52 protein-coding genes (1 of these 52 cut by a window edge) are annotated in these 57671 nt (G+C 39.1%); 28 read left to right on the top strand and 24 right to left on the bottom strand.

Features of this window, described 5'->3' with window-relative positions:
* Window positions 1-911 precede the first annotated feature (911 nt).
* The 6 genes from GYM62_RS05070 to GYM62_RS05045 form a co-directional block, all read right to left on the bottom strand.
* On the bottom strand, window positions 912-1568 hold the full coding sequence (locus tag GYM62_RS05070) for a DUF6266 family protein (protein WP_219958573.1): 657 nt from the start codon (window positions 1566-1568) through the stop codon (window positions 912-914).
* A gap of 364 nt (window positions 1569-1932) precedes the next feature.
* Window positions 1933-2193, bottom strand: coding sequence for a hypothetical protein (locus tag GYM62_RS05065; RefSeq protein WP_219958583.1), 261 nt, complete (start codon window positions 2191-2193; stop codon window positions 1933-1935).
* A gap of 114 nt (window positions 2194-2307) precedes the next feature.
* Window positions 2308-2652, bottom strand: a complete 345-nt coding sequence (locus tag GYM62_RS05060) for a hypothetical protein (RefSeq protein WP_219958582.1) — start codon at window positions 2650-2652, stop codon at window positions 2308-2310.
* Window positions 2653-2896: 244 nt separating this feature from the next.
* Window positions 2897-3175, bottom strand: a complete 279-nt coding sequence (locus GYM62_RS05055; RefSeq protein ID WP_219958581.1) for a hypothetical protein — start codon at window positions 3173-3175, stop codon at window positions 2897-2899.
* A 255-nt stretch (window positions 3176-3430) separates the two neighbouring features.
* The gene (locus GYM62_RS05050; RefSeq protein WP_219958580.1) at window positions 3431-4414 is read right to left on the bottom strand and encodes a HEPN domain-containing protein; all 984 of its coding nucleotides are present in this window, start codon (window positions 4412-4414) and stop codon (window positions 3431-3433) included.
* On the bottom strand, window positions 4401-5024 hold the full coding sequence (locus tag GYM62_RS05045) for a hypothetical protein (protein ID WP_219958579.1): 624 nt from the start codon (window positions 5022-5024) through the stop codon (window positions 4401-4403). Before GYM62_RS05045 ends, GYM62_RS05050 begins: the two co-directional genes overlap by 14 nt.
* Before the next feature lie 546 nt (window positions 5025-5570).
* Between GYM62_RS05045 and GYM62_RS05040 the strand changes: the two genes are divergently transcribed.
* Genes GYM62_RS05040 through GYM62_RS05030 form a run of 3 tightly spaced genes read left to right on the top strand, consistent with a single transcriptional unit; the run spans window position 5571 to window position 7383 of the window.
* Window positions 5571-5975: an XRE family transcriptional regulator gene (locus GYM62_RS05040; protein WP_219958578.1), complete on the top strand. Its 405-nt coding sequence runs from the start codon at window positions 5571-5573 to the stop codon at window positions 5973-5975.
* A gap of 35 nt (window positions 5976-6010) precedes the next feature.
* Entirely contained in the window at window positions 6011-6934 is a 924-nt protein-coding gene (locus tag GYM62_RS05035; protein WP_219958577.1) for a hypothetical protein, read from the top strand.
* The gene (locus tag GYM62_RS05030) at window positions 6934-7383 is read left to right on the top strand and encodes a type II toxin-antitoxin system VapC family toxin (protein WP_219958576.1); all 450 of its coding nucleotides are present in this window, start codon (window positions 6934-6936) and stop codon (window positions 7381-7383) included. The genes GYM62_RS05035 and GYM62_RS05030 overlap by 1 nt, the downstream gene beginning before the upstream one ends.
* Before the next feature lie 8 nt (window positions 7384-7391).
* Here the strand turns inward: GYM62_RS05030 and GYM62_RS05025 are convergent, their stop codons facing one another.
* From GYM62_RS05025 to GYM62_RS04990, 8 genes are all read right to left on the bottom strand, one after another.
* Entirely contained in the window at window positions 7392-7601 is a 210-nt protein-coding gene (locus GYM62_RS05025; protein WP_219958575.1) for a hypothetical protein, read from the bottom strand.
* A 236-nt stretch (window positions 7602-7837) separates the two neighbouring features.
* Window positions 7838-8284, bottom strand: coding sequence for an IS200/IS605 family transposase (gene tnpA / locus GYM62_RS05020; protein ID WP_219958574.1), 447 nt, complete (start codon window positions 8282-8284; stop codon window positions 7838-7840).
* A 737-nt stretch (window positions 8285-9021) separates the two neighbouring features.
* The gene (locus tag GYM62_RS05015; RefSeq protein ID WP_219958573.1) at window positions 9022-9678 is read right to left on the bottom strand and encodes a DUF6266 family protein; all 657 of its coding nucleotides are present in this window, start codon (window positions 9676-9678) and stop codon (window positions 9022-9024) included.
* A 364-nt stretch (window positions 9679-10042) separates the two neighbouring features.
* Window positions 10043-10303, bottom strand: a complete 261-nt coding sequence (locus GYM62_RS05010) for a hypothetical protein (RefSeq protein ID WP_219958572.1) — start codon at window positions 10301-10303, stop codon at window positions 10043-10045.
* 103 nt (window positions 10304-10406) lie between these two features.
* Window positions 10407-10943: a hypothetical protein gene (locus tag GYM62_RS05005; RefSeq protein WP_219958571.1), complete on the bottom strand. Its 537-nt coding sequence runs from the start codon at window positions 10941-10943 to the stop codon at window positions 10407-10409.
* 52 nt (window positions 10944-10995) lie between these two features.
* The gene (locus GYM62_RS05000; RefSeq protein ID WP_219958570.1) at window positions 10996-11274 is read right to left on the bottom strand and encodes a hypothetical protein; all 279 of its coding nucleotides are present in this window, start codon (window positions 11272-11274) and stop codon (window positions 10996-10998) included.
* 255 nt (window positions 11275-11529) lie between these two features.
* Entirely contained in the window at window positions 11530-12513 is a 984-nt protein-coding gene (locus GYM62_RS04995; protein WP_219958569.1) for a HEPN domain-containing protein, read from the bottom strand.
* Window positions 12500-13123 carry a hypothetical protein gene (locus GYM62_RS04990; protein WP_219958568.1) on the bottom strand — a complete coding sequence of 208 codons (624 nt, stop codon included), beginning with the start codon at window positions 13121-13123 and terminating at the stop codon, window positions 12500-12502. The genes GYM62_RS04995 and GYM62_RS04990 overlap by 14 nt, the downstream gene beginning before the upstream one ends.
* A 657-nt stretch (window positions 13124-13780) precedes the next feature.
* Here GYM62_RS04990 and GYM62_RS04985 point away from each other — a divergent pair.
* Entirely contained in the window at window positions 13781-14185 is a 405-nt protein-coding gene (locus tag GYM62_RS04985) for an XRE family transcriptional regulator (protein ID WP_219958567.1), read from the top strand.
* Between the two features lie 807 nt (window positions 14186-14992).
* Window positions 14993-15538, top strand: a complete 546-nt coding sequence (locus tag GYM62_RS04980; protein ID WP_219958566.1) for a hypothetical protein — start codon at window positions 14993-14995, stop codon at window positions 15536-15538.
* Window positions 15539-16074: 536 nt separating this feature from the next.
* Here GYM62_RS04980 and GYM62_RS04975 read toward each other — a convergent pair.
* Window positions 16075-17370: a hypothetical protein gene (locus GYM62_RS04975; RefSeq protein WP_219958565.1), complete on the bottom strand. Its 1296-nt coding sequence runs from the start codon at window positions 17368-17370 to the stop codon at window positions 16075-16077.
* Window positions 17371-17396: 26 nt separating this feature from the next.
* Window positions 17397-20453 (bottom strand): N-6 DNA methylase, encoded by a 3057-nt coding sequence (locus tag GYM62_RS04970; protein ID WP_219958564.1) that lies wholly within the window; start codon window positions 20451-20453, stop codon window positions 17397-17399.
* Window positions 20454-20911: 458 nt separating this feature from the next.
* Between GYM62_RS04970 and GYM62_RS04965 the strand changes: the two genes are divergently transcribed.
* The 5 genes from GYM62_RS04965 (at window position 20912) to GYM62_RS04945 (ending at window position 28136) form a co-directional block, all read left to right on the top strand.
* Entirely contained in the window at window positions 20912-24142 is a 3231-nt protein-coding gene (locus tag GYM62_RS04965) for a S41 family peptidase (RefSeq protein ID WP_219958563.1), read from the top strand.
* A 92-nt stretch (window positions 24143-24234) separates the two neighbouring features.
* The gene (locus GYM62_RS04960) at window positions 24235-24732 is read left to right on the top strand and encodes a DUF937 domain-containing protein (RefSeq protein ID WP_219958562.1); all 498 of its coding nucleotides are present in this window, start codon (window positions 24235-24237) and stop codon (window positions 24730-24732) included.
* A gap of 189 nt (window positions 24733-24921) precedes the next feature.
* Window positions 24922-25308, top strand: coding sequence for a hypothetical protein (locus GYM62_RS04955; RefSeq protein ID WP_219958561.1), 387 nt, complete (start codon window positions 24922-24924; stop codon window positions 25306-25308).
* 48 nt (window positions 25309-25356) lie between these two features.
* A complete protein-coding gene (locus GYM62_RS04950) occupies window positions 25357-26745 on the top strand; it encodes a glycoside hydrolase family 30 beta sandwich domain-containing protein (protein WP_219958560.1) in 1389 nt (462 codons plus the stop codon).
* A 779-nt stretch (window positions 26746-27524) separates the two neighbouring features.
* Complete coding sequence (locus tag GYM62_RS04945) at window positions 27525-28136, top strand: hypothetical protein (RefSeq protein WP_219958559.1); 612 nt, start codon at window positions 27525-27527, stop codon at window positions 28134-28136.
* Window positions 28137-28248: 112 nt separating this feature from the next.
* Here GYM62_RS04945 and GYM62_RS04940 read toward each other — a convergent pair whose 3' ends face one another.
* The gene (locus GYM62_RS04940; protein WP_219958558.1) at window positions 28249-29592 is read right to left on the bottom strand and encodes a Gfo/Idh/MocA family protein; all 1344 of its coding nucleotides are present in this window, start codon (window positions 29590-29592) and stop codon (window positions 28249-28251) included.
* A 192-nt stretch (window positions 29593-29784) separates the two neighbouring features.
* Window positions 29785-30519 carry a DUF1080 domain-containing protein gene (locus tag GYM62_RS04935; RefSeq protein WP_255590680.1) on the bottom strand — a complete coding sequence of 245 codons (735 nt, stop codon included), beginning with the start codon at window positions 30517-30519 and terminating at the stop codon, window positions 29785-29787.
* A gap of 164 nt (window positions 30520-30683) precedes the next feature.
* Here GYM62_RS04935 and GYM62_RS04930 point away from each other — a divergent pair, with 164 nt between their 5' ends.
* Entirely contained in the window at window positions 30684-33224 is a 2541-nt protein-coding gene (locus tag GYM62_RS04930) for a M14 metallopeptidase family protein (RefSeq protein WP_219958556.1), read from the top strand.
* A gap of 136 nt (window positions 33225-33360) precedes the next feature.
* Here GYM62_RS04930 and GYM62_RS04925 read toward each other — a convergent pair whose 3' ends face one another.
* Complete coding sequence (locus tag GYM62_RS04925) at window positions 33361-33828, bottom strand: histidine phosphatase family protein (protein ID WP_219958555.1); 468 nt, start codon at window positions 33826-33828, stop codon at window positions 33361-33363.
* A gap of 155 nt (window positions 33829-33983) precedes the next feature.
* Between GYM62_RS04925 and topA the strand changes: the two genes are divergently transcribed.
* From topA to GYM62_RS04885, 8 genes are all read left to right on the top strand, one after another.
* The gene (gene topA / locus GYM62_RS04920; RefSeq protein ID WP_219958554.1) at window positions 33984-36305 is read left to right on the top strand and encodes a type I DNA topoisomerase; all 2322 of its coding nucleotides are present in this window, start codon (window positions 33984-33986) and stop codon (window positions 36303-36305) included.
* A gap of 85 nt (window positions 36306-36390) precedes the next feature.
* Entirely contained in the window at window positions 36391-37071 is a 681-nt protein-coding gene (locus tag GYM62_RS04915) for an NAD-dependent deacylase (protein WP_144604327.1), read from the top strand.
* A gap of 324 nt (window positions 37072-37395) precedes the next feature.
* Window positions 37396-38349 carry a DUF5996 family protein gene (locus GYM62_RS04910; RefSeq protein ID WP_144604328.1) on the top strand — a complete coding sequence of 318 codons (954 nt, stop codon included), beginning with the start codon at window positions 37396-37398 and terminating at the stop codon, window positions 38347-38349.
* Window positions 38346-39692 carry an NAD(P)/FAD-dependent oxidoreductase gene (locus GYM62_RS04905; protein WP_219958553.1) on the top strand — a complete coding sequence of 449 codons (1347 nt, stop codon included), beginning with the start codon at window positions 38346-38348 and terminating at the stop codon, window positions 39690-39692. The genes GYM62_RS04910 and GYM62_RS04905 overlap by 4 nt, the downstream gene beginning before the upstream one ends.
* Before the next feature lie 9 nt (window positions 39693-39701).
* Entirely contained in the window at window positions 39702-40814 is a 1113-nt protein-coding gene (locus GYM62_RS04900; protein ID WP_219958552.1) for a serine hydrolase, read from the top strand.
* Window positions 40811-42145: a YfcC family protein gene (locus GYM62_RS04895; RefSeq protein WP_219958551.1), complete on the top strand. Its 1335-nt coding sequence runs from the start codon at window positions 40811-40813 to the stop codon at window positions 42143-42145. Before GYM62_RS04900 ends, GYM62_RS04895 begins: the two co-directional genes overlap by 4 nt.
* Before the next feature lie 17 nt (window positions 42146-42162).
* Window positions 42163-43185 carry an L-glyceraldehyde 3-phosphate reductase gene (mgrA, locus tag GYM62_RS04890; protein ID WP_144604332.1) on the top strand — a complete coding sequence of 341 codons (1023 nt, stop codon included), beginning with the start codon at window positions 42163-42165 and terminating at the stop codon, window positions 43183-43185.
* Complete coding sequence (locus tag GYM62_RS04885) at window positions 43182-44381, top strand: MFS transporter (RefSeq protein ID WP_219958550.1); 1200 nt, start codon at window positions 43182-43184, stop codon at window positions 44379-44381. Before mgrA ends, GYM62_RS04885 begins: the two co-directional genes overlap by 4 nt.
* Window positions 44382-44400: 19 nt before the next feature.
* On the opposite strand, the gene GYM62_RS04880 is transcribed toward GYM62_RS04885, so the two are convergent.
* Window positions 44401-45192 carry a hypothetical protein gene (locus tag GYM62_RS04880; RefSeq protein ID WP_144604334.1) on the bottom strand — a complete coding sequence of 264 codons (792 nt, stop codon included), beginning with the start codon at window positions 45190-45192 and terminating at the stop codon, window positions 44401-44403.
* Between the two features lie 200 nt (window positions 45193-45392).
* On the opposite strand from GYM62_RS04880, the gene GYM62_RS04875 reads away from it, so the two are divergent.
* Both GYM62_RS04875 and GYM62_RS04870 read left to right on the top strand, forming a co-directional pair.
* Window positions 45393-46514, top strand: coding sequence for a histidinol-phosphate transaminase (locus GYM62_RS04875; protein ID WP_219958549.1), 1122 nt, complete (start codon window positions 45393-45395; stop codon window positions 46512-46514).
* Window positions 46514-47080, top strand: a complete 567-nt coding sequence (locus GYM62_RS04870; RefSeq protein WP_219958548.1) for a GNAT family N-acetyltransferase — start codon at window positions 46514-46516, stop codon at window positions 47078-47080. Before GYM62_RS04875 ends, GYM62_RS04870 begins: the two co-directional genes overlap by 1 nt.
* 19 nt (window positions 47081-47099) lie before the next feature.
* Here the strand turns inward: GYM62_RS04870 and GYM62_RS04865 are convergent, their stop codons facing one another.
* From GYM62_RS04865 to GYM62_RS04850, 4 genes are all read right to left on the bottom strand, one after another.
* Window positions 47100-48419, bottom strand: a complete 1320-nt coding sequence (locus GYM62_RS04865; RefSeq protein ID WP_219958547.1) for an AarF/ABC1/UbiB kinase family protein — start codon at window positions 48417-48419, stop codon at window positions 47100-47102.
* A gap of 3 nt (window positions 48420-48422) precedes the next feature.
* On the bottom strand, window positions 48423-49088 hold the full coding sequence (locus tag GYM62_RS04860) for a TetR family transcriptional regulator C-terminal domain-containing protein (protein ID WP_144604338.1): 666 nt from the start codon (window positions 49086-49088) through the stop codon (window positions 48423-48425).
* A 110-nt stretch (window positions 49089-49198) separates the two neighbouring features.
* Entirely contained in the window at window positions 49199-49741 is a 543-nt protein-coding gene (hslV, locus tag GYM62_RS04855) for an ATP-dependent protease subunit HslV (RefSeq protein WP_091655287.1), read from the bottom strand.
* A gap of 144 nt (window positions 49742-49885) precedes the next feature.
* Window positions 49886-51544 (bottom strand): pyruvate dehydrogenase complex dihydrolipoamide acetyltransferase, encoded by a 1659-nt coding sequence (locus tag GYM62_RS04850; protein ID WP_219958546.1) that lies wholly within the window; start codon window positions 51542-51544, stop codon window positions 49886-49888.
* Between the two features lie 121 nt (window positions 51545-51665).
* Between GYM62_RS04850 and GYM62_RS04845 the strand changes: the two genes are divergently transcribed.
* The 7 genes from GYM62_RS04845 to GYM62_RS04815 all read left to right on the top strand — a co-directional run.
* Window positions 51666-52625, top strand: coding sequence for a YheT family hydrolase (locus GYM62_RS04845; protein WP_219958545.1), 960 nt, complete (start codon window positions 51666-51668; stop codon window positions 52623-52625).
* 23 nt (window positions 52626-52648) lie between these two features.
* Window positions 52649-53347: an SOS response-associated peptidase gene (locus tag GYM62_RS04840; RefSeq protein ID WP_219958544.1), complete on the top strand. Its 699-nt coding sequence runs from the start codon at window positions 52649-52651 to the stop codon at window positions 53345-53347.
* A 195-nt stretch (window positions 53348-53542) separates the two neighbouring features.
* Window positions 53543-54541 (top strand): 3-oxoacyl-ACP synthase III family protein, encoded by a 999-nt coding sequence (locus tag GYM62_RS04835; protein ID WP_219958543.1) that lies wholly within the window; start codon window positions 53543-53545, stop codon window positions 54539-54541.
* Window positions 54541-55092, top strand: a complete 552-nt coding sequence (locus tag GYM62_RS04830; protein WP_219958542.1) for a hypothetical protein — start codon at window positions 54541-54543, stop codon at window positions 55090-55092. Before GYM62_RS04835 ends, GYM62_RS04830 begins: the two co-directional genes overlap by 1 nt.
* A gap of 102 nt (window positions 55093-55194) precedes the next feature.
* Window positions 55195-56778 carry a toxin-antitoxin system YwqK family antitoxin gene (locus tag GYM62_RS04825; protein ID WP_219958541.1) on the top strand — a complete coding sequence of 528 codons (1584 nt, stop codon included), beginning with the start codon at window positions 55195-55197 and terminating at the stop codon, window positions 56776-56778.
* Between the two features lie 42 nt (window positions 56779-56820).
* Window positions 56821-56991: a Lacal_2735 family protein gene (locus tag GYM62_RS04820; RefSeq protein WP_219958540.1), complete on the top strand. Its 171-nt coding sequence runs from the start codon at window positions 56821-56823 to the stop codon at window positions 56989-56991.
* A gap of 376 nt (window positions 56992-57367) precedes the next feature.
* Window positions 57368-57671 carry the beginning of an ROK family transcriptional regulator gene (locus tag GYM62_RS04815; RefSeq protein WP_219958539.1) on the top strand. 944 nt of this gene lie beyond the right edge of the window, so 304 of the gene's 1248 nt are visible here — the first part of the coding sequence; the start codon lies at window positions 57368-57370; the stop codon falls past the right edge of the window.

Here is a 57671-nt window from a genome sequence, read left to right as displayed (position 1 = left end):
CAAGCCTGCCGGTGAACAGTTCGGTCTGTACGGCATTTGCGCTTGTTTTCGATGGTTCGTTCTTTTTACTCACTTTAAGTTCGCTTCCTTGTTTAGAAAATTCGGGCCTTCCTGTTTATATCAGTACTACGCCTTCTGCTGACTTCTGTCGGCTTGGATTCCTTCAGCACTCGCTCGTACCTCCGGCAATTGCCCCTGCCACAGATCTCCCGGGGTAAGACACTATACTTTCTTCCGATGCAGCCCGATTTACTCACAGACCTTCCGTCTGACTGTTGGGATTAGATGCTTCAAAGCGCACTTCCCCAAGTCTGCAAGCCTACTATCCGGTTTCTGTTCGTCCACATCTGGATTTTGCCGCTGCCTTCCTTCAGATTTCCGGTCGCCCGGAACACCCTTGGCTTTGGCTATGGGGTTCCCGTCAGATGGCCCCCTCGGGACTTGCTCTCTCCGTTGAGATAGCGCACCCTATAGTATAGTGCCATGCCCGGCACACTTCAGAGGTTGGACCCTTTCAGGGTCGGTAAATTTTCTTGATCATCAATTGTGGAATCATGACCACAAAGTGGTCAAACTTTTGAATAGCCCCCGGTGGAACCGGGGGTTTGATCGACCCAGATACCATGGTGGACAACAACCCCGAACGGGGTTGAACTTCTGTGAAGGAAAAAAAAGATCAAAATAAAGTTCGACCCACTTCGGGGTCGGGAAAACCATTGGCACTGGATCATTTTATCCACGGGTTGCACCTTTGGTTCACCCGCGGTTATTGAAAGGTTTGACCCCATTTGGGGTCGATAATAAATTGATTTGAATAAATAATCACGGTGCCAATCAGCAAAAAAACAGGTCGCCCCTTCAGGGCTCTGAATCACTCTATTATATTATCTAACAAGGCATTGAAAGCCTTGCTATAAAACCAATTTTCCCAAATAAATAGAATTTGAAAGGGTGTAAGATTTTTTCCAACTATTGAATTGACTGAAAGCAAAATAAATATGCCATGGAAAATTGCTATTTGCCTCGCTAAGATTGATTTCCGCTAAACCATCAGACCTTTTAAATTGATCCTTTATCCAAATATACTTTTCCGCCTCAGGCTGGTAAAGAACTATAAAAGCCTCATCACTCGATTTTGATTTTCCTTCATCTGAATTATTGCTCCAATGGATGCGGATTCCAGAATCCACTCTTTCAAAAAATGCATTTTGGGGCTCCAGTAAACTTCCTTTACTGATTTTCAAAAAAGCAGGATCAATTTTAGGATTCCGATCATGGTTATATCCCTTATGATTTAATTCTGAATAGGCTAAATGTATACCCTTTTTGCTCTGGGTGAGAAATTCCTGATAGCCGAAATCCAACACCTGTTTTAGAGGTTTAAGAAATTGATTAATAGTTTTTAGTTTTTCTCTCTGTAGGAGTTGAAGTTTAGAGGGATGAGTTTTGTTTTTATGAGTTCCTCCTGGACGGGTCCGAACTACCGTTTTCCCATTAAGAGTATAAAAAACTAAATTCCCGATTTTCCCTTGGGGGAAGAAGATGTTTTTTGGTGGTAGATTTCCCATTTTAGATCAATTTTAATTAAAACTAAAGGTAATTTAATTGGTTGTGATAAATAAATCAATTAAACCCTTAATATTTTAATATCAGATTAAATCAAAAATGAGGCTTTATACTCCCTTAAATAAGATTTAACCCTAAATCTAAGCTGTAAAAACCCTACAAATACCCTAAATAAACCTGATTATATCAAGTTTTGATAATTGGTGTAAATGTATGTATCTGGGTTGATTCTTGAATAAGAATATTCTACTCAACTAATCCCGGACATCATTTCAATAGAAGATTTGCTGAAGCCATAGTGAAATTTGAAAGCCCAAAAAGTCAAAAATAAGGGATAAAGCTGCTACACTTCCAGTAAACTGAAAACTATGTGGGAGGATTAGTTTTTAGGCCTTCAAGGGTGTTTTTCAGCCGGTTTCGATCGAATTCTTCTCTACCCTTTTGAAGGTGGTTATCTAATAATTCAAAGAAAAAAAGTCGATTACTGACTTCCACAGCATTTAAGTCTCTTTGAGAAAGAAAAATCATCCAGGCTTGCAATAGCTCCCAAAGATAGATCTCCGTAGACGATTCAGCTACTGAATCAAATAACTCTTCTTTGTGATAATTAATTTCAGATGGTATCATGATTGGATGGGTTTAAATTTTGGAAAACTTCCAGTTCTAAAGATTTTTCTTATTGGATATATTCTTGGAAATTCACCTACTCGATTTATCAGTTAAAAACTGTACTTCAGTTAATTATGAATTTGCCAAAGGGATATATTTTTGAGATAAATGAATGAGGTAGATGGCCTCAACTAGTTTTAAGAAATACTCAAAATCTTCGAGATATTCGCCCTCATCTCCTTCGCAAATTGAATATGTGAATGTCGCATACTCTCTAAATTGATTCCAGCGTTTCGCCCATTGAATTGCCGATCTTTTACGATAGAATTTGTTCAAAAAAGAACAGGGATCGAGGATCTCCTCACTAGTCAGGTGTTTGGGAGATTCAACCAACAACTTCACATAATCCGGATAATTTTTAAGTTTTATATCTTGAGGTTGGTTACTTATGATCTTATCCCATTGAGCAGTAACCAAAGGGCTCGGTTTACAGTTTATGAGATGCTCCCCGGCGTAGATAAATTTCAGAATCAGCTTTCCTTGATAAAATATACAATCAGGAAATAAATCCTCCCAGGCGGGTTCATGGTTAAAAACCTGTTGCTGAATAATCTTAATTTTGTTTACCCAATATGGAAAACCTGCGATGGACTCCAAAAGGTTATCTACCTCTTGAAGAGCTTGTTTTTCCGAGCTTATTCGAAATCTCCGTTTAAATGTTTTAAAGTTGCATTCCATCTGATTTTGATTTTAGTTTGTTGGCCACATCAAGTTCCAAAGTACGCTGCTGCTTGATGAGTTTTTGGACTTCTGTGTAGAGATCTTCTTCATTTTGCCATTCGGTACAAAAACCCGAAATCAACTTTCTATTGATCTCCAAAGAGCGTAAAAGCAAATCGAGGATATTGCTATCGAATTCGGAATGATGAATATGGATGTCTCCATTTATACTAAGTGCAGAATCGACAAGATTGGATAAGTGGATTACAATTGGTTTCATGGTAGATTTTATTTTGATTGAATACCAAATTCTTGATTTCAGAATTCCTGTACTATTCAAAAAGGCGATGATTTAGATTGATTGAGGGATATTTTATTCTTTAGATTTTGGCTAAAGCCCAGCCAATTGTCACCATTCACTTTTTTATGAATGGCCTAAAGGCTCACTCCTATTAATTAGCAAATGTCCTAAAATTGCTATCTGCCCCGATCCATCGGGGTGGAAATGAAAGATACCCTGGGAATAAGCCCAATATCAATTATAATTTCCCTTTGCAAGAGCCAAACCCTTTAATCTTTCCAATTCATCAGTTGAGTAGCTTAAGATTTGCTTTACCTTATGCTCCAATTTTAATCGGTATTTCTGTTCTACCTTGAAATCCTCCTTGTACCGGGTATTGGTGTAGCATTTGTCGATCAGGTTCAAGATTAATTCATCTTCTCCTGAAAAAACTTCTTGAAATTTTGAATTGTATTTACTGGCGAAGCGGAGCAAAACTCGAATTTCATGGGTTTTCTTGTCCAGCTTTTCCCATGCAAACAGGATGGATCTTAGGGCCATTTCGGTAGTTTGGTGCAAAAGAAAGGGTTTCATATTCCCTTCAGTTTGCTGTGCCAATACCCAAAATTCCTCTGCCTTTTTTAATCCTATCTCAAGTCGCTCTACTGCTTTTGAGAATACCTGCTGTTGCTCTTTGTCCTTAAGCAAAGGAAGTGGTTCAAAACCCGGCGCAAGGTAATATGCTTCACTTGGGAGAACTTCCGACCAAAGGTAGGGGTTGCCTATTTCCAAATTCTTTTTAAGGTAGGAAGCCGAAATGCAATGAATCTGATTCCCTGACTGACAAGAGCCCAAAAACCCAATCACAGTCTCCAATTCATCATGTTCGTCAGGACTTAAATGTGGGAGTAAAATATACCAGTGCTGGATTTGAGCTGATTCTTTCCGGTATATGGCCAAAGGATGTAGAAGTTCTATTAGTGCCGAACTGAGTACATCTATTTCTCCTGTAGATAGTGCTTCTTTGGGCAACTCTCGGTTCCGGTCAAGATGACGCAGCAAATGATTCAAAAGCTCATAAAAGTACATTCGGGTTGCAATATCCAGATCATCCTTTTCCCGCTGGGTTAAGAATATGATCCAACCTTGAAGCATTTCCCAGAGGTATTTATTGATTTCATTTTTTGGAAATAGGTTGAATAGATCGTCAGGCGCTTGATTAGTCTCAAATTGAAGCATAGCTGTTTGGGTTTTGGGTGGGAGAATGACGAACGTATATCAGGTAGGAAGCCTCTGTTAGCTTAAGGAAGTATTGAAAATCTTTAAAATACGCTCCTTCATTACCCTCTGTAATAGAAAATTTGTAAAAGGCTGTTTCCCGAAAATGATTCCATCGACGAATCCAGGATTCAAGGCATTTACGCTTAAAAAACTTTCGGATAAATCTACTTGGATTTAATATTTGACCTTGGCTAAGATGCCGTGGATAATAGGCCAAAAGATGATAAAAAGCATCTGGTTTTTCTTGATTTAAATATCTGCTTTCAATTAAATCATCGATCAGGTGTTTCCAATTCAGCTCCTCCTTCGATATCGGCGGAAAATCCATTAAAAACATGCTTGCATTGATGAGCTTTAAAAATACCTGACCGTTGTAGTGTACTGCATCCGGAAGTAATTTTTGGGGGATGAATCGAGAATCAAAAACTGAATTTTGAATGGTAGTAACCTTGGCTATCCAATAGGGAAGATCTGCGATTGTGCCAAAAATATCATCCAATACCTCAAAAGCCTGCTCCTTGGACTGACAGCGGTATTTTTTTCGAAATGTTCTGAAGGTGTTTTCCATGATTTAAGCATTCGATATCGGACAAAATTCAGGACAGTCTTTGAGATAGCCTATTCAGAAAATGGATGCTTTAGAAGGATCAGGGGATAAATTATTCTGTAGAAGTAGGCTAAAGCCCATCCAAGCTTGCTTTGTCCTCTTATGAATGGGCTAAAGCGCCACTCCTATTCAAGGTTTATGAATCAAAAAATCCTGAATTCTATTTACCCAATTTAAATTGAGACTTTGGTTTGCATCCAGCTTCTGCTCTCCTAATTGGGCTAAAGCCTCCATCCATCATAAGATCAATTATTGGAATGGGCTAAAGCACCATTCCTATTCATTGGCTCGGTGATTCGAATTGCCATCTGCTACTGAATTGCATCCAGCTTCAGCTGGAGGTAAAATGTGGAAATAAAATATACCCTGGGCTTTAGCCCAATCCATTTATTCAGTCAATGCTTGTCATAGAAATTTCAAATTTTCTTGGATCATGCTTGACAATGGAATAATTTAGTTTGATCCATTTCGAAGGAAATTCTTATTTTTAAGCAAGAGATATAGACTATGAGCGAAAAAATCCACCACGGCAGAAATATCAAACGATTTCGGGAGATGATGGGCATCAAGCAGGAGGCCTTGGCTTTCGAACTTGGACCTGAATGGTCCCAAAAGAAAATCAGTCTTCTAGAGCAGAGAGAAGAGATTGAGGAGGAGCTACTTCGTCAGGTCGGCGAAATCCTCCAAATCCCAGTGGAAGCGATTAAGAAGTTTGATGAGGAAAAAGCAGTGAATATCATTGCGAATACTTTTGATAATGGATCTATTTTAAATGGGATCAATAATAATCCAACATTTCATCCCATCGATAAAATCATCCAACTGCACGAAGAAAAAATTGCTCTATACGAGCGGATGCTAAAGGAAAAGGATGAGATGATGGCAAGGTTAGAGAAGTTGTTGGGGAAATAAGATCAAATCCTGGTTTTAGCGGTATACTATTGAAAATGAAGTACGAACTCAAAATAGAGCAATCAGAAGATTCTGACGGAAGCATTGATCTTTTCAGGCTAAGTAGTATTGCCGAAAGCCTCAAAAGGATTGCAGAGGGGGCGCTTTTATTACGAATAAAAGGACTAAGTAAAGCTAAAAAATCATTCAACTTGACTAACGCCCTGAAAGTTAACCTGACTGGGGTACAAAAAGGGAGTACTATTTTATGTCTGGAATCTGAAAAATTTGAAAAGACACTCCCATCATTCCAAACAGATTTATTCAGGCTAGACTACCAAAAAGATCTTCATGAAAAAACTCCGATCTCTCTTGTGGTAGAATCCTTTAAAGAAGCACTTGAAAACCCAGAAAAAAGTGACCTCTTGGATAAACCACTTTTAAAGGATCTTTTGACGTTCAAAAAATCATTTTTAAGCGATCGAGAGATTTTTTCAATTACCAATGAGGGTTCAATAGAGGGTTTCACTTTAGTCAAATCAGATTTCAAAAAAATACAGATTACCGAAACTGAAATTCCCTCTCCAGAAGCAGTAATTGTAAGTGGTAGAATTGAAGAGTTGAAATTCAGTAATCAGCGGGTAAAGATCTTGACCCAAGAAGGACTGGTTGATGCTTTTCTTTCTGAAAATTTTATTCCTCAGGATATCACTGCGTGGTGGGGAAAAGAAGCAACAGTGACAGGAACCATGCATCATAAACCCGGAAAGAGGTTCAGCATTGAAATCGAGCGGATCTTCGATAAAGAAGCAGGAGATGACTTTTTTTCCAAAAGACCCAAGCATGAAAATTTGGAAGAACAGATCCAAAGGCAACTTGCTGAGGGAAAAGACCTAAATCCCCTGAAATTGATTGTGGGTTCTTGGCCCGGAGAAGAAACGGATGAGGAGTTTGATGAGCTACTAAAAAGTTTGGATTGATGCGAAAGCTCCTTCTAGATACATCAGTAATTCTCCATTACATGAGGGGAGACAGTACTTTTCAAAAAATAGAAGAAGAGCATAACCTATTAAATGATCCAAGTTGTATAATCCTGATTTCGGCAATCAGTATTGGAGAAATAGAAGGCTTTTTTCTCCGGAGAGGTTATGGGCCAAAGCAAACAGAACGTTGGAGAAAACTACTGGAAAAATCAATTACGCTGAGCATTGATGGTAAGGATGATAAGCTTATGAAAGCCTTTGCTGAAATTCAGGCTTATAGCCAAAATAATCACCCTAGTTTAAATCCGGGAAAGTCAAAAACCATAGGTCAAAATGATTTGTGGATTGCCGCTACGGCCTACGCAGTAGGTGCAACCCTCCTGACAAAGGATTCTGATTTTGAACATTTCAGCGAAGTGTTTTTTAAAGTGATCAAAGTAGATTGAATTCCAATTCAATATCCGACCCCGAAATCAAAAAGTTCGACCCTTCTAGACGTAGTATCTTCTATGCATCTCTGAAGTTCAATTGGGTGCTGGGTGAAGTATGCCTGCCCTGCATGCTGGCCCAAGGCTAAAATCTTCCAAAGGGAAGATTTCTTAACACCTTGTCCTACCCTCATATCCTTATCATCCCGATAATTATCGGAATGAAATTGGTTCACTTTGATTTAATCTTGAATCACAAGCAAATTACAAATTTGTATATATAAAGGTGTAGATGCAATCTACACCTAGTCCCAACCATGATTCTACTCCTAAACGGGATTGTTAGGTGAAATGAATTTTAGGGAAACAAACGATCCTGAAAGGATCTAACTTTTCAATAGCCCCCGGTGAAACCGGGGGATTTAAATCCAACAACATATTATGGTGGTGGACAACCCTGAAAGGGTTGAACTTACAAAAGATATTTCTCATCAAATTCAATTTCGTGTTCTTTCAAAAGCGCCAAGTACTCATCCTTAAACGAGAAATTCCGATGATGCTCTTCTTGATTTTTGATGTATTTGATCAACCGGTCTTTTTCTTTAATCGACTCCGAAAAAGCACCATAACCATCCTGCCAACCTTTAAATTTTGGAAAAATTGTTTCCTTTTTTATAAAATCATTTGCTGCCAATTTAATGTCTTTAATCAAAGAAGAAACAGATATTGTAGGATGGACATGAGTCAAAATGTGTAGATGATCTTCCACCCCATTAATTCGGTATAGATGGCAGTTTTTATTGGTCAGAAGCTGGTGGATGTAGGCAAAAAGACGTTTTTTTTGATCGGGAACGATCGTGGGTTCACGGTGTTTGGTGGAGAAAACAAGGTGATATAAAAGTTGGGTATGTGTGGCCATGACGTATTGATTTTGATTAAAAAATGGTGATTTGAAAATCGTGAATTAATTCAATAACGGCAAGTATGAAATAGAGTTCGACCCTTTCAGGGTCGGGAAAACCATTATTTATCCATCATCAATTCCACGGGTTTCACCCGCGGCTATTCAAAAGTTTGACCCTCCCGATATCCTTTCAGTCATCGGGACGGGCTTTATCAGGGGTCATTATTTGGAACACATTATGGGAAAGTAAAAGATCCTGAAAGGATCGAACATCTCAATAGCCCTAGGTGCAACCTAGGGAAATGGTAACATAACAAACCATGGTGGGAAACAACCCCGAACGGGGTTGAACTTCTGTGAAGGAAAAAAAAGATCAAAATAAAGTTCGACCCACTTCGGGGTCGGGAAAACCATTGGCACTGGATCATTTTATCCACGGATTTCACCTTTGGTTCACCCGCGGCTATTGAAAGGTTTGACCCCATTTGGGGTCGATAATACATTGATTTGAATAAATGATCACGGTGCCAATCGGCAAAAAAACAGGTCGCCCCTTCAGGGCTCTGAATCACTCTATTATATTATCTAAGCCCCAAATCGAATTTGGGGCTAATACAAAACGCCCCTTCAGGGCTGGGCTATGCATCCATAACCTTCTTTATTAATAAATTATGAGGTATTCATAAATTCTGAAATAGTGTGCCAAAAGTGCCAAAGGCACGTCCTGTAGCAGCAAGGCATTTAAAGCCTTGCTATAAAACCAATTTTCCCAAATAAATAGAATTTGAAAGGGTGTAAGATTTTTTCCAACTATTGAATTGACTGAAAGCAAAATAAATATGCCATGGAAAATTGCTATTTGCCTCGCTAAGATTGATTTCCGCTAAACCATCAGACCTTTTAAATTGATCCTTTATCCAAATATACTTTTCCGCCTCAGGCTGGTAAAGAACTATAAAAGCCTCATCACTCGATTTTGATTTTCCTTCATCTGAATTATTGCTCCAATGGATGCGGATTCCAGAATCCACTCTTTCAAAAAATGCATTTTGGGGCTCCAGTAAACTTCCTTTACTGATTTTCAAAAAAGCAGGATCAATTTTAGGATTCCGATCATGGTTATATCCCTTATGATTTAATTCTGAATAGGCTAAATGTATACCCTTTTTGCTCTGGGTGAGAAATTCCTGATAGCCGAAATCCAACACCTGTTTTAGAGGTTTAAGAAATTGATTAATAGTTTTTAGTTTTTCTCTCTGTAGGAGTTGAAGTTTAGAGGGATGAGTTTTGTTTTTATGAGTTCCTCCTGGACGGGTCCGAACTACCGTTTTCCCATTAAGAGTATAAAAAACTAAATTCCCGATTTTCCCTTGGGGGAAGAAGATGTTTTTTGGTGGTAGATTTCCCATTTTAGATCAATTTTAATTAAAACTAAAGGTAATTTAATTGGTTGTGATAAATAAATCAATTAAACCCTTAATATTTTAATATCAGATTAAATCAAAAATGAGGCTTTATACTCCCTTAAATAAGATTTAACCCTAAATCTAAGCTGTAAAAACCCTACAAATACCCTAAATAAACCTGATCATATCAAGTTTTGATAATTGGTGTAAATGTATGTATCTGGGTTGATTCTTGAATAAGAATATTCTACTCAACTAATCCCGGACATCATTTCAATAGAAGATTTGCTGAAGCCATAGTGAAATTTGAAAGCCCAAAAAGTCAAAAATAAGGGATAAAGCTGCTACACTTCCAGTAAACTGAAAACTATGTGGGAGGATTAGTTTTTAGGAATTCAAGGGTGTTTTTCAGCCGGTTTCGATCGAATTCTTCTCTACCCTTTTGAAGGTGGTTATCTAATAATTCAAAGAAAAAAAGTCGATTACTGACTTCCACAGCATTTAAGTCTCTTTGAGAAAGAAAAATCATCCAGGCTTGCAATAGCTCCCAAAGATAGATCTCCGTAGACGATTCAGCTATTGAATCAAATAACTCTTCTTTGTGATAATTAATTTCAGTAGGTATCATGATTGGATGGGTTTAAATTTTGGGAAACTTCCAGTTCTAAAGATTTTTCTTATTGGATATATTCTTGGAAATTCACCTACTCTGTTTATCAGTTAATTTTGAATTATGAATTTGCCAAAGGGATATATTTTTGAGATAAATGAATGAGGTAGATGGCCTCAACTAGTTTTAAGAAATACTCAAAATCTTCGAGATATTCTCCCTCATCTCCTTCGCAAATTGAAAATGTGAATGTCGCATACTCTCTAAATTGATTCCAGCGTTTCGCCCATTGAATTGCCGATCTTTTACGATAGAATTTGTTCAAAAAAGAACAGGGATCGAGGATCTCCTCACTAGTCAGGTGTTTGGGAGATTCAACCAATAACTTCACATAATCCGGATAATTTTTAAGTTTTATATCTTGAGGTTGGTTACTTATGATCTTATCCCATTGAGCAGTAACCGAAGGACTCGGTCTACAGTTTATGAGATGCTCCCCTGCATAGATAAATTTCAAAATCAGCTTTCCTTGATAAAATATACAATCAGGAAATAAATCCTCCCAGACAGGTTCATGGTTAAAAACCTGTTGCTGAATAATCTTCATTTTATTTATCCAATATGGAAAACCTGCGATGGACTCCAAAAGGTTATCCACCTCTTGAAGAGCTTGGTTTTCCGAGCTTATTCGAAATCTCCGTTTAAATGTTTTAAAGTTGCATTCCATCTGATTTTGATTTTAGGTTGTTGGCCACATCAAGTTCCAAAGTACGCTGCTGCTTGATGAGTTTTTGGATTTCTGTGTAGAGATCTTCTTCATTTTGCCATTCGGTACAAAAACCCGAAATCAACTTTCTATTGATCTCCAAAGAGCGTAAAAGCAAATCGAGGATATTGCTATCGAATTCGGAATGATGAATATGGATGTCTCCATTTATACTAAGTGCAGAATCGACAAGATTGGATAAGTGGATTACAATTGGTTTCATGATAGATTTTATTTTGATTGAATACCAAATTCTTTATTTCAGGATTTCTGTCCTATTCAAAAAGGCGATGATTTAGATTGATTGAGGGATATTTTATTCTTTAGATTTTGGCTAAAGCCCAGCCAATTGTCACCATTCACTTTTTTATGAATGGCCTAAAGGCTCACTCCTATTAATAAGCAAATGCCCTAAAATTGCTATCTGCCCCGATCCATCGGGGTGGAAATGAAAGATACCCTGGGAATAAGCCCAATATCAATTATAATTTCCCTTTGCAAGAGCCAAACCCTTTAATCTTTCCAATTCATCAGTTGAGTAGCTTAAGATTTGCTTTACCTTATGCTCCAATTTTAATCGGTATTTCTGTTCTACCTTGAAATCCTCCTTATACCGGGTATTGGTGTAGCATTTGTCGATCAGGTTCAAGATTAATTCATCTTCTCCTGAAAAAACTTCTTGAAATTTTGAATTGTATTTACTGGCGAAGCGGAGCAAAACTCGAATTTCATGGGTTTTCTTGTCCAGCTTTTCCCATGCAAACAGGATGGATCTTAAGGCCATTTCGGTAGTTTGGTGCAAAAGAAAGGGTTTCATATTCCCTTCAGTTTGCTGTGCCAACACCCAAAATTCCTCTGCCTTTTTTAATCCTATCTCAAGTCGCTCTACTGCTTTTGAGAATACCTGCTGTTGCTCTTTGTCCTTAAGCAAGGGAAGTGGTTCAAAACCCGGTGCAAGGTAATATGCTTCACTTGGGAGAACTTCGGACCAAAGGTAGGGATTGCCTATTTCCAAATTCTTTTTAAGGTAGGAAGCCGAAATGCAATGAATCTGATTCCCTGCCTGACAAGAGCCCAAAAAACCAATCACAGTCTCCAATTCATCATGTTCGTCAGGACTTAAATGTGGGAGTAAAATATACCAGTGCTGGATTTGAGCTGATTCTTTCCGATATATGGCCAAAGGATGTAGAAGTTCTATTAGTGCCGAACTGAGGGCATCAATTTCTCTTGTAGATAGTGCTTCTTTGGGCAACTCTCGGTTCCGGTCAAGATGACTCAGCAAATGATTCAAAAGCTCATAAAAATACATTCGGGTTGCAATATCCAGATCATCCTTTTCCCGCTGGGTTAAAAATATTATCCAACCTTGAAGCATTTCCCAGAGGTATTTGTTGATTTCATTTTTTGGAAATAGGTTGAATAGATCGTCAGGCGCTTGATTAGTCTCAAATTGAAGCATGGCTGTTTGAGTTTTGGGTGGGAGAATGACGAACGTATATCAGGTAGGAAGCCTCTGTTAGTTTGAGGAAGTATTGAAAATCTTTAAAATACGATCCTTCATTGCCCTCTGTAATAGAAAATTTGTAAAAGGCTGTTTCCCGAAAATGATTCCATCGACGAATCCAGGATTCAAGGCTTTTACGCTTAAAAAACTTTCGGATAAATCTACTTGGATTTAATATTTGACCTTGGCTAAGATGCCATGGATAATAGGCCAAGAGATGATAAAAAGCTTCTGGTTTTTCTTGATTTAAATATCTGCTTTCAATTAAATCATCGATCAGGTGTTTCCAATTCAGCTCCTCCTTCGATATCGGCGGGAAATCCATTAAAAACATGCTTGCATTGATGAGCTTTAAAAATACCTGACCGTTGTAGTGTACTGCATCCGGAAGTAATTTGTGTGGGATGAATCGAGAATCAAAAACTGAATTTTGGATTGCAGAAACCTTAGCAATCCAATAGGGAAGATCTGCAATGGTGCCAAAAATATCATCCAATACCTCAAAAGCCTGCTCCTTGGACTGACAGCGGTATTTTTTTCGAAATGTTCTGAAGGTGTTTTCCATGATTTAAGCGTTTGATTTCGCACTAAATTCAGGACAGTCTTTGAGATAGCCTATTCAGAAAATGGATGCTTTAGAAGGATCACAGGATAAATTATTCTGTAGGAGTAGGCTAAAGCCCATCCAAGCTTGCTTTGTCCTCTTATGAATGGGCTAAAGCGCCACTCCTATTCAAGGTTTCTGAATCAAAAAATCCTGAATTCTATTTACCCGATTTAAATTTAAATAAGACTTTGGTTTGCATCCAGCTTCTGCTCTCCTAATTGGGCTAAGGCCTCCATCCATCATAAGATCAATTATTGGAATGGGCTAATTCACCATTCCTATTCAAATAGTTGCATCCAAAAATAAATTAACTCATGTATCCCTTGATTAGCCCCCTGCTTTAGCTGGGGGATAGAAATTATGCAGCAGCCTTTCCGGGCTTTAGCCCAATGAACTCCAAATTGGGCTAAAACGCCATTCCTATTCATTTCCGGAATTAATTGAATGGAGAAAAGATTAAAATGAAATATACCCCCGGGCTTTAATCCAATCCATCTATTCAGACAAACCTTCTCATAGAAATTTCAAATTTCCTTGGATCATGCTTGACAATGGAATAATTTAGTTTGATCCATTTCGAAGGAAATTCTTACTTTTAAGCAAGAGATACAGACTATGAGCGAAAAAATCCACCACGGCAGAAATATCAAGCGATTTCGGGAGATGATGGGCATCAAGCAGGAGGCCTTGGCTTTCGAACTTGGACCTGACTGGTCCCAAAAGAAGATCAGTCTACTGGAGCAGCGAGAAGAGATCGAAGAGGAGCTGCTTCGTCAGGTTGGTGAAATCCTCCAAATTCCCGTGGAAGCGATTAAGAAGTTTGATGAGGAAAAAGCAGTGAATATCATTGCGAATACTTTTGATAATGGTGCAATCGGCTACCAAAAGAATGATAATTGTACTTTTCATCCGATGGATAAAATCATCCAACTGCACGAAGAAAAAATTGCTCTTTACGAGCGGATGCTAAAGGAAAAGGATGAGATGATGGCAAGGTTGGAGAAGCTTTTGAATAAGTAAATGTTCGACCCGCTTTGGGGTCGGGATAATTATTGCCATTGATCCATGTTTACCACGGGTTTCACCCGCGGTTATTGAAAGGTTTGACCCCTGTCGGGGTCAAGAATTGGAAACACTATCTATGAACAATCAAGATCCTGAAATGCTTGTCCGCCGAGGCGGAGATCGAACTTCTAAATAACTTGTCCGCCACGGCGGAGCCCTAGGTGAAACCTAGGGAAAGGAAATCAAGATAGAATGTGTTACGCAACCCTGAAGGGGTTGAACTAATGGAATAAAGAAGTTTTAAATTTTGGAAAATATAAATGCGAAGATTAAAACTCCGCTTAGGTTTACATTCTACTCCTAGAAAGGAGGATCTTTTACCTAGGCCCAGGCTCTCTGCCACCTAGCATTGTATTATAAGAAGCTATCGATGTTTCTCCACTCTGAAATAAAGAAAGAAGCTTTTCAATTTGCACGCAATAATTTGCTTCTCTAGAGTGAGGGTCTGGTTGGCTCGCTTTTATTTCAAGGATTTTTTCTTCCATTATTCCCTGGAGCAGAATCATATCTGAATCCCCAAGGTAAAGAGTATAAGTATGTGTCATTCTTGTGTAATTTATTAGGATCGCCGGCTTATAAATTCTTAAAGTAATTAAATAGTAGATACAATCTACGCTTAGTCTCAATGATGATTCTACTCCAAGTCGGAAAAAGGGAATTGCAAATTCCAAATAGTAGATACAATCAACGCTTAGATCAAACGCTTATTTTACACTTAGACGGGTTTAATTGCTATATTGAACTGAATCAAATTTTTATAAAATGATCACCGAACACAAAAGAGGAGTAATTGATTTTATCAAAACCATCTATTTACAGGAAATGGATGATTTGGTATCATATCCCGAAGCGGCTTATTCGAAGTTTTTAATATTGATCCAAGGGGTTGAGTTTTTAGGTGCATGTCAGGATCCAAAGCCTTTTGATTCTGAAGAATCAGGGTTATCAAAGAAAAGATTCCGTAAAGGAATGGTTTTGCTTGGGGAAAAATACAAGCGATTCTTGGATGATATTGATGAAATAAGCTTTTACAGGGACTTTAGATGTCCAATGGTTCACCAATTCAAGCACAATCAAAAAAAGATAAGCCTTGCCACTAAAAGTGGTGTCAATAATGGGGATGTGCACTTGAAAATGAATGAAAATGGTCAATTATATATTGTACTTGAGGATTTTTACCAAGACATTAAGACAGCTGCAATGATTTTAATTAATCAAATTGAAGCTGGGGAATATACTATAACTAAGCTATCAGAGCCCTATTTGACAATTCATTCTATTGATGAATTGAGAATTCACACTACTTGATAGTGATAAAATTCAAAGGACATTTTGATTTGAATTGTCGGGCGTTTTGATTTGTCGATTATAGAATGCTTTAGCTATTTAAAAAAATAATTGACCCAGGCCGGGGAATTGTATCCAGACAGCTATGGGATCCAAAGAATAGAAATGCGTAGATGCTCCCTTATATATCGGGACTACGCTTAGTTCAAGGCTAACATTCTTCACCCAGTCTGAGCAACCCTGCAATGCCTGTCCCGATGAGTGAAGTGATTTCGGCAGGTTGAACTTTTGGGAATAGGAATTGCAAATTCCCAAAAATAAAAGGGCGGAATTACAAATCACGACAAGTCACAAGTACTTTGACACACAGAAGGGGCCTGCCCGAAGCAGGTGCGCTTGAACCAATCAGACTTGACTCACTGGTTCAAGTCTGCCGACTTGGACCAATAAAACTTGATCAAAGGAATTATAAATCCCTAAAAGATACGAAAGCGAAGTTACAAATTCCCCTTAGACCAACGCTTAAGCTACACTCAGACTGGAATTAATCAGGGTAGCTATGGTAATAAATCAATCTCATTAGTACCTCTCCACATATTTGTATGAACTCTAGATTTAATTTTCCCATCATATCCTAAAATTTTCAATATTATTTGCTCCAAGTTAAATATGGAAGTATTAAGTAAAGCCCATGAAAATTCTTCTGGCTTAGTAATAATTTTTGATTTTTTTGATTTTTTGAAATGAACGAAATGATTTCTCATCTCGGTAAATTGATAAGAAAAGTCTTTTAATGAGACATCTTTTTTAATTTCTTCTTTGTATTTTTCTAAATAGATTTCAGGCAAGTTAAAATCAATATTAAACTTATCTAGTAATAATCTTATTTTATCGCTGGCTCTTAATTTATCAAGGCTTTCATTTGAGATTATTATTTTTTTTTCGTTAAAAATCCAATTAAAAAGTAATTCAAATGAATTTTGAATAAGTATGATAGAGCCATTAATAAATCCTGAATTATTTAATGCTTCTAAATACCAATGAATAATTAAATCAATTTTTTCAAAATCCTCTGGATTTTCGAACCTTTCTAAAAATTTCGGCCATAAATCTTGAAACTTTGAATCAATAATATGCGGAATCCATGAACTTACTGATTTATCCACATCAACAAAATATGGAGTAAAATCCTTCTGTATGATAGTATTTTTTTCATTATAAATCCTAATAAAATTTGGGTAACATCTCCTTCCATTTATAAAAGAAAAGAATACACCAAGTCTATTTACGTAGTTATGATAATCTTCTTTATTTATTCCTCTGCTAAAAATCAAGCATCCCCCATGAGTAGACAAAAAGCCTCCATATTTAGACAATAAGTTTCTTTGAATATCATCTTTAAAATATTTATGAATTATTAATTCGGTATTTTTCGAAAAAAAATGTAATTCACCTCTTGTCCAATGCTTCCCTTTTGAATTTTCGAAATAAATATTACTGCCGAAATAATTTCTTAAATTAAAAAGCGAAAATTCAATTTTAAATATTTTCTCCTTTGGTTTAATCTCACCTTTTTTAAAAGACCCATTTACTATCCCAATTATGTCTGCATCAATAAGGCCAGTAATATTTGTAATAAAAAAGTTATTAATATTGAAGTTAGGCCCTTTAATTATTAATCTATCAGTGTTTGAATGAGCAAATTTAAATGGAACTTCTTTTATTGATGCTTTAATTACTATATTTGGTATCCACTCATAATAAATTTTTACTTTTCTATGTATACTTTCATTATTAGATATCAATTCACAAAAGCCATTAAAAATTACTTTCCTCTCGTTTGGTTTTTTCATTAAAAGAGTTGGAGAAATTAAATTATTCACCCCTCACCCCCTTCCACAATCCTAATCTCTTCCTCGGTCAATCCATACAACTCATAGACTAAAGCATCAATCTCTCGGTCAATGCGGTCAATGTCGGCTTGGAGGGCGATGGCTTTAGCTTTTTGTTCATTAAAGTAGGCCATCCATTCGGCTTCTTCGGACAAGCTTAAACTCACCTTAGCTTTCTTTAATTCTCCCAAGAAACCCTTAAAATCTAAATCAGGCCAGTTTTGGAGTTTGTTGGATGGTTTGTTAAGAGAGAATTTAGCTTTTATCAAATCAACATAACTTACAACCAAATCAAATAAAGTCTGATGCATTATCAGAATGGAATCAACTGAATCTGTCAAGAATTTCCTTTTTTCCTCATTTAATGCTGGAATTGGGAAATTCATCAAATTGGTAACATTCAGTTTAGGAAAGGCTGCTCGTGAGAGGTTAACATTTGATTTTCTAAAATAGGTTGAGCAAGTTTTACTCGCCAAGATTGCCAATATTGGTTTTAGATATTCTTCATTTCCTTGATTTGCCAAGAAATTAAAGACATCAGTATTATTTACAATGGGATTTTCCACATAAGTGACATCAATCTTTTCCTTTGACAATATTCGATTCACCAAGAGCCGAGGTTTTATAAATATGTCTTCTTTTCTAGCAGCCGCTAAATTTGGCCCATATTTGATAAATTCTTGAAAGGGCTTGATTAAATACCTCTGAACATTTCCCGCGCCGATCAAAGGCAAATAAGTATCATCAATTTTCAATAATGAATGGTAAACTTTTTCATTCATCATTTCTCTTGTTTGAGGTGGATTCCCTTTTCCTTTCTCATAAGGTTGCATTCCTTTTGAGCCTTGAAGGAAATCTCCAACATTAAATTGAGTTTTTAGAACAAGTTTTTCTTCAAATGAAATTTCAACTTCATCATTTAAAGAATTAAAATTAAATTGTTGATTTGTTGACCATATCTTATCTGAAATTGCACTGAGTCGATCTGAAATAAGTTTATAATCCTTCCTTATTGCGATTACAGATGTTGACTTTGGGAATTTTATATTTTGGGTTTTTCTCCCTGTAAGGATAACAGTATCCACAGTTGCATCTTCAAAAACACTAAAAACATTAAGAATTTCAATACAATCATTCTCAAGAAAAATTTCACTCCTGAGTTTTGAATCATATTGAGTAGAAAGCCAATAATTCGGAATAATTACACTGTAAAGAGAGGAGTCAGAAAGAATCTTTAAAATCCTTTCCATAAAGATTGCATAGGTATTGATTTGATATTCTGAGGTCTTGTAAATTTTGTAAATAAAGCTTTTGGATTTCTCATCTAAAGAATGAGATTGAACATAAGGCGGATTACCGACCACCACATCAAATCCTCCTTTGACAAAGACTTGTGGGAATTCCTGTTCCCAGTTGAAAGCCAAGTCCCCCGCCACGGCGGGGTCATCGATCAGAGAGTTGCCGACTTTGATATTGGAGTTCAGGCTGCTGAGTTTGCGGCCTTTCTTGGCTGTACGTAGCCATAAGGAGAGGCGGGCGATCTCGACAGACTCTTCGTTGATATCTACTCCGAAGATGTTGTTTTCGAGGATATGGTTTTCCACGTTGGGCAAGATAAGAGGAGAGTCGAAGAGTTGAGCTTCGAGTTCGTCCACGTAGCGATGCTCGGCGATGAGGAATTCAAGGACTTGGTTGAGAAAGGCACCTGAACCGCAAGCCGGGTCACAGATAGTGAGTTGGAGAAGCCAAGACCTGTAGGCATCGAGCTTTTCCTTCAGCTTTTGAATGGTTTTCTTCTGTCTCCCTCTTTTACCCTCGGCAAAGTCCTCGTCAATGATTTCAAGTTCGTTTTTTTTCTCCGTGCATAGTTTGCCAACTGTATTATCCACAATGTACTTGGTGATGTATTTGGGCGTATAGAAAACCCCGTCCCGCTTGCGCTTAGTCTTGGACTTTTCTACCTTTTCCCCCGCGAGTTGGGCACGGACATTTTCGATATCATTCAGGGAATGCTCGAAGATATGTCCGAGGATATTCGTATCCACTTCCGTATCAAAGTCGTACTCAGTGAGCTTGCGGACGTGTTTTTCCAGTACGCTATCTGAAATCTTCAACTCCTCTAGCACCGGATCGATCGCGAAGAGTCCCCCATTGTAGGCGTGGATTTCGGCTTTTCCGGGTTGCACTCTTCCGGTATTCAGGTAGCCGAAGTATTTTTTGAAGCGCTCGTAGATCGGTCGGTACTCGTCCAGTTCCTTGAGCTTTTGCCATTGATTGACGATCTCCATGATGGAGTTGGGTGGAAGCAGCCCTTTGTCCTCGGCAAAGAAGATAAAGAGAAATCGGTCGAGGAGCTTTTGGCTTTTCTTGTAGAGGAGAAGTTCGTCTTGCTCGGGGTTTTGAGCAACGAGATCCTGCCAGAGTTCCTGTTTAAATGCGGAATAGTCCTTATAGAGCTGCTTGGTGATTTGCTCCTCGGCAAGAAGGGATTCCTCCTTGATCTTTTTGGGGAGTCCCTGCAGGAGATTGTCTTTTTGCAGCAGCAGCCAGAGCAACTTAAACTGCTCATTGTCCATCGCAAGGATATTGAACTCCACATAGTCCACGGCATTGTCGATGTAGAAGCGCAGCTTCTCAAAGTTGCTTGTAATTACATAGACGCAATCAGGTTGGTTGTTTTTGTAATTGAAGGCCTGATCACGGATTTTATCCAAGTCCTTGGTGTCTGTGCCTTTGAGTTCGATCACGGCAAGGGCATTGCCATCTTTGAGAATGGCTCCGTCGGTCTTTTTGGAGTCTTTGATATTCTTGAGCTCGGTTGTCAGGTTGAAGTCCGGCTCAGGATTGATGGTATAGCCGAGGATTTTGACGAACAATTCCCGAAGGAAACCCTCCTGAAACTGCTCCTCTTTGGCAGCACGGATATTTTCACGAATTCTGGGATTGTTGAAATAGGTCAAGAAATCAGCCAATGCTTCTTGAATGGGTTGGGATGCCTGAGCGGCCAGGTATTTTTTGAGAACCGAACTTTGGAATAGCGCCATTGAAAAAAGAATATCAAAATCTCTCCCTAAAGATATGGGAATTGGAGAAAAGAAAAAGTGGATAGATGAGATTGCCAATAATTGTCGGAGATTTTTTGGTATTGGGTTTTGTGATCAGGCAGCTGGAAAACCGAGAACATAAGCTTTCCTAACCTAACCTATCTGTCTGATGCTAAATCATAATTTTTCCCTCCTTAAAAACATGCAGATGTACTTTTTTATTTTTTCTCCTTAATCCATTTTTCTCCTTTCCTTGAACGGTTAGCCAACCAACTGGATTTCCATTATTTTTAGGGAAAACCACAGATTAAACCCATGAAATCGAGCACTACGCAATCGAAAAACAATGGGATGTCCCTATGTATCGGGGAAAATGTGCGACCTGCCTGCCGCAGGCAGGGATTCCATCCCGATACTCGGGACAAGTTGTGACCTTTAAAAAAACAAATTATAAACACATGAAAAAATTCCTTTCTCTTTTTCTGATTTCATGCTCCAGTTTATGGGCTTGGGGTCAGGGAACTCAGCTTTTACGGGAACCAACACTTTCCCAATCCGAAATCGTTTTTGTATATGCCAATGATCTTTGGAAAGTAGGTCGGCAAGGCGGACAAGCTATCCGTCTCACCTCCAATGAAGGAGAAGAACGACTCCCCCACTTTTCCCCTGATGGTAAATACATTGCTTTCACCGGCGAATATGATGGGAACACAGATGTGTATTTGATTCCTTCATCTGGCGGTGAACCCCAAAGATTAACCTGGCACCCCGGGGATGATTTGGTAACAGGCTGGTCACCGGATGGCAGCAAGGTCATATTTACTTCTTCCCGAGAAGGCCACCCAACTCAAGAGTCTAGATTCTTTGAAATCTCTGTGAAAGGCGGAATGCCTCAATCTTTAGAAATCCCAAGAGCTGTGAATGGTGAAATTTCACCAGATGGAAAGCATTTCGCCTACCAGCAAATTGCCTTTTGGGATCCGGAATGGAGAAATCACAGAGGAGGTCAAGCCAAACCGATTTGGATTGTAGACAGAAAATCCATGGAATTGACTATGACTCCTCAGTTGGATGGAGAAAGACACACAGACCCGGTATGGTTTGGAAATAAGGTGTATTATATCTCGGAAAGGGATTACCTAGCCAATTTATGGTCTTTTGATCCAGCTACCGGAATGGAGCAACAGGAAACTTTTTTAAAAGACTTTGATATCAAAACCATAGATGCAGGGCCTGATGCCATTGTTATTGAACAGGGAGGATATATTCATCTCTTCAATCCTCAGGATAAAAGTTTAAAACAAATTCCAATAGAGGTGAATGGGGACTTCCATTGGGCTAGAGAACGGTGGGTAGATGTCTCCGCCAATAGCCTTCAAAACCCATATCTTTCTCCCACCGGACAGCGGGCAGCATTTGAATTTAGAGGGGAAATCATCACCATCCCCAAAGAAAATGGTTCAGGAAGAAATATTACCAACTCTTCCTCCTCTGCAGAACGATCCCCTGCTTGGTCCCCTAACGGACTTCAGATTGCCTATTTTTCGGATGCCTCCGGAGAGTACGAATTGGTGATTGCAGATCAAACAGGCAGTAAAATTTCCAAAAAAATCGTAATCCCGGATCCCAGTTTCTTCTTCAAACCCGAATGGGCTCCTGATGGACGGCATTTGGCTTTTACGGATACGGACTATCAAATTTGGATAGTAAACATAGATTCCGGTAGTGCAAGGGTCGTGGAAACTGATCGTTTTGCACATCCCAACCGATCCATGAATCCAGTTTGGTCTCCTGACGGAAAATGGATTGCATACTCCAAACTGATGGAAAATCAATTTAAATCCATCTTTGTTTTTAACGTAGACACGAATGAAAAAATCCAAATCAGCGATCAATTGGCTGATGCCATTACACCCGTATGGGATGAAAGCGGAAAATACCTTTATTTCCTAGCCTCCACAGATTATGGACTGAATTCTGGTTGGCTGGACATGAGTAGCTATGACAGACCTCTGACTAGAAGTCTTTACTTGGCCATTTTAGATGCAAGTGATAAATCCCCTCTCTTGCCTGAAAGCGATGAAGAGAAAGCCAAGGAGGAGGAAAAGAAAGAGGATAAAGCTGCTGTGACAGTCAAAATTGATCCGGCCAATCTGGATCGTAGGATTGTTGCCGTGGATATTGCTGCTAGAAATTATACAGGATTGGCTCCCGCACCCTCAGGATCGGTTTTTTACATGGAAAGTATCCCCAATGAAGGGACTGTCCTGAAAAAATATGATTTGAAAAAGAGAAAAGCTGAGGAGTTCTTAAGTCGGGTGAATGAAGTGGTCGTTTCAAAAGATCGAAAGTCTCTGCTCTACAGATCTGGCTCGACTTGGGCAATTCTAGAAACCAATGCTACTGGTAAAAAACCAGGAGACGGAGCTTTGAAGGCCATTTCCTCTATGAAAGTAAAAGTCGACCCTATGGCCGAATGGCAACAAATCTATCGGGAGGGCTGGAGATATCAGCGGGATTTCCTCTACGTGGACAATGTACATGGAGCACCTTGGGATGAAATTTATGACTGGTACAAGCCGTGGGTTAATCATGTTAGGCATCGAACAGACATGAATTATATCATTGATATCATCGGCGGTGAAGTAGCAGTAGGGCACTCCTACACCAGAGGTGGAGACTTTCCTGAAATAGACAGAGTTCCTATAGGCTTATTGGGAGCTGACTACGAGCTAATCAATGGACATTACAAAATATCAAAGATATACAATGGCGAGAGCTGGAACCCTAGTCTCACAGCACCCTTAGCACATCCTGGCAATGAAGCAAAAGTCGGAGATTACATAGTGGCTGTCAATGGAAAAGAGATTAAGCCAAATACAAATCTTTATTCCTATTTCGAAGGAACTGCCGGAAAATATACCACTCTACATCTCAATAACAAACCCGGAATGGATGGAGCAAGAATGATCGCAACAGAACCTGTTGGCAATGAAGGCTCTCTTCGAATGATGGACTGGGTAGAAAGCAACAAAAGAAAGGTGGATGAATTATCCGGAGGAAAGCTGGCTTACGTGTATTTACCTAACACCGGTCAGCCAGGCTATACCTATTTTAATCGCTATTATTTTGCGCAGCAGGATAAAAAGGGCGCTGTTATCGATGAGCGGAACAATGGAGGAGGATCTGCCGCAGACTATATGGTGGATATCATGAGTCGGGAGCTCATGGGCTACTTTAACTCCCGAGTAAAAGGGAATACCCCATTTACTCAACCTATCTCTGGAATCTGGGGACCTAAAGTAATGCTCATAAACGGTCGCGCAGGGTCAGGAGGAGATCTCTTGCCTTACCTGTTTAATAAAATGGAAATTGGGCCACTGATTGGAACCAAGACCTGGGGAGGCCTGGTAGGAACTTGGGATACTCCTCCGTTTATTGATGGAGGTAGAATGGTGGCTCCTCGAGGGGGATTTTATGACGTAGATGGAGAATGGGCAGTGGAAGGCGTTGGAATTTCACCTGATATTCCTGTGGAGCAAACACCGAAAGAAGTTGCATCCGGAAAGGACCCACAATTAGAAAGAGCGGTGCAGGAAGCATTAAGCAGATTAGCTACAGAGGGTATAGAACTGAAGCCTGAGCCAGCTCCTCCGATCCGTTATTTTAGACCTAAAAAAGACAATTAAGTCATCAAAGCTCTTGGGAAACCAAGAGCTTTTTCATTTCAATTAGGAAAAAAGGGCCAAAATCGCCATTTTAAAGAATAAAAAAAACGACTATGATTGACCAACTATTAAAAATGGCCGATGGCCCTTTACAAGAATTACTGTCCAACTCAGGAGTTAATGCCGGACCGGGTGCAGCAAGTGCAATTGAATCTACCCTTTCGAATATTCTTCAGAGTAAGGCTAAAGCTGGAGATTTGAATGCGGTTAAGGAAATGTTTTCAGGAAATGATACAGATCCAGACAGTCCGGTTGTACAAAACCTTGCCGGGGATTTATCCAGCGGTTTGATGAATAAATTAGGAATAGACAGCAAGCAAGCTATGAGCATTGCAATGACCGCTTTACCTTTTATCATGAACTTCTTTAATAAAAGAGTCAATGACGCTCCAATGGCGAATAATGACATCATGAATTCTGTAGCTAAGGCTCTTCAGGGAGGCCCTGGAGCCGGAGGTGCTGATATTCTAGGTACATTACTTGGCAGAGGAGATAAAGGCGGAATGGATCTAGGGGGCCTGATGGGAATGGGTAAAGGGTTGTTTAAGTAGTTTTTAACTCCCCAGAATTCCGCGAGCATCGAAAGTGAAGTTGGAGAACCGAAAACGGGAGATAAAAGTGTCCGATGACCGATGACCGATGTTTGGTAGAATTGGACTTTTAAGCTGCTTTTATAACGTATAAGTTGTTTTGTGGCATAATCTCATATCAGATAATATTAATCACCAAAAAGTTTAGAAATGAAAATCAAAATAGTATTTACAATTATTTGCCTTTCTTTATTTGCTTTCACAGCACAATCACAAACTCTGAAAGCTCCTAAAATGGATATGGCTGCGCAGGTTTTAAAGGTGCTGAATAATACCAAAGGATTAAGCTTAAATCAGGATCAGGAAAGTAAACTGATGGATAATAACAAGAGCTTTGTAGATCAGCTGATGAATATCAATAAGAGTGATGCTTCAGATGAGGATAAAAAAGCTGGCTTTTTGAATCTGAAGGAAAAAAGAAACAGTTTCCTGACTCAATTGCTGACTCAGGCTTTATTTCAAAAATACACAAGCCAAGTAACCAAGGGCATTAATCCCTTAAAATCAAAATTGGGACTAGCAGCTCTTGCTTTCTGATATGATTTAACACAAATTCAAGCTCCAATTTATTTTGGAGCTTTTTTTATGCCTATGAAAAGACTACCCTATCTATTGCTCCTAATTGCAAGCTTCGCTTGCACTAAACCTAAGCAGGAAATTGAGTTTTGGTTGACTGATCCCAATCAACCCATCTTGTTCGAAAAGCAAGATGTATATTTCATTTCAGAGTCAGAGCAGAGTTTAGAAGTAGATCCTGAGATCATTTATCAGGAGATAGATGGGTTTGGATTTACTTTATCTCAAGGAAGCGCTCAACACCTTTTAGGGATGAGTGACTCTGCTAGACTTGATTTGCTAAAAGAGCTTTTTGGAGACGATGAAAAATCTATCAGAATTTCCTATTTAAGATTATCAGTTGCAGCTTCAGATTTGAATGAATATCCTTTTTCCTATAATGATTTATCAGATTCTTTAGGCGTAGATCCTGAATTAGAGTTTTTCACACTAGGTCCAGACACTTTGGATGTAATTCCAATCTTAAAAGAAATTTTAGCCATCAATCCAAAAATTCAATTGATGGCTTCACCTTGGTCCCCTCCTTCATGGATGAAAGACAACCGAGATACAAGAGGTGGATCATTACTGGAAGAATACGAACCCACCTATGCCCAATACTTAGTGAAGTATATAAAGGCAATGAAAGAGCAAGGCATCACTATTCATGCCTTAACCATTCAAAATGAACCGCTGCATCCTGGAAATAATCCATCCTTATTAATGCTGCCTGAACAGCAGGCTAGGTTTATTGGCCAACATTTGGGGCCTGCCTTTGAAGAGGCTGGAATTCAAACCAAAATTGTCATTTACGATCATAATGCCGATAGGCCTGACTATCCAATTACAGTATTAGAGGATTCACTTGCCTATCCATATATAGACGGCTCTGCTTTTCATTTATATGGAGGCAAAATCGAAGCTTTATCGGAGGTTCATCAGGCTTTCCCCGACAAAAACATCTACTTCACAGAGCAATGGATTGGTGCACCGGGAAATCTTCCAGGTGATCTGGCTTGGTACACAAAAAACCTGATTATAGGGGCTACCAGAAATTGGGCTAAAACAGTGTTGGAATGGAACCTTACCTCCAACCCCACTTTAACTCCACACACCGACAGAGGAGGTTGCGACAGGTGCTTGGGCGCAGTGACAATTGATGGTGAGGAAGTGACTAGAAATCCTGCATATTATATTATAGCGCATGCAAGCAAATTTGTTGATCCAGGTTCCTTTAGAATTGACAGCCCAGAGATCTCAGACCTACCTAACGTGGCCTTTTTGAGGCCGGATAGAAAACGCGTATTAATTGCCATCAATGAAAGTTCCGAGCTTAAGGCCTTTCAAATCAAAGAAGGAAGCAAAGTATTTGATGTTTCCTTACCTGCAGGTTCGGTGGGCACTTGGATTTGGGAATAAAGTAACCTAGTTTTCAGAGTTCATGTCAGTGGAAGTTTTTTAAATAGTTGACAATGTCTGAATCGAGTTTCTGCTGATCTATCAAATAAATGGATCTTCAAATAAAACAATAGCTACATTCACAAATCATAAGTGTAGCTATTTTTTTCAGATAAAGAATTCTGGTTCTCCGCAATGTGGCATTGTTAAGAAACTCACCAACTGGTTAGAAAGACAAAAAACTTCTTAAACCACTCATTAAAACAGAATTCTGGCTCTTCACACTTTATTCTAATGTAAAAGCTGATATAAATTTTTTCAATTATTAAAATCTCCAATTTAATCCCTCAGCAATCTAACAAAGGAACAAATCCTATCTAGTTAGATTTTTTTTAAAAACATATATAAGAGTCGTCTTTACATGACAAAAACTATGTTTGGATCAAATCAGTGCATGAAACCCTCTCCCATTTGTAAGTTCTGAGAAAAATATTATTCAATATTTTAAAAATATTTGAAGAACATTATTTGGAGTTAATGATTTTACAGTATATAATAATATAAATAATGTAAATATGTAGAATATCGTTTTGTTGTATTTAAAATACATAAAATATTATTCTAAAACATATAACTCAATAAAGGTTATATGAAAAACAAATTAATGAACTTCAAAAGACAATATAAATAGGATCATGAAAGCAAAAATGACACTTAGTATCCTGTTCTTTTTTCTAGGCCTTTCAACTTTCAGCTACGCAGCTGTAAAAGATGATGAGGGAAATGAGAAAAATGCTGTATTGAGAGTAAATATTACTGGTAAGCTTAAACTTTGCAGTTTTGACGACAAGGGTTATGCTTTCGTAGACGTTAAAGGTGGAAATCCTCCTTATAAGATATCCTCAAGAAATAAAGTTTCTGATCAAATCCTAAGTGACTTGAATCCTGGAACATACACAGTTTTTATTGAAGACAAGGATGGAAACAAACTGGAAGAAAGATTTGTGGTGCAACCTCCTATGCCGATTTTGGCAGAGATTGTAGAAATTAAAAATGCTAATATTGAATCCAACGAATTGGGTGTTGCCAAGTTAGGAGTTAAAAATTTCGATAATTCAACATTGAAAATTGAGTGGAGTCATGGCCTAAAGAATAAAGAGGTTGCAGAAAATCTAAAACCGGGCTCTTATTTCGTAAAAGTTTCTGATGAATCAAGTTGCGAAACAACTATTTATTTTGAAGTAAAAGAATCATCAAATTCTGATTATTCTTTCACTATCCCTGCTAAAAAGTCATATACAAGTCAATTAATAGCTGAAGACAATCCTTCAAAATGGATGGGTAAAAAATTTACCAAAGAAGAATTAAAAGCCATTGCAGATGAGATTGCCTCCAAAATGGATAACAAGTAAAGTTTAGCTGAATGACTTTTATTCTAAGGTTTTAATGGGTTGATTATTTTTTAAAATACTTTAAGGCATGGATTAGGGGTCCATGCCTTTTCTTTTTTTAATCATCCAATCTTTAAACAAGCGGCAACTTCCAGCCATTATGATAATTGGCTTTGATCAATTGATTTGCCTCCGCATCGGTGAATAGATTTTTGGTAGCATCCCAATATACTTTTTTACCTGTTTTGTATGCGATATTCCCCATCTGGGCATTGATTGCTGCTACCGAACCTGTTTGAATAGCGCACCTCAATTTGCTAGGGTCATTTGCCATAACAGATTCCACAAAATTGACAGCATGTAGATCCAATGCACTTGGGCCTGAGGGTCTGGTATGAGGAACTTCCTCCACTTTAGGTACTCTTTGCCCGTCAATATTCTCTGTTTCAGGAATCACTTTCCAACCTCCTCGATTTACCACCAAGGTCGCATTATTTCCTATAAAGGCGATTCCTTCTGTAGTTCCATAATTTCCTCCATCAATTCCTGTAGCATGCTCCCAAAGCATATTAAATCCATCATACTCATACACCGTCTGCAAAGTATCGGGAGTTTCCGAAGCATCATCAGGATAGGCAAATTTTCCACCTGAAGCCATCACGGATTTTGGAGCGCTAACTCCCATGGCATAAAGGGCAATATCTATTTCATGTACACCCCAATCTGTCATCAATCCTCCCGCGTAATCCCAGAACCAACGGAAATTAAAATGAAATCGATTCGGGTTAAAAGGCCGCTTGGGAGCAGGACCTAACCACATATCATAATCAACACCGGTAGGCGCAGGACCGTCGGGAAGCACGGGTACAGGTTTCATCCATCCTTGATAAGCCCAGCATTTAACCAATCGGATTTGACCCAATTTACCTGATTTAACATACTGAATAGCCTGATCGTATTGGGAGCCGGAACGCTGCCATTGCCCAACTTGCACCACCTTGCCATATCTTTCTTGAGCTTTCACCATCAACTGACACTCCTCAATGGTATTCGCAATGGGCTTTTCTACATAGACATGCATACCTGCAGAAACTGCATCAACCATATTCAAACAATGCCAATGGTCTGGAGTACCAATAATGACCACATCTATATCCGGATCTTCCAGCATTTTCCTGTAATCCTTGTATTGTTTGGGTCTTGTGCCACGTAATTTGAAAACATCTTCTGTTCTCTGATCCAATACTGCTTGGTCTACATCTGCCAAAGCCACACAGTTGACATTTAGGATTTTTAGATGGGCATTCATATTGGACCAGCCCATCCCTTTGCATCCAATCACTCCATAATTGAGCTGATCTGAGGGTTTGATTTTTCGGGTAAAAGTCCCAAAATCCGCCGCTGTTAAAATACTGGGCATACTTAAACCAGCTCCTAGGAGCATAGTGTTTTGCAAAAATTTTCTTCTTGATGACATGATGTTTTAGGTTATTTAGGCTTAGAGTAAATTGAATTTTAGATTTACGATTTGTGAATTACGAAGCGGTGATTAGCATCAAACCTTTCCTTAATTTTTAGACTATTCTTCTTTCGAAAAAAAAGAATCAAGCCTAGAAAGACGCTGATTTCAATTTTTGAGGTTCGTAAATCGTCACTTGTAATTCGTAAATCACAAAGGTCTCACCCAGATATTTCTAAATCTTACTGGATTTCCATGGTCTTGCAACTTGATAGGCAATGTCTCTGGATGTGCCTTATAATTTGGTATACCAATGTATTCTGTTGGTCCTCTTAAAATCACATTATTTTGTACGACTACACCATTGATCAAAACCGTCACGGTCGCTGGTGAAGTCAACATTCCATTCTGATCAAATCTTGGTGCTTTGAATATGATATCATAGTAATTCCATTCCCCGGGAGCTCTTAATGGGTTCACCAAGGGAGGATATTGCTTGTAAATACTTCCAGCTTGTCCATTAGTATAAGTTTTGCTCTCATAGCTATCCAAAATCTGTACTTCATACATTCCCATCAGGAAAAAACCAGAGTTACCTCTACCCTGTCCCTCTCCTACAATCTCTGTAGGTGCTGACCATTCTACATGGTATTGAGCGTCTCCGAATGGAAGCTTGGACTGGATATCACCTTTTCCTTTCACCACAACCAATTCGCCATTCTCTATTTTCCATTCAGCTGGACTTGAACCGTCTTTCGCTGAGACAAAATTATTGAGGCTTGTTCCGTCAAATAAGACTATGGCATCAGAGGGAGGAAGATTATTCTGGCTTCCCGGACTGATTTTAGGTGGAACAGGGGTATAAAACTCAGTAGCCTGTGGCGGTAATTGGGGAGGAGTTGGATTTTGAGCAAAAGTGGTGACACTAAATCCACACAAAAACATGCAGACAAAAAGAAGTTTCAAAGAAGTCTTCATACAATAGATTATTTAGGGTAAAATTTTTAAGTCCATTAAATTAAGCCCAAATGAACGCAATCAAAAAACCATTGATGGATTTTTCATTGTCAGGCCAAATTCCTTTCCTAATTTTCAGAAAATTACCAAATATGAAAAAACTACTAACCGCACTAATTTTCAGTTTATTTACCTTTATACAAGCCTATGCGCAGGTAGATTACTTCTTTCCAGGCGAAAGTTTTGATCCTGCTATCCCTTCCCCGGAAGAATTTCTCGGCTACCCTATCGGTGATTGGCACACCCGATACGATTTGATTGTCAAATACTATGAAAAGTTGGATGCTGTAAGTGATTTGGCTCAACTCCAAACCATAGGCTATACCCATGAACATAGACCGAAAATCATTTTGACTATCGCTTCAGCTAGCAATATGGCCAATTTGGAGGCAATTCGTCAAAAGCAACTGCAATTGGCAGATCCATCCAAACCGAAACCCGATGTGAGTTCGATGCCATCCATCATTCACCAAGGATATGGCGTACACGGTAATGAGCCTTCGTCTGCAGAGGCCGCGATGCTTACTGCTTATTGGCTTTTAGCTTCCCAATCAGACTTGGCAAAGAATCTGAGAGAAAATGCTGTGGTTCATTTTGATCCAACTGTGAACCCAGATGGTAGAGACAGACATAGCTTATGGGCTAATTCCAATAAAGGCTTCCCTCCTGTTGCAGATCCTTTAGATAGAGAGCATAATGAAGCTTGGCCTGGAGGAAGAACCAATCATTACTGGTTTGACCTAAATAGAGACTGGTTGCCTTTAGCTCATCCTGAATCTCAGGTAAAAATTGCATGGTATCATCAATGGTATCCCAATGTCACCACAGATTTTCATGAGATGGGCACCAATAGCACCTACTTTTTTGAGCCTACCAAACCTTATGGATCAGAAAATCCGGTAGTTCCAAGAAAAAACTACGATGATATCAATCCGAGATTTGCTAAATACTTTGCCAAGTACATGGATGAAATCGGAAGTCTCTATTGGACCAAAGAGGTTTTTGACAATAGTTACCCAGGTTATGGATCCACCTACCCAGATATTCACGGAGGATTAGGTCTGGTCTTTGAAACAGCCAGTAGCAGAGGACATTTGCAAGCCAGCCAGCGGGGTGATATCAGCTTTGCTTTTACGATTAGGAATCATGTGGTGAACTCGCTAGCTACCATGGAAGCAGCTTTGGACAACAGGGAATACATGCATAATTACCTGCGTGAATTTTTCGAGTCAGCAGTTTCTGAAGGGTCCAAAGATCCGGCAAAAAACTATGTATTCGGAGATCCTTATGATGCCAGCAGAAATCAGTTGTTCATTCAATTCCTCAGAGATCACCGAATCAAGGTTTATGAAAACAGCAATGATTTAACAGTTGGAGGACAAAGCTTCAAAAAAGGCAAATCTTGGGTGGTTCCCACCGACCAACCTCAATACAGAATGGTGAGAACCATGTTTGAATATGTAAAGGAATTTGCGGATTCAGTCTTTTATGATGCTTCTGCATGGACTATGGCAGCTTCCTATGGTATTCCTTTTGCCTCCGCCCCTGGTGCAAAGGCTGGAACAGAAGTACTGAACTCTTCAATGCCTTCTTATGAGTTTCCTGAAGGAAATGCTTATGCTTACCTCATTGACTGGTCTGATTACTTTGCTCCTAAAATGTTGCATGATTTGCAGCAGGCTGGAGTTCATGTTGAGCTAATCAACCGAGACTTTAGCTCTCAAACTCAGGATGGAAAAATAGATTTCGCCAGAGGTACTTTGATGATCCCTATGGGCTTTCAGAAACTGAAAAAGGAGGATGTTCAAAAGCACCTGAAAGAACTCGCCGCAGAGAACTCCCAGAAAGTCTACAAAGTAACTACCGGGCTGAATGTGTCAGGTATTGATTTAGGCTCCAATCTGGTAGGTGCAGTTCAAGAACCCAAAGTGATCATGATTGTTGGCCCTGGTATTTCATCTTACGAGGCAGGAGAGATTTGGCATTTGATGGATACCAAAGTAGGGATGCCTATTACCAAGGTAAATTCAGACATGTTTAATCGAGTTAACCTTTTCGACTACAATACGCTGATTATGCCATCTGGATCCTACAGTTCCTTATCTGAATCCTCAGTAAGTCATATAAAGGACTGGGTAAATAGAGGTGGAACTATTATTTCCATGAAAAGCGCGAGTCTTTGGTTAAACCAGAAAGAAATTACCAAAGAGTCTCTGGTAGAATTAGAGAAAAAAGCCGAACCTAAAGAGCTTCCTTTTGAAACAAGGAGAGATTTTGAAGGCGCTAAGGCAGTGGGAGGAAGTATTTATATGGCAAGACTAGATCTTACGCATCCAATTGCCTACGGATATAGAAATGAAACCATTCCGGTTTATAGAAACACCAATCTCTTTATCCAACCTAGTAAGGATAAATATCTGACTCCAATCAGGTATACTGCAAACCCTTATTTGGGGGGATATATTTCCAAGGATAATTTAGAAAAGCTTAAGCAAAGCGCGAGTGTGCTGATCTCGCCTACTGGCGGAGGTAGAGTTATTCATTTCTTCGATAGCCCAAATTTCAGAGGAGCTTGGTTTGGCACCAATAAATTATTTCTGAACGCCATTTTCTTCGGAAACCAAATGGATTAAACGAAAGCTGGAAGACCGATTACCGAAGTTTGCATTTTCGCAAACTTTGAACTTCCTATAAGCCGTTAAATATCCTTATTGGTGGAAAATAATCCCTTTTTTAAAAGTCGCAGAATATATCATCTGCGACTTTTTTTTAATTTATTATTTCCTTCAAGTCGCCACTTCCTGAAATGATTAATTTCCAAGACTCAACATCAAACTCCAAAATAGCCAAGTTGCCGGGTGATAGATTAATATATTCTGAGTCTGACAAGGAGGATAGCAAAAGGCTTATCACTGGATTATGGCCTACAATCAAACAGCTTGATACCTCATCGGGAGTAGAATCTATCATTTGCATCATGGTAGAGAGATCACCACTATAAATATTGAGTTGAAGCTCAGAATTTTTGATTAATACGTATTTCCCTAACCATTCGGCGGTCTCTCTTGTACGTTGTGCCGGACTACAATACATCAAATCGATCTCATCGATACTTTCTTGGAGTATGGCTCCAACTTTTTTTATGGTAGTTATTCCTCTGGGTGTAAGTGGCCTTTGGAAATCACTTCCTTCTACAAAACCTGCCTCTCCATGTCGGAGAAGAAATAACTTCTTCATAGTTGATTTTTGCTTACTCTATAATTTAGCGAATAATTGGCAACCTATTCATACAAAGTAACGCTTTATAAAGGAGTAATATTTGCACGTGAAAACAATGCCGTCTATTTTTAGCTTTTCAAAACAAGCCTTCGGGTAAATGAAAACTGCTTTTTATGTCTAAAAACCTTGTAATCGTCGAATCACCTGCCAAAGCAAAAACCATTGAAGGTTACCTGGGCAAGGATTTCAAAGTGGCCTCTAGCTATGGCCACGTTAGAGATTTACCGAAAGGTGATAAAGCGATTGATATCAAAAACCGATTTAAACCGACCTATGAGGTCACCCCTGATAAAAAAGAGGTAATCAAAAACCTCAAAAACCTAGTAAAGGATTCTGAGACTGTTTACCTAGCAAGTGATGATGACCGGGAAGGAGAAGCTATTTCTTGGCATTTGAAGGAAGTTCTGAATCTTAAGGATGAAAATACTAAGAGGATTGTATTTCGTGAAATCACCAAAAATGCAATCACCAAAGCCATTCAAAATCCAAGAGGTATTGACTATGATTTAGTCAATGCGCAACAGGCAAGAAGGATTTTGGATAGATTAGTCGGATTTGAACTTTCCCCTATTCTTTGGAAAAAAATCAAAACCGGACTTTCAGCAGGAAGAGTTCAATCAGTAGCTGTAAGACTGATTGTTGAGAGAGAGCGAGAAATCGAAGCTCACAAAGCAAAGTCTTCATTTCGTATTACTGCTCAATTTGAAGTAGAAGGAAAATCTTTTCAAGCTGAGCTTCCAAGGAAGTTCCCGACTAAAGAAGAGGCAGAAGAGTTTTTGAAAGCTTGTCTTGATGCCGAGTTCAGCATTGTAAATCTTGAGAAAAAGCCAGCAAAAAAATCACCAGCTCCGCCATTTACTACTTCTACCCTTCAGCAGGAAGCCAGTAGAAAGCTGTACTTTTCTGTAGCCCAAACCATGTCTGTGGCTCAAAAGCTATATGAAGCAGGTAAAATAACCTACATGCGTACTGACAGCGTCAACCTTTCTGAAGATGCTATGCAGTCAGCAAAAAGTGCCATTGAAGATTCTTACGGAAAGCCTTATCATCATTCCAGAAAGTATACTTCAAAATCTGAAGGCGCACAAGAAGCTCACGAAGCTATCCGACCAACGGATTTCTCCAAATCAAGCGTTTCCGGCGATAGAAACGAGCAGAGGTTGTACGAACTGATCTGGAAAAGAGCAATTGCATCTCAGATGTCTGATGCTGAATTGGAAAAAACCACAGTCAATATTGGTATTTCCAACTCTGAATTGACTTTGACAGCCAATGGAGAGATCATCAAATTTGACGGGTTCCTTAAAGTTTATCTGGAAAGTACCGATGAGGAGCCAGAAGAAGAGGAAAGCACCAACAAATCACTTTTGCCTCCACTGAAAGTAGGACAGAAACTGGATCTTCTGGAAATGAAAGGAAGAGAAAGCTTTACTCGCTCTGCCCCTAGATATACTGAAGCATCCTTAGTGAAAAAACTGGAGGAGTTGGGAATAGGACGACCATCCACCTATGCTCCTACAATTTCAACTATCCAAAAAAGGGATTATGTCCTCAAAGAATCTAGAGATGGAACCCCAAGGGAATATCAGGAAATGAAAATTTCCAAAGGGAAATTCAAGGAGGAAACTAAGACCGAAATCACAGGAGCTGAAAAGCAAAAGCTTTTCCCTACCAATATTGCAATGGTAGTAAACGACTTTTTGGTGGAGCATTTCCCTAATGTGATTGACTTCAATTTCACCGCCAAGGTGGAAAAAGAATTTGACGACATTGCTGCCGGAGGCCAAGATTGGCAGGATATGATTGATTCCTTCTATGGCAAATTCCATCATCGAGTTGAGGAGACAGAACAAGTTTCAAGACAGGATGTCAATACCAGTAGGTTCATAGGAAATCATCCCCAATCAGGAAAACCCATGACTGCTCGTTTGGGAAGATTTGGACCTTTGGTTCAGATTGGAGACAATGAAGATGAGGAGAAGCAATATGCCAGTTTGAAAAAAGGGCAATTCATTGAAAACATCAGTTTGGACGATGCTTTGGAACTCTTCAAGTTACCAAGAGATGTGGGCATGTTTGAAGATAAAAAAATTGTGGCTGCCATCGGGAGATTTGGTCCCTATGTAAGACATGATGGCTCTTTTGTTTCTTTGCAAAAGGAGCAGGACCCACTTAGTATCACAGAGGAGGAAGCAATTCAATTAATCAAGGATAAGCGTGAGGCAGATGCCAAAAAGCACATCAAGTCCTTCGATGAAAATCCTGAAATTCAGATCCTAAACGGAAGATGGGGTCCTTACATCAAGTTTGGCAAAAACAACTTCAAAATCCCTAAAGACAAAGAGGCGGAAGAGCTCACTTATGCTGAAACCATAGAAATCATAGAAAATCAGCCTGATACAAAGAAAAAAGGGCGTTTTTCGAAAAAGAAGTAAATTAAAAGCCGGCTTAAACCGGCTTTAATTTTTTAACTTAAATGATACATTACAAATCATTGAGTAATCAAAATCTTAATCCTTTATGGAAAAATTGGTAGTTCTTTCAGGTGCCGGAGTTTCCGCAGAAAGCGGAATTAAAACTTTTCGGGACAGTGGAGGGCTTTGGGAAGGACATGATGTAATGGAAGTGGCAAGTCCGGAGGGCTGGAGAAAAAACCAGGACTTGGTTCAAGACTTCTATAATCAGAGAAGAAAACAGATGCTTGAATGCCAACCAAATCTAGCCCATCAAATATTGGTTGAGTTGGAGGATAATTTTGATGTGCAGATTATCACTCAGAATGTAGATGATCTACATGAAAGGGCCGGTTCCAAAAATGTACTCCATCTACATGGTGAGTTGAGATTGGCACAAAGCTCCTTAGACCCCAACTTGGTCTATGACCTGGATCACTGGGAAATCAAAAAAGGAGATAAATGCGAACGGGGAAGTCAACTGCGACCAAATGTAGTATGGTTTGGTGAACCTGTACCTAAAATGCTGGAGGCGATTGATATAGCCCAAAAGGCCGATATTTTTCTAATTATTGGTACATCTTTGCAGGTTTACCCTGCGGCGAGTATTGTGGATTATGCGCCTTCAAATATCCCGATTTACCTAATTGACCCTAATTCTAGCTTTTATAGCTTACCGAAAAATCTTACCCATTTTCAAAAATCAGCTACAGAAGGAATGAAGATCCTCAAAGAGGTTTTGCTTTGATCCTAATATTCACCTATACTCTTTGGGAAACTTAAGCTGTTAATTTTATTCGATTTTCGTTAGAGAAAATAAAATTTCAACAATTGATCTAAAAACCATAAATTGAAATTTAAATTACTGATTATCCGCAATCATGCCAGTTGCCATATTTTCTTTGTTTGACCGATTGGATACTTCGACTTCGCTCAGTACAGGCGACCGATGACCGAAGACCCAGCCACGGCAGGCAGGCGAAGCTTCCGGATTCTGATCCATTTACTTGACAAAAAGCCGTATCTGGTTGTTACTGGTAAGAAAGCGGATATATATATTTAAATTTTTCCTATGTCAACTCGCAAAAACTCCTGGCCACAGCTCGATTTTGAGTTATACAAAGACACATTATACCTACTTCACCATTGGACACAGATGGTGGGAAAAGTAAGGTTGAAAAAATCACCATGGCAAAATCATTCTTGGCATGTAGCCTTATATATCGATGCTCAGGGGTTCACTACTGGTCCAATCCCCTACGAAAATGGAATTTTTGAAATACGATTGGACTTCACCAGGCATGAGTTAAAAATAAAAACAAGCAATGGCAATCGAGATAGGTTTTCGCTAGGTGGTCAAACCGTCGCCAGCTTTTATGAGCAACTCCAAGAAAAATTGAAGTTCCTGGGCATTTCGGTTAAAATCCATTCAAAGCCCAATGAAATCCCTGAAGCCATTCCATTTGCAAAAAACAACAAGCGGCTGTCCTATCTCCCGAATGAAGCACAAAAGCTTTGGAAAAGTTTAATTCAGGTTCAAAATGTTTTTAGCGTTTTCAGAGCCAAATTCAGAGGAAAAAGTAGTCCGATTCATTTTTTCTGGGGATCCTTTGATTTAGCCTATACTAGATTTTCAGGATCTGCAGCTCCTGAATTTCAAGGAGAAATGCCCAATATGCCATTAGATGTAATGCAGGAAGCCTATTCCCACGAAGTTTTCAGTGTTGGATTCTGGCCAGGAAACGCTGACTTTCCTGAAGCTTGTTTTTACGCTTATTGCTATCCTAATCATGAGCATTTTAGGGCAATCTCAGTCCAGCCAGACACTGCATTTTGGCACGCTGACATGGGTGAGTTTATGCTACCCTATAAGGCAGTGCAAAGCTCTTCCAATCCCAGAGAAACCTTAATGAGTTTTCTACAAAGCACTTATCAAGGGGCAACTGAAGTTGGAAACTGGAACAGAAATGAGTTAGATTGTGATTTCAGTCATCTGGAAAAGAAAAATTCAGCAATCAACCTATGAACCAAAAAGTAGCTGTAATCGGTGTAGGTCCTTCTGGAATAACCGCTTTAAAAAACTTACTGGACCAAGGAATTGATGCGGTTGCTTTTGATAGAAACCAAGATGTGGGCGGAAACTGGATCTACTCAGAGGACGAATCTCATTCCAGTGTTTTTGAAACAACTCATATCATTTCCTCCAAAACTCTTTCCCAATACGAGGACTTTACTTTCGATGAATTTGATCCTGAAACTGCCGATTACCCTTCTCATGATGAATTGAGAAGATATTTTCAGGCTTATGCCACCAAATTCAATTTATATCCATTCATCCGCTTTGGTACTTTAGTCAAAAAATGTCAATGGATAGACCAAAAAACATGGGAAATAACTACTGAAAAAGATGGCAAGGAGACTGTGGAGATTTTCACCCATCTAGTTGTGGCCAATGGACACCATTGGAAGCCCAGATATCCTCAATATCCCGGAGAATTTTCGGGAGACTTCCTCCATTCCCATCAATTCAAAAAGGCAACTCCATTTAAAGACCAAAGGGTTTTGGTCATTGGGGGAGGCAATTCAGCATGCGATGTAGCGGTAGAAACCAGCAGAGTTTCCTCGAAAACAGCTATTAGCTGGAGAAGAGGATACAGAATTGTACCCAAATTCATTTTCGGGAAGCCATCCGATAAAGTAGCTGAGCAAAGTAAATGGATCCCTCCTAAGATCAGGATGTTCCTCAATTCTATTTTACTGAGAATCATTATCGGGAAAAATGAAGCTTATGGACTCAGACCTCCCACTGAAGCCTTCGGCGCTACTCATCCTACCATCAATGATGAGCTTCTGCATAAAATACGACATGGCAAGGTCAAACCTAGACTGGATATCAAGCGATTCGAAGGAAAAAAAGTCATTTTTGAAGATGGCAGAGAAGAAGAATTTGATACGATCATTGCTTGCACTGGGTATTGGTTGAGTCATCCGTTTTTTGATAAAGATTTTATAGACTACAGCAAAGGTCCTGTTCCGCTATATCTAAAAATGTTTCACCCTGAAATCCATAATCTCTATTTCGTAGGCATGTTCCAGCCACTAGGTTGTATTTGGCCGGGAGCAGAATTACAAAGTAAGCTGATGGCCCAAGAATTAATTGGCAAGTGGAAAAGGCCTTCCAACTTAGGGGAGCTTTGTCAAAAAGAGGTAAAGAACCCACATTACAATCAAATAGAAACCCCAAGGCATACCATTACGGTGGACTACCACCAATTTGTGAATGATCTGAAAAAGCAGTTGCCAAAAGAATACCTATCGAAAAAGCCTATTTTGAATAAAAAGGAAACTGTGAATAATGAAGTTGAATAATTCAATAGAATGAAAAAAACTATCCAGTTAATTCTTTGGGTTTTAATCGTAGGAGCAGTCCTTTTCTACGGATATGAATGGTGGAATAGTTTTCCAAAAGTTAGCTTCGCCCCGCCTTTAGTCAGTCATTCAAAAAAGGAAAAGCTGGACTCTATCTTAATAGCCACACTCAATCAAAATCAACTCTCAGGTCTCGCAGTTTCGGTTGTTCGAAATTCGAAGGTGACTTACCAAAAAGCCATTGGCTTTAATGAACTGGAATCCAAAGATTCATTTAAAACAAACACCATCCTTCCAGTTGCATCTATCTCAAAGATCTTTACCAGTTTGGCTGTTGCCAAGCACTTCCAAAGCGTGGGCCTGAATGTAGCTGACCCTATTTCAATCCTGCAACACCCTTTAATTAGTCCTGAATCAGATTTGGGAAAAATATCCTTTGAAGAATTACTCCGGCATGAATCAGGATTAAAAGACAAAACAGTTTTTAACGAGTTTTTCAAGCAAAAGAAAGATCAAAGTCTTGATAACTATGTCTTGGATTTTTTAGAAGGTTCACCAAAACTTGGTCGAAAAAGAGAATATCATTATGCAGATATCAATTTTGATTTATTGGGATTCCTGCTTTCCTTCTCTTCAGGAGCGAGTTTCGATCAATTGGTTCAAGAATCTGTTTTCCGGCAATTGGGAATGAAATCCAGTTATTTTAATGAAAGTTTGATAATTGATGGGGGCTACAGAAAAACATCTGTTTGGAAAAGGCTAAAAGAATCTCCTATTGAATATCAATCACACCCCTCCCCTTCTTCCGGCCTCCAGAGCTCTGTAGAAGATCTTAACAATGCCTTACTGCAGCTAATACGTCTCCATTTAGGAAATATGCAGGAAGAGCTTCTTTGGCTCCAAACAGACCCTGAAAAAGCTCCTGCGGGATTTCAAAAGATTGAAATTAATAAGCAGCAGTTTATTGGTCATTTTGGAGGCCAAGCTGGATTTAGTGCTCTTTTACTTTTTGATCCCGAAGAAAAATTTGGATTAATAATTCTTTCGAATACTCGGGACCGAGACAATTTTAGAGTTAACCTGGCAAGTGAAATCCACTCCCTCATCCAACAAAACCCATGAAAATCTCTTTTCCACATCCATTAATCATTCTTTTGGCTTTCGTCCTATTGTCTTGGCTAGCGACCTTTTTGGTTTCGTCAGGAACTTATGATAGGCAAATCGATGAATATACTGGACGGGAAGTGGTGATTCAGGGAAGTTACGAAGCTATAGAAAAGCAAAATGTCTCCTACGATGAAATGGTCAAAGCTATCCCGGAGGGGATTATTTTGGGCGCCGATATTCTAGTCCTTATCCTGCTTATAGGCGGGGCCTTTTATGTTGTTGAAAAGACTGGAGCATTGCAAGTAGGAGTTGAAGCATTGATCTACAGTTTCCGCGGAAACACTTACTTATTATTGGTCATACTTTCCATCTGTTTTTCAATAGCCGGGGCAACCATTGCCATGCAGGAGGAAATAATTGCTATGGTTCCTCTCCTGATAGTATTGTCCAAAAAGCTCAATTATGATGTAAAATCCATAGTAGGTTTGACTTTGGGTTCTTCATTGGTTGGAGCGGCCTTGTCCCCTATTAATCCATTCAATTCTTTGTTAGCTCAAAAATTAGCAGAAGTCGAAGTTTCTGAGGGCTTGGTTTATCGATTGGTGTTTTTCGCGATTGGGATAGGAGTTTGGACTTTTTTAATGATCAGAAATGGAAAAAATAAAAATTCAATTACTGAAAAAATAGAATTAAAGCCCTCTTCCATAGGATGGAGAAATGGATTGATTCTTTTTCTTTCATTAGGAGGAATCATATTTATGGGCTGGGGAATTACCCAAAAGGACTGGGGATACAATGAAATGTCTGCATTCTTTTTTGTGATTGGATTTGCCTGTGGACTGATCGGAAAATTAGGCATAAACGGAACGGCAAGAGTATATACAGCTGGTTTCGGAGAAATGATATTTGCAGGTGTGATTGTGGGCTTGGCAAGAAGTGTCTATTTGATTCTAGAGAAAGGAATGATCATCGATACGGTAATACACTCCATGTTTACTCCTTTGGAAGGGCTTCCAGATCAATTGGCAGTGATGGGTTTATTTATCAGTCAGCTTCTTATCCATATCCCAGTTCCAAGTACTTCTGGCCAAACTGTCCTTACCATTCCCTTGGCAAGCCCCCTAATGGATTTATTGGGAATTTCCAGGCAGCTTGCAGTATTTACCAGCCAATACGCAGTTAGCATGATGGATTTGCTTACCCCTACAAATGGTGGAATGATGGCGGTAATTGCAGCAGCAGGCATCAAATTCAATGACTGGATCAAGTTTATCATTAAGTCTTGGCTAGCAGTTATAGGAATTTGTTTGATATCTATTTTTATCGCCTTAATTTGGTTCGCATAACCTAAAAAAACCTATTTATGAACATCAACGACCACAATCCTTTACCTCCCTATCTTCCTTCAACTGACCGTTATGCTCAGATGAAATACCGAAGAACAGGAAAAAGCGGATTGCTTCTCCCAGAAATAAGCCTTGGTCTCTGGCATAATTTCGGCCATAATGCTGATTTTACTTTGGGAAGAAAAATATTGAGAAGAGCATTTGACTTGGGTATCTCACACTTCGACTTAGCGAACAACTACGGTCCTCCTTATGGATCCGCTGAGGAAAATTTTGGTAGAATCCTAAAAAAAGATTTTTTACCCTATCGGGACGAACTCATCATTTCTTCCAAAGCAGGATGGGATATGTGGCCCGGACCTTATGGAAATATGGGCTCCAAAAAGTATTTGGTAGCTAGCTGTGATCAAAGTCTCAAACGTATGGGACTAGATTATGTAGATATTTTTTATCACCATAGACCAGATCCGGAAACACCTTTGGAAGAAACTATGGGTGCCTTGGATCTATTGGTTAGACAAGGTAAAGCACTCTATGTAGGAATTTCCCAATATAGTGCTGAGGACACAGCCAGAGCTTATAAAATTCTGAAAGAACTCGGTACTCCTTTACTTATCCATCAGCCTAGGTATAGCATGATGGATAGATGGGTTGAAGATGGTTTATTAGACGTTTTGGGAGAAAATGGTATAGGAAGTATCGCGTTTTCACCTTTGGAACAAGGAATGTTGACGGATAAATATTTGAAAGGAATCCCTGAAGATTCAAGGGCAGCAAAAGACGGAAGATATCTTAAGCCAGAGCAAATTGGAGGAGAAAAGTTGGAGCAAATCCGTCAACTTAATGAAGTTGCGATCTCTAGAGGACAAACCTTGGCTCAAATGGCGATTGCTTGGCTTTTGAAGGACAGCCGAATTACCTCTGTTTTGGTGGGCGTTTCAAAACCTGAGCAATTAGATGACAATGTAAATGCAGTGAAAAACACTCAATTTTCGGAAGCAGAAGTTTCTAAAATCAAAGGAATCTTAGGTTCAAAATGAGTTCTGATAAAGCAAGAAGTGCCCTGATATTGATCGTTATTGCTCAATTTCTGGGCACTTCTCTTTGGTTTGCAGCCAATGCTGCGATACCGGAAATCAGTCAAATTCTCGGTCAACCAGAATTGACTGCACCCATTACTATTGCGGTTCAATTCGGATTCATATCAGGCACCCTGCTATTTGCTGTGTTTTCTATCCCAGACAGATTTTCTCCTCGATGGGTTTTCATGGTGAGTGCTATTTTAGCCTCCTTTTTCAATCTTTTCATCGTTTTGATTCCTCTACAGTTGGGAGTCCTTCTCATTTGTAGATTTTTCGTAGGCTTTTTTCTGGCAGGCATTTACCCGGTTGGGATGAAGATAGCGGCAGATTACTTTGAAAAAGGGTTGGGTACTGCCTTGGGATTTTTGGTAGGAGCATTGGTATTGGGTACAGCTTTCCCGCATTTGATTCGAGGGTTAGAACTTCAGCTTTCTTGGGAAATCCTCTTCTGGACTACCTCTGCTTTGGCCATAATAGGAGGATTGATAGTTGGGATTTTTGTTCCGGATGGTCCATTCAGAAAACAAAATCTAAAATTTGAATGGAGCCTAATCCCTAACCTCTCTAAGATCCCTGCTTTAAAAAGTGCTGCATCAGGATATTTCGGCCACATGTGGGAGCTATACACTTTCTGGGCATTTATCCCAGGATTGATTGCTTGGTTCAGTATTCAGGATATTCAATCTTCTCAAAACGCTTATCTTTCATTTGCAGTCATCGCGGTAGGGGCCATTTCTTGTGCTGTGGGAGGACTGATTTCACCCAGAATAGGAAGCGAAAAAGTAGCATTAACCGCATTACTAGGTTCTGGCATTTGCTGTATATTGGTTTTGATTATCCCGACTGAACCCCATTATTTTTGGATCATTTTCCTGTTGATTTGGGGGATGCTAGTTACAGCTGATTCCCCTCAATTTTCCACATTGGTGGCTCAGGCTACTCCCGCTCAGTACAAAGGAACTGCCCTTACTTTGGTGAATTGTCTGGGCTTTGCATTGACAATTGTTTCTATTCAAGTGGGGCAACTACTGCTGAAATGGCTTTCGATTGAACAAATGATCAGTTTACTGAGCATAGGGCCACTTTTCGGTCTTCTATTGTTCAAATTGTTTAAAAAGAAAAAGGAGGCTTTGTCTCGAAGCCTCCCTGCATAGTTACAAACCGGACTATTGATTAGCGAACTACATTTTCTAATGTTGCTAGGTAAACCCACTTTTGATCTCTTGAGTTCAAACCTTCATTGACAGCTTTTCTTTGTTCAGCAGTTTGCTCTAAGTCCTCATAAGCTTGCGCATTGAAAAACTGCATATAATCCTTATACATATTCATGGTCAAATGCGTTGACTTTGCTTGAGACCCTTGTGGCAATGCTGTTCGGAGGAAGCTCCAGTGTCCCATCAAACCCTTTTCAATTTTATTCTGGTGTATGGGTTTAAACACTTCCATTTCAGCTTGCTCGTACTGATTGAACTTACCCTCCACAGCCTTCATCAAGTCAAAAGAGGCAAGTACACCAGGTTTCATTTGGAAGTTGTCTTCCGTACTAACAATTTCTCTCATATAAAGCCTCATGGGCATATCTCTCATCGAAAGTGCATTTTCAAATAACTTTAGCACTTGAGGTTCACTGAGATGAGGATAGGCGATTTTTGTATACTCTATCATTTTTTTATCCTCCAGACCATTCATCATTTTCACCGGATCATCAAAGTACGTAATCATGATGTATTGGAAATCACTATGGTCCGCTCCTGACTGCAATGCCCAGAAGTCCCATCCATTTATTTGATCATCATTGAGAGCCTGCCGGTAAACTTTTTCCATAAAATCTTTAAACTCGATGTAATCAAAGATTTGATCATTTTCTACCTTGATAAATTCGAATACCATATACTGAGTTTGCTGGGCCCTAAGACTTGAGAACCAAAGCAACCCACAAACCAAGAAAAATAACAGCTTTTTCATATTATACATAGTTTAGGGATTGATGTGCTTGTCTTATAATTTAAAAAATAATTCTGTTTATATGCAACTTATTAAAATGAAATTTTATTTATTGAATATTTTCAGGATAAAACTTATTTTTAACAAAGAGACACCGAAAATGTAATTTTCATAAAAGAGATCAACAAAAGTTGGTATTTTACTAAAAAAATGATGAGAAGATGACAGGAATTTCAAGAAGATCTTGGTTAAAAAAAGCCGGAATGAGCGGAAGCTTGGCCTTATTTGGAACGGGTATAAGCACACAGCTTAGTGCTGAGGAAGTAAAAAAGTTTAATCCCAGACCATTAGAAGGTCCGATTCGATTGGGTTCAAACGAAAATCCATACGGCCCCTCTGAGAAAATGAGAAAGGCCATGATGGATAATTTTGACCTTGGCTGTAGGTATCCTTGGGCCTATAATGGGGATTTGGTGAAGATGATCGCTGATAAAGAAGGCGTTACTGAGGATCATATTGTCATGGTAGCAGGATCCACAGAAGGCCTCAAAGTGGCAGGAATCACATTCGGGCAAGGTGGTGAGATCATTTCATGCGCCCCTACATTTTTATCCATGATGAGCTATGCCGAATTGTGGGGAACGGATATCAACTGGGTTCCTTTGACCAAGGATTTGGACTTTGATCTGGATGAAATTGAGAAGCGGGTTTCTTATCAAACCAGACTGGTTTTCCTTTGTAACCCTAATAACCCAACTGGAAAACTATTACCTGCAGATCGTGTAAAGGATTTTTGTAATACAGTCAGCAAGAAAACAGTGGTCTTTAGTGATGAGGCCTATTATGATTACATCACAGAACCTAATTATCCATCTATGGTGGAATTAGTCAAAGAAGGAAAAGATGTCATTGTATCCAGAACTTTCTCCAAAGCCTATGGACTGGCAGGTATCCGTCTAGGATACATGGTAGCAAGGCCTGCAATTGCCGAAAAATTGAGAGATCGGGTGGTGGCCAATACCAATATTATGGCTATTGAGGCTGGAAAAGCGGCACTTTTGGATAAAGAATTTTATGACTTTTCAATTCGTAGTAATAAAGAAGTAAAAGCCTCCATTACCAAGACTTTGGATGAGTTGAAACTACCTTACCTGGATTCACATGCCAATTTTGTATTCTTCCAATCTGGAAGAGATATTGGGGAATTAAATAAAACCTTTGCGGACAGAGGAATCATCATTGGAAGACCCTTCCCGCCTTTGAACGATTGGTGCAGAATTTCCACGGGAACTCCGGAGGAAGTAGCCATCTTTAATCAAACCCTGAAAGAAGTATTAGGCTAATGCTTGAAAATGTAATTCTAGAAAATGAACAAATCCTGCTGAGACCCATGACTCGGCAGGATTTTCCTTTACTATTGGATTTAAGCAGAGAAAAATCACTTTGGGATTATTTTACTCATGATTTAAGTAGCCAGGAAGATTTTGAGGATTGGGCTGCTCCCACATTTTCTGGCGAAAGACTGCAGTTCACAATAATCGATAAAGAAAGTACACTACCTATTGGATCCAGCGCCTTTGGAAATTTCTCCCCTAGGGATAAAAGAATTGAAATTGGGTGGACCTGGCTGGGAAAGGACTATCATGAAAAAGGTTATAATAGGCAGATCAAATTCCTGATGTTCGAGTATGCTTTTGAAGTCCAAAAAATGCTAAGAGTAGAATTGAAAACCGATGTGTTGAATACTCCCGCAAGAAAGGCCATGCTTGCTATGGGGATCCATGAGGAAGGTATATTGAGAAGTCATACGCTCCTTTGCTCCGGAAGAAGAAGGGATACGATTTATTATAGTTTACTCGCAGATGAATGGGAATCCACGAAAAAGGCTTGGTATGAAAAAAGGCGCTGAAATTAGCGCCTTTCATTTATTATTTCAGCCAATCAGGCTTGGTCGTTATAACCTCCGCCTGCAACTGATTTAGCAAATTATACAATCCGAAGTAGGTTCGATTGATGTACAAACCATGTCTGGAACCCCTCGCCTGCCTAGACTTTTTAAACATCTTATCATTCGAGATTTTATCTCCCAACATAAAAATTTGCTCAAAGAAGCCATCGTCAGCAAAGTCAAACTTTTCAACATGAAATGGCTTCCCCAGTAAGGAAATCATTTCTTTGAATACTCCTTTGAAGTAGACTTTTTCTTGCTCGGTATCTTTGTCGGAAATAAATTCCAAGTCATAGAAAATTTGATTCAGCTCTTCTTCTTTGATCAATAAATCCTTTTTGATCAAAGAGAAGTATCCATGGTAAAACTCTTCCGGGATCACTTTTACACATCCGAAATCTATAATCCCCAATACATCATTTTCCTGTACGATGAAATTACCCGGATGTGGATCTGCGTGTACCTGCATCAAGTTGTGAACTTGATGATGATAAAAATCCCACAATGCCTGACCGATTTGATTTTTAGCCTCCTGACTAGGATTGGTCTCTAGCCATTCTTTGATATGCTTTCCCTGAATCCAATCCATGGTGATGATGCGATCAGCACTCAATTCATCATAATAGGTGGGGAAATTCAAGTTTGGAATATGCTCACAGGCTTTTGAAATTTCTCTGGATCGCTCTACTTCCAAAACGTAATCCGTCTCTTCCAACAGCCTCTCTTCTACTTCAGCCATGTAATGATCCAGTTCCTTCTCATTCATGTTAAGTAACCTCAAAGCAAAGGGACGAACGAGCTTCAAATCAGACCCGACTGAATCAGCTACCCCTGGATACTGGATTTTCACAGCGAGTAATTTATCTCCTTTGGTAGCTTGATGCACCTGACCGATGGAAGCAGCATTCACTGCGGATCTGGTAAAGGTGTCAAACAATTGATCAGGGGTTTTTCCCAGATGCTGTTGAAATGTCTTAACGACTAAAGGATAGGATAATGGTGGCGCAGAATATTGAGCCATGGTAAACTTATCCTGATACGCCCTTGGCAAAAGGTTTTTATCCATACTCATCATTTGAGCCACTTTCAAGGCAGAACCTTTCAATTGACTTAATGAATTATATATATCTTTCGCATTGCTCTGGTGTAAGGATTCCTTATCCAAAGCCGGATTAACCATTTTTTTGGCATAATGCTTCACATAATTCCCTCCTACCTTCGCACCGGTAGAAATGAATTTAGCCGCTCTCTGCACTTTGGAAACTGGTATCGCTTCCTGCTCTTTCACATTTTCAGCCATGGTTTATTTGTTTTGGTATAAAAATTTGGCAAAGTCTAAGAAGCTATCTAGGGCACTTTTTCCCATCAGGTCAAAAGCCAAATTGACAGACTTCTCAATAGCGGCATCTGTTTTTTCGAATCTTGGAGAATTATCATCCAACCAATATTTCAAAACGAACAATACCTGAATCCACAAGGCCTCATCATAGCGATCTGAAATCACAGGGCGGTTGGCTATCTCCTGTGTTTCCTTTCCCTCCATGATTATATCGCTGGCAAAATCCTTAAATTTTTCTTTAAACTCCTTCAATTCTGAAGGAATTGGATTCATTGCTTTACTTCTGTGCTCATACAAACTCAATAAATAGGATCTGTTTTTCTTGAGCTCCTCAATCCAAGTGAAGAGAAAACCGAGAAATTTTTCCCTCGCTGAATATTCCCTGTATACCTCTTGAGCCTCCAACTGGCTGATGGTATCCTCAAAAATCTGAACCCAGATTGCTGATTTGATTGCATCAAAGGAGGTGAAATAAGTGTAGAAATCTGCCTCTTTCATCTTCAGTTCTTTTGCGAACTTAAAGATCGAATTAGGAGCAGTTCCATTTTCTAATACATGATTTACAAAACCTTCCAGAATTAGCTTTCTATAATCCTTCTTGTTGGTCTTTTTCACTGTTGCTGTTTCCATTTTTCAGGTGTAAGTACAAAGGGTAAACACGCAAAAGTGACTTTGGGTTTAAGATAATGGCATAAAAAAACCGGGAACAAGTCCCGGTCAAAATTCTTGGGCGAAAATTATCAGTCCCCCACTTTTTCCACCACCAGATTATGATTCGTATAAATACATACATCTGCAGCTATATGGAGACTTTCTCTCACCATTTCCTCTGCTGAAAGGTGGGTAGCAAATTTCTTCATTGCTCTTGCAGCAGACTGCGCAAACATGGATCCCGAACCAATAGTTGCTATCTCCATATCAGGCTCAATCACATCTCCAGTGCCAGAGATAATCAAGATATCCTCCTTGTCAGCAACAATCATCATCGCTTCCAATTTGCTGAGCATTCTGTCTGTTCTCCATTCTTTAGCTAACTCAACAGCGGCTCTTTTCATATTATTGCCAAAAGCTCCAAGCTTTTCTTCAAACTTCTCCAATAAGGTAAATGCATCAGCTGTTGAACCAGCAAAACCTGTTACAATTTTCCCTCCTTGCAACACTCTGATTTTCTTTACACTACTTTTGGCAACCGTATTTCCCAAAGTGGCCTGTCCATCAGCACCTATTACAGTTTCCCCATTATGCCTGATAGCTACAACGGTGGTTGATTTGATTCTTTCCATGAAATAAAAGTTTTCTTGCTTATAAAGATGACTCTGCTGACTTCAAGTTTTTTTTTTAAACTCTCAGCGCCTTCTCGAATCCGTTTCTCCAATAACCATACTAAAAGCAAAAAGTCCTGAAAACAGGACTTTTTGACAGATAATTTATATCAATATTCTGACCGGATCTTCTAATAGGCCTTTTAAAGTCAATAAGAAAGCTGACCCAACTGCACCATCTACTACTCTGTGGTCACAAGAAAGAGTCACTTTCATGATGTTTCCGATTTTCATTTCACCGTCTTTCACAATTACCGTCTCTTTGATACCTCCTACAGCTAGGATACATGCATCAGGCGGATTAATGATAGCGGTAAACTCATCAATGCCAAACATCCCTAAGTTGGAGATTGTGAATGTGTTACCTTCCCAATCTTTAGGCTGCAATTCTTTGTTTTTGGCTTTTCCACCCAACGTTTTTGCCTCGTTGGAAATCTGAGATAATGATTTGCTGTCTGCAAAACGAATAACAGGAACCAAAAGTCCTTCTTCAACCGCAACAGCCATTCCGATATGGATATGGTCGTTGTATCGGATTTTATCACCCAACCAGCTTGAGTTCACTTTAGGATGTTGACGCAAGGCTGCTGCACTTGCTTTGATCACCATGTCATTGAAGGAAATTTTCACTGGAGAAACCTCATTCATACTCTTACGAGCTTCGATGGCTTTATCCATATTGATTTCCATGGTCAAATAGAAATGTGGTGCGGAATATTTGCTTTCCGCAAGTCTCTTCGCAATCACTTTTCTCATCTGAGAAACTTTCTCCTCTGTGAAGCTCTCCTGACCAACCGAAGGCATTACAGCAGATGCAGAAGCAGAAGCTGCCGGAGCAGCAGTTGGAACAAAGTTTTCTACATCTCTTTTAATGATTCTTCCTCCATCACCGGAGCCAGCTACTTGACGAATGTCAATTCCCTTTTCTTCGGCGATTTTCTTTGCCAAGGGTGAGGCTTTAACACGGTCTCCATCAGAAGTTACTGGAGATGGACTTGCGACAGAGCTACTACTAGATGACTTAGATTCTTCAGTTTTCTTAGATTCTGGAGCTTTCTTCTCTTCTTTTTCTTCCTGCTTTTCTTCTTCAGGCTCATCTGATTGCTCCTGAGCTTTCAGCAAAGTCTCATAATCAGCATCTTTTGCACCAATTACAGCAATTACACCGTCAACTGGCACACTGTCACCTTCTTCAACTCCGATGTATAAAAGTGTACCGTCTTCATAAGACTCCAATTCCATTGTAGCCTTATCTGTCTCCACCTCAGCGATGATTTCGCCAGATTTCACACTGTCTCCAACTTTCTTCAGCCATGCAGCAATAGTACCTTCCTGCATAGTATCAGACATCTTAGGCATGGTAATCACCGTAGCGTCGATGTTGGATGTATCTATTTTCTCCGAAGACTTTTTAGGTTTGTCTTCAGATTTTTTCTCTTCAGTCTTTTTCTCTTCCCCTTTAGGAGCTTCTTCTTTCTTTTCATCAGAGCCTCCGTTATCCTTCAACAGGTGCTCGAAGTCTTCCCCCTTCTCCCCGATGACAGCAATGATGCCGTTTACAGGAACTGAATCTTTCTCATTTACTCCGATATGTAAGAGCACACCTTCTTCATAGGATTCAAGCTCCATAGTTGCTTTGTCAGTTTCTACTTCCGCCAGAATATCTCCCGGTTTTACAGAATCTCCGACTTTTTTCAACCATGCAGCGATCACCCCTTCTTCCATGGTGTCGCTCATTTTTGGCATTCTTATTACTTCGGCCATAGGTTATTGCGCGCTAGTTCGTTTTTAAAGTGTCCAAAAATAGTTTTTATAATGTCTTTATTCAAATTTAAAACTAGTATTTTCCCCTCTGATTGAAGCCATAGATAATACATTAAATTGTATGCCTCTGATTACCCATAGCAACTACAAAAGGCCTAAGTGGCTGTTTAATGGCCACTTAGAAACTATTTACCCCGCCATTTTTCGCAAAATAGAGCTCTTAAACGGACAAAGGGAGCGAATTAAAACAGCCGATGGAGATTTTCTGGATTTGGATTGGTACAAGCAAAACTCCTCCCAATTAGTCATCATCAGTCATGGTTTGGAAGGAAACAGTTCCCGTCCCTATATGTTGGGTATGGCCAAAATATTTTTCAAAAATGGCTTTGATGTGCTCACTTGGAATTATAGGGGTTGCGGAGAAGAGCTGAATAAACAGGCAATATTTTATCATTCAGGAGCAACTTATGATTTGGATGAGGTAGTGAAGCACTCAATGCCGCATTATGATCAAATCAGTCTTATTGGTTTCAGCTTGGGAGGAAACCTCACATTAAAGTATCTAGGAGAACAGAAAGGCAAAAATCCAAAAATCAAGAATGGAGTGGCTGTTTCAGTTCCGCTTCACCTTTCATCCAGCAGCAAAAAGATATCTGAAGGCGAAAACATCCTTTACTCCAAAAGATTTCTCAAATCGCTAAGAGAAAAGGTTATGAAAAAGGCAGAAACACATCCTGAGGAAATCCCGGTTCATTTTTTAAAAAACATCAAAACTCTCAGCGATTTTGATGATTATTTCACGGGACCTTTACATGGCTTCAGCGATGCAGAGGAATATTATGAGGTTAATTCATCGATCCATTTTTTGGACCAGATTGATGTGCCTACTTTGGTTTTGAATGCTAAAAATGATCCCTTCCTAAGCGAGCGCTGTTTTCCTGAAAAATTGGGAAAAAGTCTTTCAAAAGTTTATTTCGAATTCCCCAAATATGGGGGCCATGTGGGATTTTCTTCAGGAAATAATTCAATTCCTTACTATTCTGAGCAAAGAGCATTTGAATTTATAGGGATGGATATCTAACTTCCAGCAAATTATGACAAATCATGTGTGGTAGATATTCTTTAAGCAAAAGCAAAATTGAATTGGAAGAAAGGTTTCAGGCAGAAATGCTTCCTGATTTCAACCCTAGGTATAATATTGCCCCAACTCAGCTTTTGCCGGTAATCACTTCCCAAAGTCCAAAGGGATTTTCATTTTTCTATTGGGGAATCACACCTGAATTTGGAAGAAATAAACCAGTCGCTCAAAAACTGATCAATGCAAAAGCAGAATCAGTGCATGAGAAAGTTTCTTTTAAAACCTCTTTTAAACAAAGGAGATGTCTGGTTCCAGCTGACGGCTTTTATGAATGGAAACAATTGGGAAAGAAAACCAAAATCCCCTATCGATTTACCATGAGGGATGATGAGTTATTTGCCTTTGCTGGAATTTGGGAAGAGTATGAAAATATTAATGGAGAAAATCACCATACTTTTTTGATTTTGACCACCTCTCCCAATGAATTGGTTTCTGAAGTGCATGACAGGATGCCTGTCATTTTAAATCGGGAAGATGAAAAGAAATGGCTGGACTCTTATACCGAAGAAAAAGATCTTCTTGCTATGCTGAAGCCATATCAGGCTGAAAAAATGCTCAGCTTTACTGTTTCCCCTATGGTTAATTCAGTGAAGAATGATAGTCCGGCTATCATCAAAAGAACCTCTCCCATGGATCAATTTGGGAATTATACCCTTTTCGGGTAAACAAATGAGGCTTGGATGGTTTTTGTAGAAAGCGCCTAAGTCACGATATTTAGGCCTCCTTTTCGAATATTGACCCAAATTTGCCATAATCGAGTATGACCCAAAATAACCTGTATAGGTGTGATTATTATTCATACGAGATCCAATCTGTCATTTGGCAGGACGGCATGGCGATTGAAAAAAAAGAATAATCACATGAAAAAATCCAGAATATTAGGTGTAGGCCATTATGTACCTGAGCGTGTTGTAACCAACGAAGATCTTGCAGGAATGATGGACACCAACAATCAGTGGATTGTTGAAAGAACCGGAATTCACAGCAGACATTGGTTTACTCCTGGAGTAGACACTATCACTTCCATGTCCAAAGCTGCCACGATTAAGGCTCTTGAAAGAGCTAATGTCACAGCAGAGGAAATAGACTTTATCGTCTTTGCTACCATCACTCCAGATTATTTTATTCCCGGAAATGGAGTCTTACTACAGCGAGAACTCAACTTTAGGGAAATCGGAGCGCTAGACATCAGGAATGCTTGTTCTGGATTTATCTACGCGCTTTCCATCGCCGATCAATTTATAAAAACCGGCATGTACAAAAAGGTGCTGGTAGTAGGTGCAGAAATACAATCCTCTGCCTTGGATAAAAGTGATGAAGGAAGATCCAGTTCAGTCATTTTTGCAGATGGTGCCGGTGCAGTAGTCCTAGGAGCTGTGGAATCTGATCAACCAGGAATTCTTTCTACCCATTTACACTCAGAGGGAAAGTATGCGGAGGAGCTCTATTGTAAAGACCCTGGAAGCAGTAGAGAGGTGAGGCTTTCTCCGGAAATGTTGGAATCAGGAAGCACCTTTTTAAGGATGAACGGAAACGCTGTATTTAAACATGCCGTGGTACGTTTTATGGAAGTAATTCAAGAGGCCTTGAGTCACAATCAATTGGACAAATCAGCCATTGACCTCTTGGTGCCTCATCAGGCCAACTTGAGAATCAGCCAATACATTCAGCAAAAATTGGAAATGCCGGATGAGAAAGTTTTCAACAATATCATGCACATGGGCAATACTACAGCTGCAACTATTCCAATTGCTTTAAGCGAAGCATGGGAACAAGGAAGAATCAAAGAGGGCGACTTGATTTGTTTGGCAGCATTTGGTTCAGGCTTTACTTGGGCTTCCGCTCTGCTACATTGGTAATGGATAAAAAATCAGATAAACTGGATTTGAATCTTTGGGCAGATGAACAGTTGATCCGAAGACAGAATCAGTTGAAATATCAGTTTTGGGAAGTTCTTGGAGCTGTTGGCGATGAATTCCCGAAAAGTGAGCTCAGTCTATACCACAGCAAAGTCAAAGGAAAAAAATTAGCCCAAGGCCAAGATTTAATGGGCCTTCCCTATCAAGTCTTGGATATTTTTAGAGATTTCGACCTAGAGCAAGGATTAAATATTCGCTTGCTCAATTGGTTTGGTAAAGGGGTATATCTTTTTGTTTTATGCGGAACAAATTCACATACCGACTGGGATCTAGAAGAGCTTGACTTTCAAAGATCTTGGACAAGTAGCCCTTGGGAATATTCCGAACTGTTATTAGAGGAGTTTTCGGAAAACGAAAACCTTAACTATATTCAATGGTTTAAAAGGCTACCTGTTTCTTCTGCTCTTAGCCAAAATCAAAAAGATTGGACAGAGGCAATTAGAAAAGTTCTAAACTCCCTTCAGACATTTCTGGCAAAGAAGCAGAAATAGGTTATTTTTAAACAGGAATTCTATTTGTTCGTAGAATACTAAGAATCATTCAAATTAGTTCTCCCCGCAATTTGGCTCAAGCCAGATCATGACAAATAATTTATGAGATATCTAATCATCCTTTTCCTTTTTATAAATTCTTCACTTTTTGCCCAAGAAACCGAATTAGTAAAAATCTTCAGTCCGGATTCCAGCATCATGGCCACTGGTGTGATTAAGCAGGGCAAAAAACAAGGCTTATGGAATTACTACAATCCAAAAAACAATTCCCTTCTAACTAGGGGAAAATTTGAAAACGATATACGTGAAGGCGTTTGGGTTTCATTTTTTCCCAATGGAAAAAAAATGTTAGAAGCAGAGTATAAAAATGGAGTTCTTTTTGGCCCGGCAGAGGTTTATGATAATGATGGTTTTCTTAAAAGGAGGTTGATTTTTCAAGACAGCTTGATAGTTGGAAAATATGTAGAGTACTATGGTAGAACAGGTCAACCAGATTTTGTTGATCCAAAAGCAATTTTTACAGAGGGTCAATATGAAAAAGGGGAAAAATCAGGACAGTGGATTTATTATTATCCTTCTAGTGAAGTTTTAAGAAGAGAGTTTTATAAAAAAGGAGTACTAGACGGACCATTTTTTGAGTATGACGTAGATGGAAAACTCCTAATAGAAGCCACTTATTCCGAAGGAAAACTTGATGGAAAATACACTGCATTCTCCTCCTATAATTATGTACTTGAAACAGGAGAATACAAAATGGGGAAAAAAGTCGGCCCATGGGTGAGATACTTTCCTGACACAAAAACTATAGAAGCTGAAGAATTCTACAATGAAAATGGGGTTAGAGTCGGAACGTGGAAATACTACTATCTTAATAAACGGCTTGCAAGAATTGAGACCTATGAAAACGGTATTGCTGTAGGAACTTGGGAAGAATATTACCCCAACAAAAATGTAGCTAAGCGAAAAACCTATGAGCTGGGAGTTCCGGTAGGTAAATACGAAGAATTTTACGAGGACGGAAAAGTATCTGTCGAAGGGCAATATGCCAACGGTATGAAAACCGGCGTATGGAAAAGTTATTTTCCTGATGGAGTTTTATTCTCTTTAGGCGAGTATAGAAATGATGTCAAAACAGGTCTTTGGAAATACTTTAATAAAATCAGCATCCTGATCGCAGAAGGTGAATACGAATTGGGAATGGAGAATGGGCAATGGGTCTATTATTATGATGGTGGACAATTGAAGACCGTTGGATCCTACAAATTGGGTTTTGAAGACGGAATCTGGGGCTTATTTTATGATAATAAGCAATTGACCCAAGAAGAATTCTGGAAAGAAGGCCGTCTATGGAATGTCTCGGAATACAAGTCCTATGATGGTTCCAAAACGTATGATAAAGGCACCTTAAAGGATGGAGACGGGACCAGAATCACTTACTATATAAATGGCAAAAAAGAATCTGAGGGAGTTTATAAAGAGGGCAAGGCTGATGGTAGATGGATTTTCTATCATGAGAATGGAAGAAAGGCTTCAGAAGGCGCGATGAAAGATGGAAAAAGAGAAGGTCCTTGGAGATATTACAATTCCGCAGGTAGACTGGAAGATTTGATCAATTACAAGAATGATGAGATCGTAGATGGAGACAATCGAACCCAAGATCCATCAGCTTCATTCATTAGGTTTTAAAACCTTTTAAATCCTCTCATGTTCTACCCCTAAAGACTAGATATGTTTGGATTATTTAAGAAGAAATCCGAAGCTGAAAAACTTCAGGATTTGTACAAAAAGAAATTGGAAGAAGCACACAAGATCTCCCACTCTAATAGAACTGCAGCTGATAAATTAATGGCTGAGGCAGAAGAAATAGCAAAGAAAATCGAAAACCTCGCAAAAAACTAAACGCATATTCAAATATTTATAATGCATTTATTTGTATTTCAAGTATTTATGTGTACATTAGATTGATTATTTAAGCTAGTCCGATAGAGCATTTTTTCAACTAGATTAGTTTATTTTAAGGGTGATTGAGCTACGGACGCATACTTAATAATTCTTTTTGAGGCTGTCTTTGTCCAAAGGCAGCCTCATCTTTTTTTATTCCAGTTTAAGAGGGCTAACCCAAAGGCAGAAATCTTTCTAAATCTTTTTGTCAAATATCAATCAATTAAAAATAAATTGATTTTGAAGCGTTGAAATTTGAATCATTTTCTAATTTTTTTAAAAAAGTATTTTTTGAAACCTAAAAATTCCCTTATTTCAGGTACAACTTGAATCTATGAACCTAATAAATCCAAATGCCCTCATCGAAAAGATGGAGGGAGTAGTCGAAATCAAGAGTTATCTCAATAAGATAAAGATCATTAAGAACCTATACCTCAAAGGAGCAAATACAGCCAGTGAAATTTGCAATGAGGTTGGGATCTCACTTCCTACCGTCAACTCCCTTCTCACAGACTTAATGAGTTCGGGAGAAGTCATCAAGCATGGTCGGGCGGAATCTCAAGGAGGGAGAAAGCCTGATCTGTACAGATTAGCGGAAGACGCTTTCTATGTCCTTTCTGTAGATCTTTCAAAGTTTA

The sequence above is a fragment of the Algoriphagus sp. NBT04N3 genome (genome assembly GCF_019443765.1).
GTDB classification, from domain to species: domain Bacteria; phylum Bacteroidota; class Bacteroidia; order Cytophagales; family Cyclobacteriaceae; genus Algoriphagus; species Algoriphagus ornithinivorans.
Note: the sequence above shows the minus strand (reverse complement) of the source record. Positions and strands in the feature narration are given on the sequence as shown.

Coding starts and splice junctions, on each gene's coding strand:
- GYM62_RS05070 (WP_219958573.1), bottom strand. CDS start 1,568: ATGGGAAATCTACCACCAAAAAACATCTTCTTCCCCCAAGGGAAAATC.
- GYM62_RS05065 (WP_219958583.1), bottom strand. CDS start 2,193: ATGATACCATCTGAAATTAATTATCACAAAGAAGAGTTATTTGATTCA.
- GYM62_RS05055 (WP_219958581.1), bottom strand. CDS start 3,175: ATGAAACCAATTGTAATCCACTTATCCAATCTTGTCGATTCTGCACTT.
- GYM62_RS05050 (WP_219958580.1), bottom strand. CDS start 4,414: ATGCTTCAATTTGAGACTAATCAAGCGCCTGACGATCTATTCAACCTA.
- GYM62_RS05045 (WP_219958579.1), bottom strand. CDS start 5,024: ATGGAAAACACCTTCAGAACATTTCGAAAAAAATACCGCTGTCAGTCC.
- GYM62_RS05040 (WP_219958578.1), top strand. CDS start 5,571: ATGAGCGAAAAAATCCACCACGGCAGAAATATCAAACGATTTCGGGAG.
- GYM62_RS05035 (WP_219958577.1), top strand. CDS start 6,011: ATGAAGTACGAACTCAAAATAGAGCAATCAGAAGATTCTGACGGAAGC.
- GYM62_RS05030 (WP_219958576.1), top strand. CDS start 6,934: ATGCGAAAGCTCCTTCTAGATACATCAGTAATTCTCCATTACATGAGG.
- tnpA (WP_219958574.1), bottom strand. CDS start 8,284: ATGGCCACACATACCCAACTTTTATATCACCTTGTTTTCTCCACCAAA.
- GYM62_RS05015 (WP_219958573.1), bottom strand. CDS start 9,678: ATGGGAAATCTACCACCAAAAAACATCTTCTTCCCCCAAGGGAAAATC.
- GYM62_RS05010 (WP_219958572.1), bottom strand. CDS start 10,303: ATGATACCTACTGAAATTAATTATCACAAAGAAGAGTTATTTGATTCA.
- GYM62_RS05000 (WP_219958570.1), bottom strand. CDS start 11,274: ATGAAACCAATTGTAATCCACTTATCCAATCTTGTCGATTCTGCACTT.
- GYM62_RS04995 (WP_219958569.1), bottom strand. CDS start 12,513: ATGCTTCAATTTGAGACTAATCAAGCGCCTGACGATCTATTCAACCTA.
- GYM62_RS04990 (WP_219958568.1), bottom strand. CDS start 13,123: ATGGAAAACACCTTCAGAACATTTCGAAAAAAATACCGCTGTCAGTCC.
- GYM62_RS04985 (WP_219958567.1), top strand. CDS start 13,781: ATGAGCGAAAAAATCCACCACGGCAGAAATATCAAGCGATTTCGGGAG.
- GYM62_RS04980 (WP_219958566.1), top strand. CDS start 14,993: ATGATCACCGAACACAAAAGAGGAGTAATTGATTTTATCAAAACCATC.
- GYM62_RS04975 (WP_219958565.1), bottom strand. CDS start 17,370: ATGAAAAAACCAAACGAGAGGAAAGTAATTTTTAATGGCTTTTGTGAA.
- GYM62_RS04970 (WP_219958564.1), bottom strand. CDS start 20,453: ATGGCGCTATTCCAAAGTTCGGTTCTCAAAAAATACCTGGCCGCTCAG.
- GYM62_RS04965 (WP_219958563.1), top strand. CDS start 20,912: ATGAAAAAATTCCTTTCTCTTTTTCTGATTTCATGCTCCAGTTTATGG.
- GYM62_RS04960 (WP_219958562.1), top strand. CDS start 24,235: ATGATTGACCAACTATTAAAAATGGCCGATGGCCCTTTACAAGAATTA.
- GYM62_RS04955 (WP_219958561.1), top strand. CDS start 24,922: ATGAAAATCAAAATAGTATTTACAATTATTTGCCTTTCTTTATTTGCT.
- GYM62_RS04950 (WP_219958560.1), top strand. CDS start 25,357: ATGCCTATGAAAAGACTACCCTATCTATTGCTCCTAATTGCAAGCTTC.
- GYM62_RS04940 (WP_219958558.1), bottom strand. CDS start 29,592: ATGTCATCAAGAAGAAAATTTTTGCAAAACACTATGCTCCTAGGAGCT.
- GYM62_RS04935 (WP_255590680.1), bottom strand. CDS start 30,519: ATGTTTTTGTGTGGATTTAGTGTCACCACTTTTGCTCAAAATCCAACT.
- GYM62_RS04930 (WP_219958556.1), top strand. CDS start 30,684: ATGAAAAAACTACTAACCGCACTAATTTTCAGTTTATTTACCTTTATA.
- GYM62_RS04925 (WP_219958555.1), bottom strand. CDS start 33,828: ATGAAGAAGTTATTTCTTCTCCGACATGGAGAGGCAGGTTTTGTAGAA.
- topA (WP_219958554.1), top strand. CDS start 33,984: ATGTCTAAAAACCTTGTAATCGTCGAATCACCTGCCAAAGCAAAAACC.
- GYM62_RS04915 (WP_144604327.1), top strand. CDS start 36,391: ATGGAAAAATTGGTAGTTCTTTCAGGTGCCGGAGTTTCCGCAGAAAGC.
- GYM62_RS04910 (WP_144604328.1), top strand. CDS start 37,396: ATGTCAACTCGCAAAAACTCCTGGCCACAGCTCGATTTTGAGTTATAC.
- GYM62_RS04905 (WP_219958553.1), top strand. CDS start 38,346: ATGAACCAAAAAGTAGCTGTAATCGGTGTAGGTCCTTCTGGAATAACC.
- GYM62_RS04900 (WP_219958552.1), top strand. CDS start 39,702: ATGAAAAAAACTATCCAGTTAATTCTTTGGGTTTTAATCGTAGGAGCA.
- GYM62_RS04895 (WP_219958551.1), top strand. CDS start 40,811: ATGAAAATCTCTTTTCCACATCCATTAATCATTCTTTTGGCTTTCGTC.
- mgrA (WP_144604332.1), top strand. CDS start 42,163: ATGAACATCAACGACCACAATCCTTTACCTCCCTATCTTCCTTCAACT.
- GYM62_RS04885 (WP_219958550.1), top strand. CDS start 43,182: ATGAGTTCTGATAAAGCAAGAAGTGCCCTGATATTGATCGTTATTGCT.
- GYM62_RS04880 (WP_144604334.1), bottom strand. CDS start 45,192: ATGAAAAAGCTGTTATTTTTCTTGGTTTGTGGGTTGCTTTGGTTCTCA.
- GYM62_RS04875 (WP_219958549.1), top strand. CDS start 45,393: ATGACAGGAATTTCAAGAAGATCTTGGTTAAAAAAAGCCGGAATGAGC.
- GYM62_RS04870 (WP_219958548.1), top strand. CDS start 46,514: ATGCTTGAAAATGTAATTCTAGAAAATGAACAAATCCTGCTGAGACCC.
- GYM62_RS04865 (WP_219958547.1), bottom strand. CDS start 48,419: ATGGCTGAAAATGTGAAAGAGCAGGAAGCGATACCAGTTTCCAAAGTG.
- GYM62_RS04860 (WP_144604338.1), bottom strand. CDS start 49,088: ATGGAAACAGCAACAGTGAAAAAGACCAACAAGAAGGATTATAGAAAG.
- hslV (WP_091655287.1), bottom strand. CDS start 49,741: ATGGAAAGAATCAAATCAACCACCGTTGTAGCTATCAGGCATAATGGG.
- GYM62_RS04850 (WP_219958546.1), bottom strand. CDS start 51,544: ATGGCCGAAGTAATAAGAATGCCAAAAATGAGCGACACCATGGAAGAA.
- GYM62_RS04845 (WP_219958545.1), top strand. CDS start 51,666: ATGCCTCTGATTACCCATAGCAACTACAAAAGGCCTAAGTGGCTGTTT.
- GYM62_RS04840 (WP_219958544.1), top strand. CDS start 52,649: ATGTGTGGTAGATATTCTTTAAGCAAAAGCAAAATTGAATTGGAAGAA.
- GYM62_RS04835 (WP_219958543.1), top strand. CDS start 53,543: ATGAAAAAATCCAGAATATTAGGTGTAGGCCATTATGTACCTGAGCGT.
- GYM62_RS04830 (WP_219958542.1), top strand. CDS start 54,541: ATGGATAAAAAATCAGATAAACTGGATTTGAATCTTTGGGCAGATGAA.
- GYM62_RS04825 (WP_219958541.1), top strand. CDS start 55,195: ATGAGATATCTAATCATCCTTTTCCTTTTTATAAATTCTTCACTTTTT.
- GYM62_RS04820 (WP_219958540.1), top strand. CDS start 56,821: ATGTTTGGATTATTTAAGAAGAAATCCGAAGCTGAAAAACTTCAGGAT.